We start from the raw sequence: 57,671 nt of genomic DNA, 5'->3' as shown, positions 1-57,671 counted from the left end.
CGGCCCCGGCCGCACAGGTCCGACATGCGCTGGCGCCAGGCCACCGCAGCGTTCGGGGATTCGGCGATCGCGGCCGCGATCTCCCGGCATTGACGGGTCGCCGACGCTCGGACGACCAGGTCGCGCAGTGTCGGCCAGTCCCGCACGGTCGGTGCGTCGATCCGGTCCGAAGAGGTCACCATCCATGCACGATAGGGCAAGTACACGGGTAGGAACAGGTAACGCAACGCATCGAATCTGTAAAGAGGCAGCGGCGCTCGTGTGGCGATCATCTCAAGGGGCACAGCACAATTCGCGCCTGACCTGGGCGGTCGTGCGGGAGCGCAGGCCCCCGCCCACGGCGTCGATCGACACCGCGCCGCAGGGGAGGTCGTATCGAGGCGTGCTCAGAACGTGGGCGCGGATCTCGCACCGTGACCGCCGGTCAGCGTCGGGGGCGGACCACCATCGCCGAGCCCCCGCCACCGCGGGTCGGCTCCGCGGCGGCGACGAACGTACGGCGGGTCGGCATCGCGATGGCGGTGGCGCGCCCGATCGTGCCCGCACTGGGGGCCGCCATCGGCTGCCCCAAGGCCTTGAGCGCGGCGCCGGTGCGGGAGTCGAGGATGCGCGCCTCGGCCTCGGCAGCGGTGTTGCGCGAGGAGAGCCGGGGAGCCCCCACCGCGCCGACGAGCGTGAGGTCGCGGTCGGTGACGCCGAGGATGATCTGGGCCGTCGTCGTGATGATCGTCGAGCCGCCCGCCGCGCCCACGACGAGCACCGGGCGGCGGTCCTTCATGAGGATCGTCGGTGCCATCGAGCTGCGGGGACGCTTGCCCGGCCCCGGCAGGTTGGGGTGGGGGACGCCCTTGACCGGCGGGGCGAACTCGAAGTCGGTGAGCTGGTTGTTGAGGAGGAACCCGTACCCCGGGACGACCATCCCCGAGCCACCGAACTGCTCGATCGTCGAGGTGTAGGAGGCGACGTTGCCCCACCTGTCGGCCACGCTCACGTGGGTCGTCGAGGCGCCGTCGTGGACCGCACCGGACGCGGCCGCGGCGAGCGGGGCGCACGGCGTCGGCGCGGCGTGGGGGTCGCCGAACGGGATCGGCCGCGGCGCGGCCTTGCCCGGGTCGAACGCGCACGCCCGGGTCGTGGCGAACTCCGGGGAGACGAGGGCACCGCTCGGCACGTCGGGCACGTCCGCGACCCACCGGTTGCGGTCGGCGAACGCCGTCGAGGTGGCCTCGGCGAAGCGGTGCAGGTACGCGACGTCGTCGACGCGGGACAGGTCGGTCTTCGTGCGCTTCTCGTACGCCTCCATGAGGTTGAGGGTCTCGGCGACGGCGATACCCCCGGCGCTCGGCGTGGGCATGCCGTAGACGTCGAGTCCGTGGTAGCTGCTGACGACCGGCGCCTTCGACCGCACCCGGTAGGCACGGAGATCGGCGGTGGTCATGCCGCCACTGGGGACGTCGACCCCGGGCGCGGTGCGGGGGTGGCGGACGGTGTCGACGACGGCCTTGCCGATCGGGCCCGCGTAGAGCGACGCCGGCCCGTGTGCCCGGAGGAGCCCGAAGGTCCTGGCGAGGTCGGGTTGGCGGAGCACGGTGCCGGGCTGGACGGGCTTGCCGCCGGGGAGGAACACCGCCGCCGTGGCGGGGAAGCGGGCGAACCGTTCGGCGTTGCGCTCGGTCGCCTCGGTGAACGCCTCGTCGACGACGAACCCGCGGCGGGCGATGCGCTCGGCGGGGGCGAGCATCTCCGCGTAGGAGCGGTGACCCCACCGGTCGAGGATGGTCTGCCACAACGCGGGGTTGCCCGGGACCCCGACGGACAGGCCCGAGTTCACCGCCTTGTCGAACGCCATCGGCGTGCCGTCCGGCTCGAGGAACGAGGTCGGCGTCATCGCGCCGGGCGCGGTCTCGCGACCGTCGAGGGTCGACACGCGGCCGCGGGCGTCGGCGTGGACGAAGAACCCGCCGCCACCGAGACCCGTCGCATAGGGCTCGACGACGTTGAGGGCCGCGGTGGCGGCGACGGCGGCGTCGGCCGCCGTCCCTCCCTTGGCGAGGACGTCGATCGCCACCTGACTCGCGACGGGGTCGACCGTGGCGACGGCGCCGCCGGAGCCGGTCATCGTCGCGACCTTGGGCAGGCGGTGGCCTACGGGGCCGCGGTCGTGATCGCGAGGCGTCGTCCCACCGGGGCGAGACTCACGGGACCGCAGCTCGGCGGCGCCGGCCGGGGCGGACGGAGCGGCGGAGGCAGTCGAGGTGGCGTCGGGCGTGGCGGAGATGGCGGCGGACGGGGCGGCGACGGCCGGGGCGGCGGCGGACGGGGACGCGTGTGCGGCGCAGGGCGTCACGAGCACGGGTGCGGCGAGAAGGGCGACGACGGCGGCTCGGGTGGTCATGGCGGGACCCTACGGCCGTCCACCGCCTCGCGGGCGGTGGAGGCGAGGGTCAGTCGAGGCGACCCATGTCGGTGGCGCGGATGACGAGTTCGCCTGCCTCGTCGGAGGCGTCGAGGTCGACCTCGGCCCAGATGCGCCAGTCGTGGTCCCCCGCGGGGTCGGCGATGATCTGCTGGACGATCCAGTACCCGGGCTCGCTGCGGTCGTCGACGAGGAACATCGCCGGGCCGCGGGCATCGGGCCCGGTGCCGATCTCGTCGTGCTCCTCGGCGTACTCGGCGAGCGCGGCGTCCCAGTCGTCGGCGTCCATGCCGGGCGCTCCGGGGGTGGCGGGGGCGTCGAGCGCCCCGAGTGCGTCGACGTTCCCGCGGGCCGCGAGGTCGACCCGCTGCCAGAGGGCGTTGCGGACGAGGACCCGCAGCGCGCGCATGTTCGCCGTGAACGGTCGCGCCTGCGCGGAGCGGGCCCGCACCTCCTCGATGTCCTGGGTCGCGAGGTCGGGGTCGGTGAGGACCTCCCACTCGTCGAGGAGTGAGGAGTCCGTCTGCCGCACGACCTCACCGAGCCACTCGACGAGGTCGTCGACCTCCTCGGTCTTCATCGCGTCCGGCACGGTCTGCCGCATCGCCTTGTAGGCGTCGGAGAGGTAGCGCAGGACGATGCCCTCGGCGCGGGCGAGCTCGTAGAACGCGACGAACTCCCCGAAGGTCATCGCCCGTTCGTACAGGTCACGGACGACGGACTTGGGCGACAATGCGTCGGGGTCGAGCCAGGGGTGGGTCTGCCGGTAGGTCTCGTACGCGGCGGTGAGCAGCTCCTCGAGCGGCCGGGGCCACGTGACGTCCTCGAGGAGTTCCATCCGCTCCTCGTACTCGATGCCGTCGGCCTTCATCTCGGCGACGGCCTCGCCGCGCGCCTTGAACTGCTGGGCGTAGAGCACGGGCCGCGGGTCGTCGAGGGTCGCCTCGATGACGCTGAGCACGTCGAGGGCGTAGAGGGGGTCCTCGGGGTCGAGGAGGTCGAGGGCGGCGAGCGCGAACGGCGACAGCGGCTGGTTGAGGGCGAACCCCCGCTGGAGGTCCTCGACGACACGCAACCGGCGGCCGGTCGCGTCGGGCTGCGGGAGGCGTTCGACGACGCCGGTGTCGAGCAGGGTGCGGAGAATCTCGATGGCCTGCTTCTGGAGCCGGGTCTTCTGGCGTTGGGGCTCGTGGTTGTCGGTGAGCAGGCGGCGCACCGCGGCGACGGCGTCGCCCTCGCGCTGGATCATGTTGAGGACCATCGCGTGACTCACCCGCATGCGGCTCACCATCGCCTCGGGGTCGGCGTCGCGGATGCGGTCGTAGGTGTCCTCGCTCCAGTTGACGAACCCCTCCGGGGGTTTCTTGCGCTGGACCTTGCGCCGCTTCTTCTCGTCGTCACCGGCCTTGAGCAGCGCCTTGTGGTTCTCGATGACGTGGTCGGGGGCCTGGACGACGACCGATCCGCTCGTGTCGAAGCCCGCCCGTCCCGCGCGTCCGGCGATCTGGTGGAACTCCCGGGTGCGCAGGAGGCGTTGGCGGGTGCCGTCGAACTTCGTGAGCCCGGTGAGGACGACGGTGCGGATCGGCACGTTGATGCCGACCCCGAGGGTGTCCGTGCCGCAGATGACCTTGAGCAGACCCTTCTGCGCGAGGGTCTCGACGAGGCGGCGGTACTTGGGCAGCATCCCCGCGTGGTGGACGCCGATGCCGTGCTTGACGAGCCGTTGCAGGGTGGCGCCGAAGCCCTTGGCGAACCGGAATCCGCGCAGTTCCTCGAGGATCTGGGCCTTCTCGGCCTTCGTGCACACGTTGATGCTCATGAGCGCCTGCGCCTGCTCCAGGGCCGCCGCCTGCGTGAAGTGGACGACGTAGACGGGTGCCTGGTGGGTCGTGAGCAGTTCCTCGAGCGTCTCGTGCAGCGGGGTCATCGCGTAGGAGAACGAGAGCGGCACGGGTCGCTCGGCGCCGGCGACGACGGCGGTGTCCCGCCCGGTCCGTCTCGTGAGGTCGTCCTCGAACATCGACACGTCGCCGAGCGTCGCGCTCATGAGGAGGAACTGCGCCTGCGGCAACTCGAGGATCGGCACCTGCCAGGCCCACCCGCGATCGGGTTCGGAGTAGAAGTGGAACTCGTCCATGACGACCTGACCGATGGGCGCGGCGGCCCCCTCGCGCAGCGCGATGTTGGCGAGGACCTCGGCCGTGCAGCACACGATCGGCGCCCCCGCATTGACGGCGGCGTCGCCGGTGAGCATCCCGACGTTCTCCGCGCCGAACATCGCGCAGAGGTCGAAGAACTTCTCGCTGACGAGGGCCTTGATCGGCGCCGTGTAGTACGTGCGGTCACCGGTTCGCTCGTAGTCGGCGAACGCGAAGAAGTGGGCACCGGCCGCCACGAGCGACTTCCCCGAGCCGGTCGGTGTCGCGAGGATGACGTTGCTGCCGGTGACGAGTTCGAGCAGCGCCTCCTCCTGGTGGGGGTAGGGCTCGACGCCCTTGCTCGCGATCACCCAGTCGACGAACGCCCCGAACAGCGTGTCGGGGTCCGGCGCCTCCCCCGTCGTCGCCTCGGGGCGGAGGGTGTCGAGCACGGCGGTGAGCGTGGGCGCGGAGGTCGTCGTCATGAGGCCTCCATTCTCCCAGCCCCCACCCCCGAGCGTGACCAGCCCTCCGCGAGGAGCCCACCCACCCGCCCACCAGAGCCCGAGCTCACTCCCAGCCCCAGCGCTCCCGAGCGAGCGGTCCCGAACCGCGAGCGGTCCCGACCCCCAGCTCAATCCGAGATGGCAGATGGGATGGAAGCGCAGCTACTGCTCCAGCGATACGTGGGCCGCCATCCCATCTGCCGTCTCGGGTTCAGCGGGTGGGGGTGTCTGGGTGGTGGGACTGCATCAGTCGGTGCGGGCGCCGATGAGACGGACTCCGTAGCGGGCGTAGTCGAGGGCGACGGCCTCGGGGCTGAGCGGACCGGTCGGGCGGAACCACTGACAGATCGAGGTGCACATCGTCGAGATCGCGCGCGCGGCGGCCGCGACGTCCTGGGCGGGGGCCAACCCGCGGTTGACGCACGTCGTGATCTCGGCCTCGAGGCGGCGCTGCACGTCGACGCGGATGCGGGCGATGCGGATCCGCTCCGTCGGCGGCAGGCTGCGCATCTCGCTCGCCCCGATGAACGCGAGGTCGCGGCGGCAGGCGTGGAACAGCGCGATGGCCTCGACGAGGAGGGCGAAGCGTCGGACGGGGTCGAGCTGCTTCTCCCGGGCCTCGCGGGCGGCAGCGTCGAGACGCCACACGAGGTCGGACATCGTCACGTCGAGGAGTCGGACGAGGAGCATCTCCTTGCTCGGGTAGTGGTGGTAGACGCCCGTCACCGACAGACCCGCGTGCTGGGCGATGACCCGGATGCCGGCACCGTGATAGCCGTAGGCGACGAACGCGGTGAGGGCGCCGCTGAGCGCCGGGTCCATGCCCAGGGGGGCGAACCGCCGCCAGCGGGCACCCGCCCGGACGGGGACGGGGATCGCGTGCCCCGCCTCGCCCCGCTCCGGGCTGGGCCCGGCGAGCAGGTCCTGCGTGCGCACCTCGAGCGCCTTGGCGAGCGCATGGAGGCGGTCGGCGTCGACACGGGTACGCCCCTGCTCGACCGCGCAGATCGTCGCGGCACTGACCTCGACGGCTGCCGCGAGCGCGCGGATTGACAGCCCTCGGGACGTCCGCGCCTGCCGGACGGCGGCACCGAGCAGTTGTCTCTCCGCGTCCTCCCGCCTCCCCATGGCGTTCAGAATAGTTGAACAAGCATTCTCTTGACCCCCTCAAACCCCCATCACGAGGATGGGGCACCACGAACGGTCGACCGATCGATCGTTCGGTCACGTGTGAGGAGAGGACGACGATGTCTGAGATCAAGCCGATGACCGAGATCCTGAAGGACGCGCCGAGCAACTGGGGAAAATGGGGCGCCGACGACGAGGTGGGAGCCCTCAACTACCTGACCTCCGACGAGGTCATGCGCGGCATCCGGAGCGTCCGCAGCGGACGGGTGTTCACCCTCCAGCGCATGATCGGTGACCCCAAGGGCGACCCGGTCTGGCCCGGCCGATCCCCGGCCGTCCGCATCCAGGTCCTCGACGAGTCCGACTGGGACGAGGGCGGGTCGGCCCCGGAGTTCCCCGGCGGCCTGCACTACGCCGACGACAAGATCGAGGCGTTCCTCCAGGGCTCCACCCAGTACGACGCCCTCGGGCACGTCTGGTACGACGGCAAGATCTACAACGGCTTCGACGCCGACACGACGCGCGGCGGCCTCGAGAAGGCCTCGATCATGCCCATCGCCGAGCGCGGCGTCGTCGGGCGCGGCATCCTGCTCGACATCGCCCGCTGGCGCGGCAAGGACTCCCTCGACCCGGCCGAGACGTTCACCCACGAGGACCTCCTCGCGTGCGCGAAGGATCAGGGCGTCGAGATCGAGAAGCGCGACATCCTCCTCATCCGTACGAACTTCCTCGCCCGCTTCTTCGAGATGGGCGACGCGTTCTACGAGAACTTCTGCGAGCCCGGCCTCGCCTACTCCCCCGAGCTCGTCCGGTGGTTCCAGGAGATGGAGATCCCCAACCTCGTCACCGACACGATCGCCAACGAGGTCACGTTCGACCCCACGACCGGCGTCGCGCTGCCGCTGCACTGCGCCCTCATGCGCAATCTCGGCGTCACCCTCACCGAGATCTGCGACCTCGAGGCGATCGCCGCCGACTGCGCGGAGGACGGTCAGTACGCCTTCATGTACGCCGCCGCTCCCCTCAAGGTCGCCAAGGCGGCGGGAACCCCCGTCAATCCCCTCGCGATCAAGTGACCTCCTACGCCGACCGGCCCTGGCTGGGCCGGTACCGGGAGGGGACCTCGACCGGCCTGAGTCTCGACCACGGCTCGATGTTGGACGTCTTCGCAGCCACGGTCGCCCGCCACGGTGGGCGACCGGCGGTGCGGTACTTCGACGGCACCCTCACCTTCGACGACCTCGACGTGCGCAGCGACACCCTCGCCCGCCACCTGCTCGAGCAGGGGTTCGCGCCGGGTGACCGGCTCGCGCTCTACACCCAGAACGACCCCGCCTTCCTCGTCGGCCTGCTCGGCACGTGGAAGGCGGGGGGCACCGCCGTGGCGATCAACCCCATGAACAAGACCCGGGAGCTCACCTACCTGCTCACCGACTCCGGCGCCGTCGCGCTGCTGTGCCTCGACGAGCTCTGGGAGGACGTCGCGCGCAGCGTCGTCGAGGGCGGCGGGACCGACGTGCGGATCGTCCTCACGGCCTCCGGCACCGACGACCAGAGCCGCGACGACGAGCGGGTGCTGCGGGTGACGATGTCGCAGGGGGCGACACCGGAGGGCACGACCGCGCTGCGAGACGTCCTTGCGCAGGACGCGCGGGGCGACTCCCCACCCCTCCCGCCGGTGTCGGCGGGCGCCGATGACGTTGCCGTTCTCACCTACACCTCCGGCACGACGGGCGTTCCGAAGGGGGCGATGAACACCCACGGCAACATCGCCTTCGCCGCCAAGACCTACCGGGACTGGGTCGATCTCGACGAGGACGATGTCGTCCTCGGCATCGCGCCCCTGTTCCACATCACCGGGATCGTCGGCCACATCGGCGTCGCGTTCGTCACCGGCGCCACGCTCGTCCTCACCCATCGGTTCGTGCCCGAGGTGATGATGGACGCCGTCCGTGAGCACCGACCGACGTTCTCCATCGGCGCCGTGACCGCGTTCACCGCGCTCACCGGCGTCCCGGGCTCCGGTCCGCAGGACTGGTCGAGCTTCCGGGTCGTGTACTCCGGCGGGGCCCCGATCGCGCCGGTCATGACCGAGCGGTTCGACGCGGCGACCGGCCGCTACCTGCACAACGTCTACGGACTCACCGAGACCACCTCCCCCTGCCTCGCCGTGCCCCTCGGGGCGAAGGCGCCCGTCGATCCCGACAGCGGCGCACTCTCCGTGGGAGTGCCCGTCTTCGACACCGTCGTGCGCATCACCGACGACCAGGGCCGGGACCTGCCGTTCGGGGAGGTCGGCGAGATCGTCGTCGACGGCCCCCAGGTCGTCCCGGGCTACTGGAACAAGCCCGAGGAGACCGCCGAGAACATCCCCGGGGGCGTCCTCCGGACCGGCGACGTCGGGTTCATGTCCCCCGAGGGCTGGTTCTTCCTCGTCGACCGCAAGAAGGACATGATCAACGCCGCCGGGTACAAGGTGTGGCCGCGCGAGGTCGAGGACGTGCTCGTCAGCCACGACGCCGTCCGCGAGGTCGCCGTCGTCGGGGTGCCCGACGAGTACCGCGGTGAGACGGTCAAGGCCTTCGTGTCCCTCACCCCGGGCCGGTCGCTCACGCCCGAGGAGCTCATCGCGTGGAGTCGGGAACGCATGGCCGCCTACAAGTACCCCCGGTCGGTCGAGATCATCGACGAGCTCCCCAAGACGACGACGGGCAAGATCCTGCGCCGCGAGCTGAGGGAACGGTGAGCACCGACCCCGCGGAACTCGCCCGACTCGACGTCGTCGGGGGCCTCCTCGCCGATCGCCTCGGGGAGCCGGCATGGCGGGAGGCGAGGGCCGAACTCATCGCCGGGGGCAAGTCCAACCTCACCTTCCGCCTCACCTCGGCGGCTGGGACGGTCGTGCTGCGGCGCCCGCCCACGGGCTCGATCCTGCCCAAGGCCCACGACATGGGTCGGGAGGCCCGCGTCCAACAAGCCCTCTCCGACACCGACGTGCCGGTCGCCCCGGTCCTCCTCGCCCACGACGACGGGGCCACGGGGTTCCCGTTCTACGTGATGGCGCAGGTCGAGGGTCACGTCGTCCGCGACGAGCTGCCGACCGGGTTCGCCGACGACGAGGACTCCCGGCGCTCCCTCACGAACGCCCTCGTCGACACCCTCGCCCGGCTGCACGCGGTCGACCCGGCCGCGGTCGGGCTCACCGACTACGGGCGTCCGGAGGGCTTCGCCGGTCGTCAGGTGCGGCTGTGGACCCGGCAGTGGGAACAGGCGAGGACGACCGACGTCCCGGTCGTCGACGAACTCGGTGCGTCGCTCGCGCGCCGTGTCCCCGAGGACGGGGGTGCCTCGATCGTCCACGGCGACTACCGCCTCGACAACGTCGTCATGGACACCGGCGACCCCGGACGCGTCGCCGCCGTCCTCGACTGGGAGCTGTCGACGCTCGGGGACCCGCTCACCGACCTCGGGTTGCTGCTCTTCTACTGGCGCGAACCGGGCGACCGCCGCATGTCGCTCATCCCGCACCTCACCGCCGACGCGGGCTTCCCGGACCGGCGGCACGTGCGCGAGCGGTACGCGGCCACGGCCGGTCGCGACCTCGGCGACCTCGCCTTCCACGAGGCCCTCGCCCACTTCAAGTTCGCCGCGATCACCCAGGGCATCGCCGCCCGGGTCGCCGCGGGCGCCATGGCCGGTCAGGACTTCGGCGACCTCGCGGACGAGGTCGCCCGCACCGCCGAGGCCGGTCTCGACATCCTTCGAGAGGGGACCTGAATGGACTTCGCCCTCAGCGCGCGCGGGGAGGAGTACGCCTCCCGCATGTGGGACTTCATGCGGGAGGAGGTCTTCCCGGCCGAGCCGGTGTGGGCCGATCACCTGCGCATCCACGGCGAGCACGCCTATCCGCCGGTCATGGAGGATCTCAAGGCCGTCGCCCGGTCACGGGGCCTGTGGAACCTGTTCCACCCGGAGGTCGGCGGCCTCACGCACACCGAGTACGCGGCGGTCGCCGAGATCACCGGCTGGTCGCCGGTCATCGCCCCCGAGGCGATCAACTGCCAGGCTCCCGACACCGGGAACATGGAGACCCTCCTGCTCTTCGCGACGCCGGAGCAACGTCGCACCTGGTTGGAGCCCTTGCTTGAGGGCTCGATCCGGTCGGCGTACGCGATGACCGAACCCGACGTCGCGAGCTCGGACGCGACGAACATCGAGCTCGAGATCCGTCGCGAGGACGAGGAGTACGTCCTCGACGGCAGGAAATGGTGGATCACGGGAGCCGCCGACGAGCGGTGCGCGCTCTTCATCGTCATGGGCCGCACCGACCCCTCGGCGCCCCCGCAGCGACGGCATTCGATGGTGCTCGTCGAGCGCGACAACCCCGGGATGAAGATCGTGCGGCACCTGCCGATCTTCGGGTACCAGGACCAGCACGGTCACTCCGAACTGCGCTTCGAGAACTGCCGAGTCCCCGCCTCCGCGCTGCTCGGGGCGGAGGGCGACGGGTTCACGATCGCGCAGGCGCGCCTCGGGCCGGGCCGGGTGCACCACGCGATGCGGGCGATCGGCATGGCCGAGCGCGCCCTCGCACTCATGGTCGCCCGAGCCCGCTCACGCACCGCCTTCGGGGGCCCGCTCATCGACCAGGGCGTGATCCAGGCCCACATCGCCGACTCCCGCATCGCCATCGACCAGGCCCGCCTCCTCGTCCAGCAGTGCGCGTGGAAGCTCGACACCGGGCCGGTCAAGGACGCGATCACGCAGATCTCCGAGATCAAGGTCGCCGCCCCCGCCGCCGCGTGCACCGTCATCGACAAGGCGATCGAGGTGCACGGTGGCGCGGGGGTCTCCGACGACACCCCGCTCGCGTACTTCGCCGCGTGGGCTCGCGTCCTGCGCATCGTCGACGGTCCCGACGCCGTCCATCGACGCACCATCGCCCGCCGCGAGCTGAGGCGCACGCCTCCGTACGTCGGCTGACGCCCCGCTCACCGCCCTCACGCCCACGGCACCAGCCCCTCACCGACGGCGTCGGGGCACCGCGCGACACACCCCATCGCAGAACCCGAACCCCTCCCCCGACAGCCACCCCACACCGACCCGCCATCACGCCGAGGAGCGAGCATGACCTCCACCCCCGCGAACCCCGAGAGCGTCTTCACCTACGGCGCCCCCTACCTCAAGTTCGGCCCCGGCGCGTCGGAGGAGATCGGGTACGACCTGTCCCTCACCGGCGCGTCGCGCGTCCTCGTCGTCACCGACCCCGGCATCGCGGCCACCGGGACGCCGCAGCGCGTCGCCGATCAGATGTCCCGCTTCGGCATCCACGCGCTCGTCTACGACGCGGTCCACGTCGAGCCGACCGACGCGAGCCTCCGCGAGGCCATCGAGTTCGCCCGCGAGCAGGGGCCGTTCGACGCCTACGTCGCCGTCGGCGGAGGGTCGAGCATCGACACCGCCAAGGCCGTCGACCTGCTCATGACCAACCCCGGCGACCTCATGGACTACGTCAACGCCCCCGTCGGCGAAGGCCGGGCACCCGAGCACCCGCTCCGGCCGCTCATCGCCGTCCCCACGACGACGGGCACCGGCGCGGAGAGCACGACGATCTGTGTCCTCGACGTCCTCGAGCAGCACGTGAAGACCGGCATCAGCCACGCCCGCCTCCGCCCGACGATGGCCGTCGTCGACCCGCGTCTCACCCTCACCCAGCCGGCGGGCGTCACCGCGAGCGCCGGGATGGACATCCTCAGCCATGCCCTCGAGAGCTGGACCGCGCGACCGTACACCTCCTACGAGCACAAGACGCCGGAGCAGCGGGTGCCGTACTGCGGTCGCAACCCCGTCGCCGACATGTGGGCGACGAAGGCGATGCAGCTGCTCGCGACGTCGTTCCGGCGGTCGGTGCACCACGGTGACGACGAGGCGGCCCGGGCCGACATGTCCCTCGCCGCCACGTTCGCCGGCATGGGGTTCGGCAACGCCGGGGTCCACATCCCCCACGCCAACGCCTACCCGATCGCGGGGCGCGTCAAGGACTTCCACCCCGCCGACTACCCCGACGCCGAGCCGATGGTCCCGCACGGCATGGCGGTGTCCCTCACCGCTCCCGAGGCGTTCCGGTTCACGTTCGACACCGACCCGGAGCGTCACATCGAGGCGGCACGGCTGCTCGCCCCCGACGCGGAGATGACGAACGACCCCCGCGACCTCCTCCCCGCCGTCCTCACCGACCTCATGCGTGACATCGGGATCCCGGGTGGGATCGAAGCCGTCGGCTACGACGAGTCGGACATCCCCGACCTCGTCACCGGCACGATGAAGCAGCAGCGGGTCCTCGCCTCCTCACCCCGCGAGGTCACCGAGGACGACCTCGCCAGCATCTTCGAACGCTCGCTGCGACTGTGGTGACGTGGGCGTCGTCCGCCCTCGGGTGCCGGGGTGAGGGGGGGCGATCAGGAGTCCGACCGACCCCGGTGCGTGCCGCGACGTCCGTCGAGGAGCCGGAGCGGGCACCGGGTGCGTCGGCCGCGCCGGTCGCCATTCACGACTGACGCCGGTGGACCCGGGCGGGACCTCAGCGGGTGAAGACGACGGTGGTGGATCCGCGGAGCATGACCCGGTCCTCGAGGTGGGCGAGGACGGCCTCGGCGAGCACGCGTCGTTCGATGTCGCGGCCCTTGGCGACGAGGTCGTCCGGGGTGTCGCGGTGGCTGACCGGCTCGACGTCCTGGGCGATGATCGGCCCCTCGTCGAGGTCGGCCGTCACGTAGTGCGCGGTCGCGCCGATGAGCTTCACCCCCCGCTCGTAGGCCTGGTGGTAGGGCTTGGCGCCCTTGAACCCCGGCAGGAAGCTGTGGTGGATGTTGATGCACCGCCCTTCGAGAGCGGTCGCGAGCTCGTCGGAGAGGATCTGCATGTAGCGGGCGAGGACGACGAGGTCGATGCGTTCGCGGTCGACGAGGTCGAGGATCGCCCGCTCCTGCTCGGGCTTGGTCTGCGCCGTGACCGGAAGGTGGTGGAAGGGGACGTCCCCCAGCTCCGCGAACGACTCCCGCGGATGGTTGGAGACCACGCCTGCGAGCTCCATGGGCAGTTCCCCGATCCGGTGACGGTAGAGCAGGTCGACGAGGCAGTGGTCGGACTTGCTCGCGAGCACGAGCACCCGCCGCAGCCGACTCGCCGAGCGCACCGACCACTCCGCGTCCAGGCTGCGCAGGACGGGGGCGAGACCGGTGTCGTACCCGTCCTCCCCGAGGTCGGTGCGCACGGGCTTGAACGACAGCCGCGCGAAGAACCGCCCCGAGAGCCGGTCGTCGAACTGCTGGCCGTCGGTGATGTCGCAGCCGAGCTGGGCCAGGGTCGTCGTCACCGACGCGACGATGCCCGGCTTGTTCTCGCACGAGAACTGCAGCACGTAGGGACGGTCCTGCTCGGGGGATTCGGCGCGCATCACGAACTCACTGAGGTGTGGGTCAGACGAGGAAACGGTAGAACGGGCTGTCGGCGGGGATCCGCTCGATGGTCATCGGGCTGTCCTCCATGCGCAGCAGGAGTCCGTCGAGGTCCTCGCGGTGGGCGAGTTCGATCCCGACGAGCGCGGGGCCGGACTCGCGGTTGCTGCGCTTGACGTATTCGAAGAGCGCGATGTCGTCGTCGGGGCCGAGGACGTCCTCGACGAACCGGCGCAGCGCACCGGGCTCCTGGGGGAAGGTGACGAGGAAGTAATGCTTGCGGCCGAGGTCGACGAGGGAGCGTTCGACGATCTCGGCGTAGCGGGATACGTCGTTGTTGCCGCCGGAGAGGATGACGACGACGTCCTGCCCGGGCTGCACGTCGATCGTCTGCAGGAGCGCCGCCGAGGCGAGGGCGCCCGCGGGCTCGGCGATGATGCCGTCCACCTGGTAGAGGTCGAGCATCTCGGTGCAGACGCGGCCCTCGTCGACGGTGACGAGGTCGACGTCACCCCGCGCGACGACGGCGTGGGTGAGGTCGCCGGCGCGGCGTACGGCGGCCCCGTCGACGAAGGTGTCGATGGTCGGGAGCGTCACCGGCTCCCCCGCCTCCACGGCTGCGGCGAGGCAGGCGGCGCCGGAGGGTTCCGCGCCGACGATCCGGGTCCCGGGGTGGCGCGAGCGCAGCCACGTCGTGCACCCGGCGAGCATCCCGGCCCCGCCGACGGGCACGACGAGCACGTCGGGTGCGCGTCCGAGCTGCTCGACGATCTCGATCGCCGTCGTTCCCTGACCGGCGATCGTGTCGGCGTGGTCGAACGCGGGCACGAGGACCGCACCGGTGCGCTCACCGTCGTCCCGCGCCGCGCCGGCCGCGTCGTCGTAGGTCTCGCCGTCGACGATGAGGTCGACGTGACCCGCGCCGAGGGAGGCGATCCGGTCGCGCTTCTGGCGGGGGGTCGTGCTCGGGACGTAGATCCGTCCCTTGAGGCCCAGCTGGGCGCAGGCGAACGCGAACCCCTGCGCGTGGTTGCCGGCGCTCGCGGTGACGACACCGCGGGCGCGTTCCTCCTCGTCGAGCTGGGCGATGAGGTTGTACGCGCCGCGCACCTTGTAGGAGCGCACGGGCTGGAGATCCTCGCGCTTGACCCACACGTTCGCGCCCGTCGCCGCCGACAGCCGCGCGCTGGGAATCAGCGGCGTCTCCCGGATGACGGACCGCAGTCTCACGAAAGCGGCTTCGACGTCCAGGGCGGTGGGAAGGGTCTGCGTGCGTGTCACCCCTCTATCGTGCACCCAGAGTCCCGAGGGGTGGACAACACGTCCGGATCCCGGTCGCGGCACCCGTGTGCGCCGGTGATGACGACGGTGATGACGACGGTCCGCGCAGCAGCACGCCGGCCGCAACCACAACGGTTCACTCGGCACCCTCATGCCGGCCTGCCCATCCCGATCACCGCCACAACGGTTCACTCGGCACCCTCCCGGCTCCACGCCCGCTCACACACGCGCCCGCCCGGTCGCGGCGAGGCGACCGGGCGGGCGATCTGTCCCGGGTCATGTCATGGCTACCGCAGGGAGAGGCGACGGTTCCAGGCTCGACCCGTCCACCACGCCAGCACGAGGGTGAGGACGAGGAGGACGGGGATGAACCCGGCGGGCATCGGCGCATTCTGCGCACCGCTGGTCATCGCCGCCCAGTAGTCGACGGACACGAACTGCGGGTCGCCCGCGCGCACATCGATGCCGAGCGGGACGGCGACCACTGCGACGAACACCAACACCTGGAACACGACGTACAGCGCGAACCAGACGACGAACGGCCCGGCGGCTCCGAGGGAGGCCAACCGGCCGCTGCTGCCGGCGGTCGCGGCGAAGTAGTACTGGACGAGGTACATCCACGTCCCGAACGTGAGGGCGAGCACGAGCAGCACCCATCCGGCCGGCGAGAGCAGGCCGGTGACCTCGCTCGCGGCGGTGCGGAGGTACTCGAGCGCACCCACCCCCTCGGGCGCCTGCCGCCGAGCCACCACGAGGGCGGGCGGCGCCGCGAGCAGGAGGGAGACGACGAGCCCGGCGAGGACGACGAGGAATCCATAGACGAGGCGCACCCCGTAGATCCGAGAGCCTCGGATCGGCAGCGTCTGGGTGAGATAGCCACCGCGGCCGTAGGCCGAGCGCCAGTAGTCGACCGCGAGGGCGAGGAGCGCCACCGGCAGGAGGCCGAAGACGGCGATCGACGCCAACGGGGCTCCGAGCGGGGCCAACGGCCAGTTCGGGAGCATCACGAGGGTCCCCGCGAGGGTGAACGCCGCCGCGATCGCCGTGAGGAGACCGAGCGGGCCGCGGGTGCGACGGAATTCGTGCCGGAGCAGGGTGGTGGTCATCGGTGCATCTCCTTGAAGATCTGCTCGAGACCCGCACCGCGCTCGGCGCGGAGGTCGTCGAGGTCGCCCTGCAGCACGACGCGGCCGCCGCGCATGATGACCGCGGAGTCGAGGACGGGTTCAAGGTCGTGGACCAGGTGGGTGGAGACGAGGACGAGTGCGTCCTCGGGGAGGTCCTTGACGATGGCGTCGAGGAGCACCTCGCGGGCGGCCGGGTCGACGCCGGAGATCGGCTCGTCGAGCAGGTACACCGAGGCACGGCGCGACATCGCGAGCGCGACCTGGACCTTCTCCCGCATCCCCTTGGAGGCCTCCTTGATCCGCATCGAGGTGGCCAGGCCGAACGACCCGATGAGGTCGATGGCCTTGGCCTCGTCGAAGTCGTCGAAGAAGTCGCGGTGGTAGCGCAGGGCGTCGGTGACCCGCCACCGCATCGGGAGGACGGCGAGGTCGGGCAGGAAGCTCACCCGCGCCTTGGACTCCGGCCCGGGTCGGTACCCGGCGATGCGGACGTCGCCGTCGTAGTCGTACATCACGCCGGCGAGGATCTTGAGCAGCGTCGTCTTGCCGCAGCCGTTCTCGCCGAGGAGGCCGACGAACCGGCCGGGCTCGAGGGTGAGGTCGACGCCGTCGAGGGCGCGGACGGGACCGTAGGACTTGGTGAGGTCCCGGATGTCGAGGACGGGTGACGACGTGGCGTCCATGTCAGCGCCCCTCCGATCGTGCAGTGTCGTGGTCATCGCTGGGCCACCTTTCGGTGATGAGTGCGGTCGCGTCGGCCAGGGGGATGCCGAATCCCCGGGCCTGGGCGATGTAGTCGTCGGCGGCGTCGGCGGCGAGCGTGCGCCGCAGACGCCGGATGCGGTCCTCGTCGTCGGTGACGAAGCGGCCGGTCGTCCGCTCGGAGCGGCACAACCCTTCGCGTTCGAGTTCGGCGAGGGCCCGCTGGACCGTGTTCGGGTTGACCCCGAGTTCCCCGGCCAGCTCGCGGACGCCGCCGATGCGACTCCCCGGTGGCCATTGCGCCACGACGATGCGCCGGGAGAACTCGTGGGCCAGCTGATGCCAGATGGGCCGGGACGGGTCGAACTCCATGGCCCCACCTCCCCGCGTATCGCTGTACTAAGTACTTAATACACTAACACGCGGCACGTGGGCGTCAAGGGTCTCGGGACCTCGCACCCGAGGGCATTCGGGCTCCGGTCCGCCCCGCGGGGGTCGCGACGGCGGCCCCGGCGTGTACGGCATACTGGATCGGAGGTTCGCCGGAGCCTGCGCCATCGGCGCCGGCTCATCCGCAGATGCGAGCGGCGACCCCGGGCCTCTAGCTCAGTTGGCAGAGCATCGGACTTTTAATCCGCCGGTCGTCGGTTCGAGCCCGACGGGGCCCACAGGTTCACGCGCAGGCCCCGCACTGCCGAGCGCCCTTCGAGGGGTGTGTCCGAGCGGGCCCATGACGGCCCCCTCCACAGAGGCCGATTTCACGCACGAGACCGAACAGTGTGTGAGCGCGATACCGATGCCTCGGAGTGACGCACGTCCCCTGCCAGGCCGAGGCTCGTCCTCCACCGGCCGAAGACGCACGGCGTCGCTGCGACCGCATCGCCACCGGCGATCGTGAGCACTCCGTCTTGTCGATGCGAGGTCGTCGATCAGGGTCGCGTGAGGTCCGTGGCCTGCTCATGGGCGGTGAAGCCGGCGGCCCGGTGAGGAATCGTCAAGACCTGTGGATGGGTGAGTTCTACGGGGTTGCTCGCGGTGAGCTCGACTTCGTGGCCGTCGGTGTTCGATAGGTAGGCGGCGTAGGTCTGCGGGCCGCCGGCGTGGGGGTGTTTGTCGGCGAACATGAGTGCCCAACCGTTCTCGGCGGCAGCGGCGGTGAGGGCGTCGACCTGGGCCTGATCGCCGGCGTGGAAGGCTAGGTGGTTGAGCCCGGGGCGTTTCCTGTCGTGAGGTTCGGCGAGCATGTCGGGCGACTGTTCGATCACGATGTAGGTGTCCGCCAGGCGCCAACTGCATCCACCGGTCCATTCCTGAAACGGCTGGTAGCCCAGCTCGGTGAGCAGCCATCCCCACTGCGCGGCGGCGCGGTCGATGTCGGGGACCCATAGCTCGACGTGGTGGATGGTCCCGATCGGTGCCGAGCTCACGCGGCCGCTCCCGTCTCGTCGTCGTCGCGTTCGACGAGTTGGCCGTTCTTGAAGGTCGCACCCGCGCGGACCAACGCGACCAGGTGCGGTGCATTGACCGCGCGCCAGCGTGCTTGCGCGGACTCGATGAGCTTGAACGCCATGGCCACCCCGGCAGCCCGGGAGCCGGGGCCCTTGGTGACCCGCTGACGAAGCCGGACGGTGGCGAAGGTCGACTCGATCGGGTTGGTCGTGCGCAGGTGGATCCAGTGCTCGGCCGGGTAGTCGTAGAACGCCAAGAGCACGTCGAGGTCCTCGGTGATCTTCGCGGCCGCCTTGGGCCACTTCGCACCGTAGTCGGCTACGAACGCCTTCGCCGCGGCCTTCGCGTGGTCCTTGTCCTCGGCGTTCCAGATCTCCGCCAGCGCGGCCTTCGCGCCGGGCTGGGCCGACTTCGGCAGCACGTTGAGGACGTTGACGATCTTGTGGAACCAGCAGCGCTGCTCACGAGCCTCGGGGAACACCTGCCCGAGCGCGGCCCAGAACCCGAGTGCACCGTCGCCGACCGCGAGCACCGGGGCGCGCATGCCACGTCGCTTGCAGCACCGGAGCAGGTCGAGCCAGGACTCGGTCGACTCCCGGTGCCCGTCGTCGAGCGCGATCAGTTCCTTCGAACCGTCGGCACGCACGCCGATCATCACCAGCAGGCACACCTTGTCCTGCTCCAGACGGACCTTGAGGTGGATCCCGTCGACCCACACGTACACGTAGTCGGTCTCGGCCAACGAGCGCTTGTTGAACGCGGCCGCCTCGTCTTGCCAGTCCTTCGTCAGCCGGGTGATCGTGGCCGCCGACAGGCCCGCACCGGAGCCGAGGAACTGGGTCAGCGCCGGGCCGAAGTCGCCGCTGGACAGGCCGTGCAGGTACAGCAGCGGCAACACCTCGGCAACCTTCGGCGACTTCCTCGCCCAGGCCGGCAGGATCGCCGAGGCGAACCGCTGCCGCTGCCCGGTGATCGGGTCGACGCGCTTGTCGTTGACCCGCGGTGCACGCACCGGGATCGCGCCCGCCGCCGTGGTCACCTCCCGCGACCCGTGATGACCGTTGCGCACCACCAGCCGCCGACCCGCCTCGTCGACCTCGTCGACGAACGCCTCGATGTAGACAGCGACCTCGGCCTGCAACGCTGCCGCAAGCATCTGCCGAGCGCCGTCACGGACGATCTCATCCAACAGCGAACCACCGGCCGACTCGTTGGACGCCGAAGCGTCGTGAACTACCTTGAGCATGGATGTACCTTCCCGAGCCGGCGCGCCAACGCCGACCCCGATCCGAACTTGAGCATGGACTTCGATCTTGCTCGGGAGGTACGTCCACCTCACGTCACCTCGCCGAGCGCCATCCACAGGTTCTGATCATTGCTCTGGGCGACCTGGTCCTCGCCATTGCGACCATCAACGTGTGGAACCGTCTCGCGATCTCGACCCGCATGGACGCGTGAGCGCTGTCTGGCTGGCCGAGCGACCCCGGCTGCTGGGCCTCGCCTATCGCGTCCTCGGCAGCTGGCACGACGCCGAGGACGTGGTCTCGCAGGCCTGGCTGCGGCTGTCGGCGCAGCCGGAGGGCCACGTCGACCGCCCCGAGGCCTGGTTGACCACCGTCACCACCCGGCTCGCGATCGACCGCGGGCGCCAGCTTCAGGCCCGCCGGGAGGACTACGTCGGCCCCTGGCTGCCCGAGCCCGTCGCGACCGAGCTCCTCCCCGAGGAGTCGGTCGAGCGACGAGAGTCCTTGTCCCTGGCGCTGCTTCGCCTGATGGACGCCCTGAGCCCGGAGGACCGCGCGATCTACGTGCTGCGCCACGCCTTCGACGTCCCGTATGCCGAGATCGCCGCCGTCGTCGCGCGCAGCGAGGCCGCGTGCCGCCAGGTGGTGCGCCGGGCCTCGGCCCGTCTGGCCGCGGTGGACGTGCCCTCCCCCGCCGACGCCGCCGTGCTGCAGGGGCTCGTCGCGGCGATCTCGACCGGCGACGTCGCGGGCGCCGTGGCGCTGCTCTCGGAGGACGCGGTGCTGTGGACGGACGGCGGAGGGGTCGTGAAGGCGGCGCTGCGACCGATCCTCGGGCCCGGCAGGATCGTCCGGTTCGGCGTCGGCGTCACGGGGGCGGCCGGGCTCGAGCCGCCCCGTCTCGTGTCGGTCAACGGTGGTCCGGCCCTGGTCTTCAGCGCCCCCGACGGGTCGCTGCGCTGCCTGGTCCTGGAGGTGCGCGACGGACTCGTCCGCACCGTCCAGCTCCACGGCAACCCGGTCAAGCTCGGTGCCCTCGACCGGCCGGCCTGAGCGGACCCGCGCCCGCGGGACGCAGGCCGACACGATTTCGCAACGCGCCCGCAACATACGCGTGGAAACGTCACGCCATGGACAGCGCACGATCCAGCGGGCAGGCCCAGACCCGGCAGTCCCCCCAGACGACGCAGACGTCGCAGCCGCGGACCCGGCCGATCCGCAGGCTCGGGGTCGAGGAGGAGTTCCACGTCGTCGACCTGACCACGCGCCGGCTCGCCGCCAAGGCCCCCGAGCTGCTCGAGGCGCTGGCCGACCGCACGGAGTACGTCGCCGAGCTCCAGCAGTGCGTCGTCGAGGTCAACTCGGCCGTCGTCACCGACCTGGACGAGCTGCGCGACGAGCTGCTCCGCTGCCGGGAGGGCCTGGTGCAGGCGGCGACGCCGCTGGGGCTCGGGATCGTGGCGGCCGGCTCCCTGCCGCTGTCGGCACCCGACGAGATCGACGTGACCGAGACCCCGCGCTACCGGCGCATGCTGGCGGACTACCAGCTCCTCACGCGCGAGCAGCTGATCTGCGGCTCGCAGGTGCACGTCGACGTGGCCGACCTCGACGAGGCCTGCCTGGTCGCCGAGCACGTGGCCCCCGACCTGCCCCCGCTGCTGGCGCTGTCCGCGTCCTCCCCCTACTGGTCGGACGGGGACGACACGGGCTATGCCAGCGTGCGGAGCCTGGTGTGGAGCCGCTGGCCCACGACGGGCCTGTCGAGCGGGGCCCGCTCCGCCGCCGAGTTCGACCGGCTGGTGGCCAACCTCGTCGACACGGGCGTGATCAGCGACCCGGGGATGATCTACTTCGACGTCCGGCCGGCCGCGCGCATCAGCACGATCGAGCTGCGGATCTGCGACAGCTGCCCCTCCACTGACACGATCGTGCTGGTCGCCGGCCTGTTCCGGGCCATGGTGGACCGGGCCGTCGAGACGATCGCCGCGGGCGTCCCCCCGCTCGACCTGGCCCCCGTCGTCGGCCGCGCCGCGTCCTGGCGGGCGGCGCGCTCGGGGCTCGAGGGCGACCTCGTCGACCTGCGCTCGGGCCGCACCGCCCCGGCCCCCGAGATCATCCGAGACCTCGTCGCCTCGCTGGAGCCGTGGCTGCGCGCCAACGGCGACTGGGAGCTCGTCGACGGGCTGACCACCGCCGCCCTGCTGCGCGGCAGCTCCGCCGCCCGCCAGCGCCGGGCACGCCGCCGCCGGGGCCGGCTCACGGACGTCGTCGACCAGCTCATCGCCGAGACCGCCCGTGGCGTCGCGGCCCCGGTCGACGGCACCGAGGACCTGCTCGAGTCCTACCGGCCCCGCGAGGGGGCGGCCCCCGCGGCCTACGACGAGGCCGTCGACGAGTCCGGTGCACCGCGCCCGCCGTATGCCGACGTGGTCGCCGCCTTCCAGCGGCTGGGGACCCGGGGGCTGCGCCAGCGCGACTACGCGATCGTCGACCTGCAGCGCGCCGACGGCCTGACCTTCCGCCTGCGCGACCAGCCGCAGCCCCAGGTCTTCCCCGTCGACCTGATCCCCCGGATCGTGTCCGCGTCCGACTGGGAGCACATCAGCGCCGGCGGCGAGCAGCGGGCGCGGGCGCTCGACGCCTTCCTGCGCGACTGCTACGGCGAGGGCGCGATCTTCGCCGACGGCGTGATGCCCCGCGAGCTGCTGGACCGGGCGCCGGGCTACCGCTCCAGCGGGCGCCTCGGCGGGCCGGGCGTCCGCAACCACGTCAGCGGCCTGGACCTGGTCAGCGACGGACCCGGACGCTGGCGGGTGCTCGAGGACAACCTGCGCGTGCCCTCCGGGGTCGGCTACGCCATCGCGGCGCGCGCCCTGATGCGCCGGTTCGTGCCCGAGGTGTTCCCCCGCGGCATACGGCCCGTCCGTCCCGTCCCCGAGCTGCTGCGCGACACGCTGTCCGCCGCCGCGCAGGGGGGCGCCGCCGAGCCCGGCGAGATCGCCATCCTCTCCTCGGGCCCCACCGACTCCGCGTGGCCCGAGCACACCGGGCTGGCCGAGGCCATGGGCGTCGACGTGCTCACCCCGAGCCAGGTGTGGTTCGAGGACGGGCGACTCATGCGGCAGCGTGCCGGACGACCGGCCCAGGTGCGCGTGGCCTACCTGCGGATGGACGAGGACCTGCTGCTGTCGGCGGGAGGCCGCGACGGCCAGCCCCTGCGCGCCGGGGTCATCGAGGCGCTGCACCGGGGCACCCTGACGCTGGCCAACGCCCTCGGCAACGGGGTGGGCGACGACAAGGCCGTCTACACCTTCGTGCCGCACATGGTCCGCTACTACCTGGGGGAGGAGCCGATCCTGGACCAGGTCCCCTCCTGGCTGTGCGCCGACGCGGACTCCCGCGAGCACGTCCTGGACCACCTGGGCGACCTCGTCACCAAGCCGATCGACGGGCACGGCGGGCGCGGGGTGCTCATCGGGCCGGACGCCACGTCCGCCCAGGTCGCCGAGCGGCGGCGCGAGATCCTCGCCAACCCCGAGCGCTACATCGGGCAGGAGCTGGTCGACCTGTCCACGCATCCGACCTTCGATGGCAACGCCCTGCGGCCGCGGCACGTGGACCTGCGGGTGTTCGTGCACCTGCGGCGGCGCAGCGGCACCCGCGAGACGGAGGCGATCACGATGCCGGCCGCGCTGAGCCGGTCCGGGGCCGAGGGCAGCAAGATCGTCAACTCCTCGGCGGGTGGCGGCAGCAAGGACACGTGGATCATGACGGACGGGGAGGAGCGCTGATGTGCGGCATCTGCGGTGAGGTCAGGTTCGGCGAGCGAGGTGCTCGGCCCGCGGACGTCGCGGCGGTCGAGACGATGACCGAGGCGATGGTCGCCCGCGGTCCCGACAACGGCGGGTTCTGGGCCCAGGGGCGGGTCGCCCTCGGGCACCGGCGGCTGTCGATCATCGACCTGTCGCCCCGCGGCTCCCAGCCGATGGTCGACGCCGAGCTCGGCCTGTCGATGGTGTTCAACGGCTGCATCTACAACTACCAGGAGCTGCGCGCCGAGCTCGAGGGTCACGGCTACCGCTTTTTCTCGCACGCCGACAGCGAGGTGATCATCAAGGCCTACCACCGCTGGGGGCCGGACTGCGTCGAGCACCTGACCGGCATGTTCGCCTTCGCGATCACCGACGTCGACACCGGCGTGCTCACCCTGGCCCGGGACCGGCTCGGGATCAAGCCGCTCTACCTCTCGCGCCGCGGCGACCGGCTGCGCTTCGCCTCGTCGCTGCGCGCGATCGTCGACGCCGGCGACGTGGACGTGTCGCTGGACCGGGTCGCGCTGCACCACTACCTGTCCTTCCACTCCGTCGTGCCCGCGCCCCGCACGATGTTCGCCGGCATCCAGAAGCTCCCGCCGGCCACCGTCCGGACCTACCAGCCCGACGGCCGCTACACGGACCGCGTCTACTGGGAGCCGTCGTTCACCCGCCGCGAGGACCGCGCCGACTGGGACGCCCGCGACTGGGGCGACGCGCTGCTGGACTCCTTGCGCACCGCCGTCGAGCGACGCATGGTCGCCGACGTGCCCGTGGGCGTCCTGCTGTCCGGCGGCTTCGACTCGAGCCTGGTCGTCGCGCTGCTCGCCGAGCAGGGTCAGCAGGACCTGCAGACCTTCAGCATCGGCTTCGACTCGGCCGGGGGCGAGTCGGGCGACGAGTACTCCTACTCCGACCTGATCGCCGCCCGCTACGGCACCGACCACCACAAGATCCACGTCGACACCAGCCGCCTGCTGCCGGCCGTCCCCGGCACCCTCGCGGCGATGAGCGAGCCGATGGTCAGCCACGACTGCATCGCGTTCTACCTGCTCTCCCAAGAGGTCTCGCGGCACGTCAAGGTCGTGCAGTCGGGCCAGGGCGCGGACGAGGTGCTCGGTGGCTACGACTGGTACCCCCCGCTGCTCGATGTCCCCCGCGACCGGACGACCGAGGCCTACCGCCGGGTCTTCTTCGACCGCAGCCACGACGCCGTGGGTGCCCTGCTGCACCCGGACTACCGCCTCGACCACGACCCGAGCTGGGCCTTCGCCGCCGCCCACCAGTCCGCTCCCGGCGCGGACACCTCCGTCGACGCCGCCCTGCGCCTGGACACGCAGGTCATGCTGGTCGACGACCCGGTCAAGCGGGTGGACACGATGACGATGGCCTGGGGCCTGGAGGGCCGGGTGCCCTTCCTGGACCACGACTTCGTCGAGCTGGCCGGCTCCTGCCCGCCCGAGCTCAAGCTCGCCGGGGGCGGCAAGGGGGTCCTCAAGGACGCCGCCCGGTCGATCCTGCCGGTCGAGGTCATCGACCGCACCAAGGGCTACTTCCCCGTCCCCGGCATCCGCCACCTCGAGGGCGAGGTGCTCGAGCTGGTCCGCGACACCCTCGGCTCGTCGGCGGCGCTCGACCGCCACGTCTTCGACGCCGACGTGCTCGATCGGCTGCTCGCCGATCCCAACACGACCCGCACGACCCTCGGCTCCAACGAGCTGTGGCAGCTCGTGACCCTGGAGCTGTGGCTCCAGACCTTCTGACCGTGATGGAGCTCTCCGGCCGCCCCACCCACGGGGCGTCCGTCGCCCCCGACGGCCGTGCCCTGGCGCACGTCGTCGACGTCGACGGCTATCCCCGAGCGGTGCAGCGCTTCCTCGAGGGGGCGCGCGCCGGCACCTGGCGCCCCGTCCGCCTGCCGGTCGACGGCCCGGTCACCCGGGTGCGTCACTCTCCCGACGGTCTGTGGCTGGCCTGCCAGGTCGCGCCGTATGGCGGGGACCGCTCCCAGGTGTGGGTCGTCACGACCGACCCCGGCGACCCGCAGGCGTGGCGCGCCGACGACGACCGCGACGGGTCGGCGGAGCTCGTCGGCTGGGACGGCACGCGGATCCAGGTCACCGCCGAGCTGGAGGACGGCTCCGGCGAGTCTCGGCTGGTCGACCCGCAGACGCTCGGCGTCGAGGTCGTCGACCGGCGTCCCGAGGGCCGGTTCGTCGACTCGTGGGGCGGCGCGTCGTTGGTGCGGGTGGGCGGTCGCGGCGACCGGTCGCTGCGCCTGCTGTGGGGCGGCGAGGACACGGCGCTGCTGCGCCCGGACCCCGGCTCGGTCACGGACGCCGCCGCGATCCTCGACGACCACCGTCCCCGGCGCCTGCCGTCACGATCGGGCTGGTCGGAGCGGCTGCCCCCGCACACGTCGTGCCCGTCGGAGAGCCGCGAGGGCTATCTGCGCGTCGTGGTCCGCACCGACGTCGGGGGCGACCGGCAGCGGCTGGCGCTGCTCACGGTGACCGGCCGCGGCGTCTCGGAGCGGGTCCTGATGGCTCGTCCGGACGCGGACGTCGAGGAGTTCTGCGTCAGCGAGGACGGCACCCGGGCCGCGGTCCTGTGGAACGTCGACGGCGGCCGCAGCGAGCTCGCCCTCGTCGAGCTGGTCGACGGCACCGTCCACGAGGCCATCCCCCTGCCCGGGTGGGTCGCCACCGAGCCGAGCCTCAGCGCCGACGGCTCGATCCTGGCCCTGACGGTCGAGAGCCCCGACCGGGACCGGTGCGTCGAGATCCTCGACCTGCGCACCCGCAGCTGGGTCTCGCAGGCGTGGGTCGACGTCGACGGCGCCACCCGCGACCCGCAGGCCGTCCTGCCGGAGCTGCTGCGCACCACGACGCGTGACGGCACGGAGGTGTCGTCCTGGTGGCACCCGGCGCGGGACCGCCCGGTCGACGGGGGCGGGCCGGTCGTCATACACCTGCACGGCGGGCCCGAGGGCCAGGAACGTCCCGGCTGGTCGCACCTGTATCCCGTGCTCCTGCGGGCCGGCATCTCGGTCTGCGCGCCCAACGTCCGCGGGTCGGGAGGCTTCGGGCGGGCCTACTCCCACGCCGACGACGTCGGTCTGCGGTGGCGGGGCGTCGACGACGTCGAGGACGTCGTGGGGGACCTCGTCGCGCGCGGCCTCGCCGACCCGGACCGGGTGGCGTGCGTGGGCTGGTCGTATGGCGGCTACCTGACCCTCTCGTGCCTGGCGGCACGACCCGGGCTCTTCGCAGCCGGGGCGAGCATCGCGGGGATGAGCGACCTCGGCACGTTCTACGCCACCACCGAGCCGTGGATCGCGCGGGCCGCCCTGCCGAAGTACGGCCACCCCGTCCACGACGCCGAGCTGCTGCGGACCATCTCGCCGCTGCGGCTGGCCGACCGGATCGACGCGCCCGTGCTGCTGGTGCACGGCGCCCACGACACCAACGTCCCGCCGAGCGAGTCGCAGCAGCTCGCCGAGGCGGTGCAGGCGGCGGGCGGGACCGCGCGCTGCGAGATCGTGCCCGACGAGGGCCACGAGATCGTCCAGCCCGCCCGGCGTCGCGCGGCGGCGGAGCTGGTCCGGGACTGGACGCTGGCGGCCTTCGCCGCGGCGGTCAGCCCTGCCGGTGCGCCGTCACGAACGGGCAGGCGAACGGGTCCCGGTCACCCAGCCCCACCCGGTTGAGGTGCCGCACGACGATGCCATAGGACTCGAGCAGCCCGGCCTCGGTGTAGGGGACGCCGTGCTCGGCGCAGTGGGCGCGGACGAACGGCTGCGCCCGGCGCAGGTTGCCGCTCGGCATGCTCGGGAACAGGTGGTGCTCGACCTGCAGGTTGAGGCCGCCCATGAGCCAGTCGACCGGCCGGCCGCCGCGGATGTTGCGCGAGGTCAGGACCTGGCGGGAGAGGAAGTCGATCCTCGTGTCCCGCGGGACCAGCGGCATCCCCTTGTGGTTGGGGGCGAAGGTCGCGCCCATGTAGACGCCGAAGCCGGCGAGCTGCACGGCGAGGACGGCTGCACCCAGGCCCGGCCCGAGCAGGGTGAGGACCAGGCCCGGGAGCACGGCCAGCCGGATCGTCAGGAGCACGGCCTCGGTACCGCGGTGGCTGAGCTCGCGGTCCTGGACGACGGTGCGGACCGCGTCGGCGTGCAGGCTGAGGCCCTCGAGGGTGAGCAGGGGAAAGAACAGCCACCCCTGGCGAGCGGTGAGCCAGCCGCTCAGGCCCCTGCGCCGGGCGACGTCGTCGGGGGTGAAGAGCAGGACGCCGGGCCGGATGTCCTTGTCCGCCCCGACCTAGTTGGGGTTGGCGTGGTGGCGGGAGTGCTTGCGCATCCACCAGCCGTGACTCAGGCCCACGACCAGGGTGGCGACCAGGCGCGCGGCCCCTCGTTGGCGGCGCCCGTGACGAAGATCTGCCGAGGCCAGTGGCGAGGCGGGGGCAGCAGCTGGTGCGGCGCCGGCCGCGGCAGCGGTCTGGTGCTCCCGGCGCCGGGCCTAGAACCCTGACCGGATGCCGGCCCACGCGCCGCTCCCGCCCAGCCCGGGGTTGCCCCGGCCGACCCCAGCGCGCTCCAGGCGGTACTCCACCTCGGTGTTGAGGATGTACTCGTGTCCGTAGACGCTCATGACGGTGCCCTTCTCGGGTGGTGTCGCCGGTCCTTCCGACACCTCCACACTGGGCTGCTGAGGTAGGCCCCCACATCGGACGGATGCCCTATCCCCCACCTCCGACCCCCTCAGATCCGACCACCGGGGCGCTACAGCAGGACCTGCAGCGCGGTCCGGACGGCCGGTCGGGCCTTGGGGAAGTTCTCCGCCATCGACAGCAACGTCGCTGGGCTGCTGCACTGACGCGCCAGCCATCGTCTGAGGGCCGCGTGAGCGAGGTCGGCACCCCAGTCGTGGCGCAACCGGAAGACGTCGAGGATCGTGCGCTCCGGCGAGTACAGCCCGATGCACCCGCCCCCGGGCAGCGGATGCTGGGTCCGGCCGACCTCGAAGGTGGCCGGGTCGAAGCGGTGCCAGCGCACCGGCGAGATCGGGACTGCTGCACGCGACGGGACATCGGTGATGTCAGGCCGCGGCAGCGGCCTGTGAGGTTCTGATCGTCTCGAACTCGATAGGGGTGAGTCGCCCCAGGCGGGCTTGCCGACGGCGTCGGTGGTAGGTCCTTTCGATCCATGTCACGATTGCGATCCTCAGGTCCTCACGTGTGGACCACCTCTGCCGGTCCAGGACGTTCTTCTGGAGTAAGGCGAAGAAGGATTCCATCGCGGCGTTGTCACCGGCAGCCCCTACGCGTCCCATCGACCCGACCAAGCCGTGCCGGTTCAACGCGTGCACGTACTTGCGCGCTCGGAATTGCGACCCCCGGTCCGAATGCACCACACACCCCGCCGCGTTCGTGCGCCGCGCGACCGCGTTGTCCAACGCAGCGACGGCCAGGCGGGCTTTCATCCGCGAGTCCATCGAGTAGCCCACGATCCGCCCCGAACAGACGTCCTTGACCGCACACAGGTACAGCTTGCCTTCCGCCGTGGGATGCTCGGTGATATCCGTGAGCCACAGCTCGTCAACGTTGTCGGCAGTGAAGTCGCGCCGCACCAGATCGTCATGGACCGGCGGCCCGGGCCTCTTGCCGCTCTTCCCCCGACCTTTGCCGAAGGCGCTCCACCAGCGGTTATCCCGACAGATCCGCCACGCGGTCCGTGCCGCCATCACGACTCCGGCGTCGCCGGCTTCGTCGTGCAGGAAGCGGTACCCGAACTCGGGATCGTCCAGGTGGGCCCGCCACAGCGCATGGGCCCGGTAGGCCTCCTCGAGCTCGGCATCGGTGATCGGCTGCGCGGCCCACCGGTAGTAGTGGCCACGACTGAGTTTCAACACCCGGCAGGTCACCGCCACGGGAATCCCTTCGGCAGCAAGGTCACGGACCAGCGGGAACATCATTTTCCCGGCAGATTCGCCTGCGACAGATACGCCGCTGCGCGGCGCAGGATCTCGTTCTCCTGCTCCAGGAGGCGGTTGCGGCGGCGCAAATCACGCAGCTCGGCGGACTCACTGGCAGTCGCACCAGGGCGGGTGCCGTCCTCGATGTCGGCCTTACGCATCCACTTGTTCAACGTCATCTCGTGGATCCCGAAGTCCTTCGCCACTTGCGCCAGGGTCACACCCTGCTCGCGGTTACGGGCCACGCGCACGACGTCGTCACGGAACTCCTGCGGGTACGGCTTGGGCATGCTTCATCCTTCCAGGCCCGCTGAACAGCAAGCCAGTTCGGATGTCCCTAACCGTGCAGCAGTCCCGCTGACGAAGCCGGACGGTGGCGAAGGTCGACTCGATCGGGTTGGTCGTGCGCAGGTGGATCCAGTGCTCGGCCGGGTAGTCGTAGAACGCCAAGAGCACGTCGAGGTCCTCGGTGATCTTCGCGGCCGCCTTGGGCCACTTCGCACCGTAGTCGGCTACGAACGCCTTCGCCGCGGCCTTCGCGTGGTCCTTGTCCTCGGCGTTCCAGATCTCCGCCAGCGCGGCCTTCGCGCCGGGCTGGGCCGACTTCGGCAGCACGTTGAGGACGTTGACGATCTTGTGGAACCAGCAGCGCTGCTCACGAGCCTCGGGGAACACCTGCCCGAGCGCGGCCCAGAACCCGAGTGCACCGTCGCCGACCGCGAGCACCGGGGCGCGCATGCCACGTCGCTTGCAGCACCGGAGCAGGTCGAGCCAGGACTCGGTCGACTCCCGGTGCCCGTCGTCGAGCGCGATCAGTTCCTTCGAACCGTCGGCACGCACGCCGATCATCACCAGCAGGCACACCTTGTCCTGCTCCAGACGGACCTTGAGGTGGATCCCGTCGACCCACACGTACACGTAGTCGGTCTCGGCCAACGAGCGCTTGTTGAACGCGGCCGCCTCGTCTTGCCAGTCCTTCGTCAGCCGGGTGATCGTGGCCGCCGACAGGCCCGCACCGGAGCCGAGGAACTGGGTCAGCGCCGGGCCGAAGTCGCCGCTGGACAGGCCGTGCAGGTACAGCAGCGGCAACACCTCGGCAACCTTCGGCGACTTCCTCGCCCAGGCCGGCAGGATCGCCGAGGCGAACCGCTGCCGCTGCCCGGTGATCGGGTCGACGCGCTTGTCGTTGACCCGCGGTGCACGCACCGGGATCGCGCCCGCCGCCGTGGTCACCTCCCGCGACCCGTGATGACCGTTGCGCACCACCAGCCGCCGACCCGCCTCGTCGACCTCGTCGACGAACGCCTCGATGTAGACAGCGACCTCGGCCTGCAACGCTGCCGCAAGCATCTGCCGAGCGCCGTCACGGACGATCTCATCCAACAGCGAACCACCGGCCGACTCGTTGGACGCCGAAGCGTCGTGAACTACCTTGAGCATGGATGTACCTTCCCGAGCCGGCGCGCCAACGCCGACCCCGATCCGAACTTGAGCATGGACTTCGATCTTGCTCGGGAGGTACGTCCACCTCACGTCACCTCGCCGAGCGCCATCCACAGGTTCTGATCATTGCTCCGGCCCGGTACGTGGCCAAGGCTGCGGGGTTGGAGTTCTCGGCGGCGACGACGACGGAGCTGGCCCCGTGTCGCTGGAGGGTGCGTGCACCCGCGAGAGTGATCGCCACCCCGTATCCCTTGCCGTGACGCTCTCGGTGGACCCCCATGGGCTCGACGAGTCCCGGCCGCCCCGGGCCGGCCGTCCACACCGTCGTCACCGCGACCGGTGAGCCATCCGCGTCGTAGGCGATCAGGCTGTGGGCACGGTCGGCGAACGGTCCGTTGATGATCTGTGCCCAGCGGTCGACGAACCGGGATCGGGAATCGTCGTCGAAGGGTGTCCCTCTGAACGAGGACCAGTGCACGCCGGCCCAGTCGGAAGCCGTGTCCGGGCCGGCGTCCACGATCCGCAGGCGCGCCTGGTCCAGGCGCGTGAGATCGAGGGGGGTGGTGAGTTCCATCGTCATCGGTGTCCACGGTTCGTCCTCGACCCACCCCGCACCCCTCAGCGCCTTGCGTAGCGCGGTGGCACCTCGAGCCTCGATCACGGCCTCACGACCCGTGGCCCTCTGGTCCAGGTCGACGGCGATCCGCTCGGCCACCTCCCGGTCCTCGGCGGCCTCCGGATCCACCGCCATCCGCAGGACCGCAGGCCCGTCCACCATTCCGATGGCCAGGGGCTGCCCGTCGCGCTCCCAGACGCGAAGATCCGCGGCCATCTGCTCGGCGCCGACGGAGGAGTGCCACCCCAGATCACCTGGATGAAGGTGCCCCACCCACGGATCGGACTGCCACAGGCTCAGCCGCTCGGCGACGGCGGTCAGCCGTTCCGGATCCGGGATCAGGCACACGAGGGTCACCGCCTCAGTGAACCCGACCACGGAGATCGCCCGCACCGTGTTTCCACGTCCACATCGGCGGCCACCCACGTGCGCCGCCGTGTCACACACGCCGCCACGCGCCCACGGCCGCGTCGGCGTCCCCCTTGACCCGAGACCAGAGGTGTTCCGCCAGCACTGGATGCCTTGACGAGGAGGCGGGGTTCGTCACCCCCCGTCGAACACACCGACGGGTGGAGCAACTGTCTTCGGCAGGCGCCTCGGGCGGCTCACTTCCCGGCGACGGTGGCGAGGACTCCGGGGCCGTAGCGGTCGAGCTTGGCGGCGCCGATGCCGCTGATCGCGCCGAGTTCGGCCGTCGTCGTGGGGGCCGCGGTGGCGATGGCGCGCAGGGTGGCGTCGTGGAAGACGACGTAGGCGGGAACCCCCGCCTCCTTCGCCGTCGCCGCGCGCCACGCCCGGAGGCGTTCGAACAGCGCGGTCTCCTCCGGGGTGAGGTCGGCCGTGACGTCGGCGCGGGCCCTGCCACCGGACGACCGGCTCGACCGGCGACGCTCCCGCTCGGGCTCCTGGCGCAGCGGCACCGACCGCTCGCCGCGCAACACCGCACCCGACTCCTCGGTGAGCCCGAGAGTGCCGTAGTCGTCCTCGACCCCGACGAGCCCCGCGGCGAGAAGCTGCCGCGCGACACCCCGCCACCCGCGCTCGTCGAGCTCGGTGCCGATGCCGAACGTCGTGAGGTCGGCGTGCCCGAGCGAGCGCACCCGGTCGGTCTCACGGCCGAGGAGGATGTCGACGAGATGCCCGGCACCGTAACGCTGCCCGCGGCGGTCGAGCCGGACGATCGTCGAAAGGAGCTTCTGCGCCGGGATCGTGCCGTCCCACGTCGTCGGCGGTTCGAGGCACGTGTCGCAGTTGCCGCACGGTCCGGTGCCGGGCTGGCCGAAGTAGGCGAGGAGCTGCTCACGGCGGCACGTCACCGTCTCGCACAGCGCGAGGATCGCGTCGAGATGCCGGCCCAGGTTGCGCCGGTGCGCGGCGTCGCCCTCGCTCGCGGCGATCATCTTGCGGTGCTGCACGACGTCGGCGAGCCCGTACGCGAGCCACGCCGTCGAAGGCAGTCCGTCTCGGCCCGCGCGACCGGTCTCCTGGTAGTACCCCTCGACCGACTTCGGCAGGTCGAGGTGGGCGACGAAGCGCACGTCGGGCTTGTCGATGCCCATGCCGAACGCGATGGTCGCGACCATGACGAGGCCGTCCTCACGGAGGAACCGCGACTGGTGCTCGGCGCACCTCCCGGTCGAGCCCCGCGTGATACGGCAGCGCCGGGATCCCCTGCCGGGTGAGGAACGTCGCGACCCGCTCCACCGACGCGCGGGACAGGCAGTAGACGATGCCCGCGTCACTCTCGTGCTCGGCACGCAGGAACGCGAGGAGCTGCTGCTGCGGGGAGTCCTTGGCGACGATGCGGTAGCGGATGTTGGGGCGGTCGAAGTCGGCGATGAAGTGACGCGCGTCCTCCAGGTGCAGCCGGATCGCGACCTCGCGCCGCGTGGCCTGCGTCGCCGTCGCCGTGAGGGCGATACGCGGGACCTCCGGCCACCGTTCGTGAAGGATCGACAGGCCGAGATAGTCGGGCCGGAAGTCGTGGCCCCACTGGCTCACGCAGTGCGCCTCGTCGATGGCGAACAGCGCGAGGCCACCGCCGAAGGTGACGCGGTCGAGGAGCGCGAGGGTGTCGGGCACGCGCAGGCGCTCCGGAGCCAGGTAGAGCAGGTCGAGTTCGCCCGCGAGAAGCGCCTGTTCGGTGGCGGCCCGCTCGTGCGGCAGTTGCGTCGAGTTGAGGAACCCCGCCCGCACCCCGAGCGCCGAGAGGGCGTCGACCTGATCGGCCATGAGCGCGATGAGCGGGGAGATCACGACGCCCGTTCCCTCACGCACGAGCGAAGGCACTTGGTAGCAGAGCGATTTGCCGCCACCGGTCGGCATGAGGACGAGCGCGTCCCGTCCCGCGACGACCTCCTCGATGATCGCGGCCTGGTCGCCACGGAAGTCGTCGTAGCCCCAGACACGGCGCAGCGTCTCGCGGGCGGCGGTGAGTGGGGAGTGATCGACGGCAGACATCGCGGTCAGCCTACGCAGCGACCGGCGTCGGAGTCGTGCGCCGGATCCCGCTGTGGACACACCGTGGGAACTCTCACCCACGACCCGCCCCCCACCCCCGAGACGGCAGACAGACGGGAGGGAAGCCCAGCTACTGCTGCAGCGATCTGTCGGCGGCCATCCCATCTGCCGTCTCGGGGGTGGGGCGGGCGGCGGGGTGGCGGGCTCGGGGTGGGGGTCGGCGTTCTGGTGGGCGCCCCCCTCGCCCCGGACTTCGGTCAGCGGCGACGGGTGGGGTCGGAACCTTTGGGAGGCGACGTGCCGGCCGGGCATTCGAGGTCGTCGTGGTAGGCCCGCACGGATTCGGTCACGGCCCGCAGGACCCGACGAGCGGTCTCGATCTCCTCGTCGTCGAACGCCGCGAGCGCGGCATGCTGGTGGAACCCGAGGGGGCCGAAGAACTCGCCGGCGACCTCCCGACCGTGGTCGGCGTAGTGGAGGAGAACGCGTCGTCCGTCACGGGGGTCCTTCGAGCGCACGACGTGTCCTCCACGCTCGAGGCGATCGAGCAGGTAGGTCACGGCGCCACTGCTGAGGCCGAGTTGCGCCCCGAGCATCGCCGGGGTGACGGAGTGGCCGTGCAGCTCCCCGACGTGGATGAGGCTGAGCGCGCGGAAGTCGGTGTCGTGCAACTCGTGGGCGTGGGCGAAGGTCCGGCCGAGACGAGCGGTCGCCTCGGACAGCGCCTCCACCTCCTCCGACAACGCCCGTTCGGTCACGCTCCTCGCCGTGGAGGGCGCCGACGTCGACGGCCGCGGAGCCCGCGGCGCCGAGTCCGTCTCGTGCCCGCCGACCGCGTCCTCGTCGAGCTCCTGCCCGTCGACGTCCCGCCCGTCGACGTCCCGCCCGACGACCTCCCGCCCGACGACCTCACGTCGGTCAGCCCCGCGCCCGTCGGACACGACCACGGTCGCCGCGTCGACCGGTGTCGTCGAGTGCGGCTCGCGAAGCGCCGTCGCGCCTGACGCGGGCCTCGTCTCGGCCTCCGGCACCCCGGCCGCCCCGGAGGGCGTCGCCGAGCCTGCGTCGCGGTCCTCGCCGACACCGGAGGTGGACGTCGCGATGTCCCGACGTCCGACGGCTCGGCCGGTTCCCCGCTGTGCGGGATCCCCCGCCGCCGGCCCGCGGGCCCGGCGCCCCGCGGGCGCGGTCGGGCCGGGTCGGCGGTCGGCGGGATGGTCGCTCACAGGCTCGATGGTACTCCCGAGTCGACAGTTCTCTCAGCGACTGAGAGGATTCCTCCATGCCTTCGTCTGCCGTCTCCGACGCCTCGTCACGACGCCCCGACGCCCCGGGGCCCGACTCCGCACGACTCGACACTCCCGACCCCGACGATCGCGGCCTGTGGTGGGCGCTCGGCGGACTCGTCACGGGCAAGTGGAGCGCCGTCCTCACCCTGCTCGTCGGCCTCGCGTTGGCAGGCGGGCTGTTCTCGATCGGCGCACCCGACAGCAGCGCCGGTCCGAACGGCCGCCCGGCCGGCGCCGAGTCGACGCGCGTGCAGGAGATCGCCGCCGAGTTCGAGGACGGTGCCACGACTCCCGCGATCGCCGTGTTCACCCGCACCGACGGTGGCGCGCTCACCCGTGAGGACCTCGCCGCCGCGGCCGACACGCGCGACCGGATGCTCTCCGTCGAGCGCGGGCCGGAGACCGGCAGCGGCACCACGGCCGACACCACCGCCACCCGGGTCCCCCTCGTCCCCTCGCCCGACGGCAAGGCGACGACGGCGGTCGTCCCGATCTCGAACGACCGCACCGGCTCCGAGCTGGCGACGACGATCGACGAGGTCCGCGACGCCTCCGGCACCGACCTCCCCGAGGGCCTGTCCGTGCAGCTCACCGGCGGCCCGGCGTTCGGCGCCGACACCGCGGGCGCCTTCGCCGGCGCCGACCTGCGCCTCCTGCTCGTCACCTCGGCCGTCGTCGCGGTGCTTCTGCTCATCACCTACCGATCGCCGATCCTGTGGCTCGTGCCGCTCATCGTCGTCGGCCTCGCCGACCGCGTGGCGCAGATCGCCTCCGCACACCTCAACGAGGCCGTCGGCCTGCCGCTGGACGGCTCGACGACCGGCATCACGAGCGTCCTCGTGTTCGGTGCCGGCACGAACTACGCGCTGCTCCTCGTCTCCCGCTACCGGGAGGAGCTGCGCCGCACGCCGCACCACCGCCTCGCTCTGCGTCGCGCACTCCGGCACACGGGACCCGCGGTGCTCGCCTCGAACGTCACCGTCGTGCTCGCCCTCCTCACCCTGCTCGTCGCCGCCATCCCGAGCACCCGCATCCTCGGCGTCGCCGCCGCGACCGGACTCCTGTGCGCGCTCGTCGCGGCCGTGTTCGTTCTGCCCGCCGTGCTCGCCCTGTGCGGCCGCGGCCTGTTCTGGCCGTTCGTCCCCAAGGTCGGCGACCCCGACCGCGGCGCCTCCGGTCGCTGGTACGGCCTCGCCCAGGGTGTCGCCCGCCGCCCGTGGACCGTCCTCGCCGTGACCGTCCCGCTCCTCGCGGTCTGCGCCCTCGGTCTCTCCGGCGTGCGCATCGGCCTCGAGCAGACCGAACAGTTCCGCGTGCAGGCCCAGTCGATCGACGGGTTCGAGACGCTCCGCGAGCACTACCCGGCCGGTCAGGCCGACCCGGCCACCGTCGTTGCCCGCACCGACCGCGCGGACGAGGTCGAGGCCGTGCTCACGGACTCCCCCGGTGTCGAGGCGGCGCGTCCGACCGGCTCGTCCGACTCCGGCTGGAGTCGTTGGCAGGTCATCCTCGACGCCGACCCCTCCTCCCCCGAGGCGTTCGACACCGTGCGTGCGCTGCGCGACAGGGTCCACGCCGTCCCCGACGCGCAGGCGATGGTCGGTGGGAGCGACGCGAGCGAGCTCGACTCCCGTGACGCCGCCGACCAGGACCTCATGAAGATCGTGCCGCTCATCCTCGGCGTCGTCCTCATCGTGCTGTTCGCCCTGCTCCGGGCGCTGTGGGGGCCGCTGCTCCTCATCGCCGCGACGACCCTGTCGGCCATCGCAGCGATCGGCGCGGGCGCGTGGGCCGGGACGCACATCTTCGGGTTCCCCGGCCTGGAGACCTCGGTGCTCCTGTTCTCGTTCCTCTTCCTCGTCGCCCTCGGTGTGGACTACACGATCTTCCTCGTCACCCGTGCCCGTGAGGAGGCCGAGGAGCACGGCACCCCCGAGGGCATCAAGCGCGCGGTCGCCCTCACCGGCGGCGTCATCACGAGCGCCGGTGTCGTCCTTGCGGCGGTGTTCGTCGTCCTCGGGGTGCTGCCGCTCATCACGCTGACCCAGATCGGCATCACCGTCGGCATCGGCATCCTGCTCGACACGTTCGTCGTCCGGACCATCGTCATCCCGGCGCTCTTCACCGTCGTCGGACCCAAGGTCTGGTGGCCCGGCCTCCCCGCCGGCGACAAGCCCTCGGCCCGACCCTCCCCAGCCTGATCCCCGTCACCCCGGCCCAGCCTCGATGACGTCATCGACGAGGTCATCGAATCGGGGCTCATCGCCCTGGAACGGATGACGTCATCGGTGACGTCATCCGTTCTGTGGGAGGGCGCAGGGGCGCAGAGGGATCGGGGGGTGGGGAGCAGGGACGACGAGGGCGGGGCGTGGGAGGTGTCTCCCGCGCCCCGCCCTCGTGTCCGTCCCCCGAGTCTCTGGACGTCAGCGAATCCACTCCTCGACGAGGCGGCGGTGGCGCTGGTCGGCCTCTCGGATGGCGGTGACGACGGCCTCGAAGTCCGCCGCGGCGTCACGCGGCTGCTCGGTGACGAAACGGTTGTCGACGAAGTCGATGTGCTCCGGAAGCGCGTCGGCGACCTCGTCGGAGTAGCGCCGGACGACGTCGTAGATGCCCACGCGCTCGCAGTGCGGACGCAGCAGGGTCTCGATGAAGTCGAAGGGGTTGGTGTCTCGGCGTCCGCCGGTCGCGTCCTTCCAGGTCGCGAGCGTGACGGGCCGATTGTGAAGGATGTCGGTCATCTCGGATTCTCCGCAGGGTGAGGTGAAGCGACGACCTCGTTGTCGCACACTCTCGGTCTTCGGTCGGCAGCGGGAAAGGCTCACCGCCCGTCCCAGTGTCGCCGAGGATGCTGGACATGTCCTCAACCTGATGCGTGTGTCCGCTCCGAACCGCCGAAGCCCCGGGAGCGGCGGTGAGATTTCACCCCGCCGACACGCCCCCGACGCACCCCGGACGCGCCTGCGCCGCACCGGCGTCACGCCTGCGCCACACCGGTGGCACGCCCAAGCACGCCAGCCATCGCTCGCGCCACCGACCCCACGCGCACGCAGACGCACACGGTCGCACCGGACGCGCGAGCGCCGACGGCGTGAGCCGCCTCGACGGCCGGGGTCGCGGCGCCGGAGTCAGGCGCCGGGGAGTCCGTACTCCTTGGCGAGAGTGAGGGCCCGACCGGAGAGTCCGTGCACCATCTCCTCGGTGGGCACGCCGCCGAGGGAGGCGTTGCCGGGCTCGTCGAGCACCCGACGGCGGACGCCCTCGATGATCGCGACGACCTTCCACACCCCGAGCACGTGCCAGAAGCCCACGTCGGCGACATCGCGTCCGCTCGCCTGCGCGTAGGCGTCGACGAGTTCGGCACGACTGGAGAATCCGGGCAGCGCGGACGCGCCGAAGATCCCCGGTGCCAGCCCGTCGGAGGGCTCCGGCCAGTAGGCGAGCAGCGTGCCGAGGTCGGCGAGCGGATCGCCGAGGGTCGAGAGCTCCCAGTCGAGGGCGCCGATGACCTCGCCGGTCTCCGGGTCGGAGATCGCGTTGGCGAGGTGCAGATCGCCGTGCACGAGGGTGAGATCGCTCTGCGGCACCACCGAGGCCTGGAGGATCTCAATCACGCGGTCGAGGTCGGCGCTCTCGGTGGTGCGACTCGCCTCCAGCTGACGGACCCACCGCGAGAGCTGCCGCTGCGCATACGGCTTGTGGCTCGCGAGGTCGAGGAGTCCGACCTCCTCGAGGGGCACGGCGTGGATGCGCGCGAGGGTCCGTGCGATCGACGGGCCGATGGCCGCCCGCAGCTCCGGCGACGCGGCCTCGCCCTTGGCCGCGCTGTCGATGACGTACCCGTCGAGGAACCCCATGACCATGTGGGCGACGTCGTTCGGGGTCCACAGCCCGAGGACCCGGGGCACGGGCACGCCCGTGCCCTGCAGCGCGCTCATGATGCGGTACTCGCGGGCGACGTCGTGCGCCGACTGCAGCAGGTGCCCCAACGGCGGACGCCGCAGCACCCACCGCCGGTCGGCGGCGTCGGTGAGCAGGTAGGTGAGGTTCGACTGACCGTTGCCGATGCGCTGTGCGGTGAGCGGCTCGGTGATCTCGTCGGACTCACGGATCCACCCGGCGACGACGTCGAGACCGACCTCGAGTCCCTTCGGCGCCTGGTGCTCGGGTGCCTCGGTCATCAGATCGTCGCCTCCCCCGCGGCAGCGCGCTCCTTCTCGCGACGACGCAGCTCATAGCGGGCGATCGTGCGCTTGTGCACCTCATCGGGCCCGTCGGCGATACGCAGCGTGCGCATGTGGGCGTAGAACTCGGCGAGCGGCACGTCGTCGGTGACGCCGGCGCCGCCGAACACCTGGATCGCGCGATCGATGACCTTGAGCGCGACGTTGGGGGCGGCGACCTTGATCGCGGCGATCTCGGTGCGGGCCGCCTTGTTGCCGACCGTGTCCATGAGGTACGCGGCCTTGAGGGTGAGCAGTCGCGCCATCTCGATCTCGATGCGGGATTCGGCGATCCAGTCCTGGATGTTGGCGTGCGCGGCGATGGGCTTGCCGAACGCGATGCGCGTCGCGCCCCGGTCGACCATGAGGTCGAGCGCCCGTTCGGCCATGCCGATGGCCCGCATGCAGTGGTGGATCCGGCCGGGACCGAGGCGGGCCTGGGCGATCATGAACCCGTCGCCCTCACCCGCAAGCACCGCGGTCTTGGGCACGCGCACGTCCTCGAACGTGATCTCGGCGTGGCCCTCGCGGTCGACATAGCCGTAGACCGGCAGGTTGCGCACGATCGTGACGCCGGGGGTGTCCATCGGCACGACGAGCATCGACTGCTGCCGGTGGGTCTCGGCATTGGGGTCGGTCTTGCCCATGACGATGAGGACCTTGCAGTCGGGCCGCATCGCGTTGGAGGACCACCACTTGCGCCCGTTGATGACGTAGTCGTCGCCGTCGGCGACGATGCTCGTCTCGATGTTGGTGGCATCCGAGCTCGCCACGTCCGGCTCGGTCATCGCGAAGGCCGACGCCATCTCACCGGCGAGCAGCGGCTTGAGCCACTTCTCCTTGTGCTCCTCGGTGCCGAACAGCGTGAGGATCTCCATGTTGCCCGTGTCGGGGGCGTTGCAGTTGATCGCCTCCGGCGCGAGGTAGGGGCTGCGGCCGGTGATCTCGGCGAGCGGTGCGTACTCGGCGTTCGTGAGTCCCGGCCCCCATTCGGGGTGGGGGTGGAACAGGTTCCACAGACCCTGGCCCTTGGCCTCCGCCTTGAGGTCGTCGATGATCTGCGGCTGGGCGTGCGGGTCGCTCTGCTGCGCCATCTGCTCGGCGTACACCGACTCGGCGGGGTAGACGAACTCGTCCATGAAGGCGAGCAACCGCGTCCGGTAGTCCTCGCCGCGCTTCGTGGTCTCGAACATGGGCTCGCTCCTTTGCGATTCTCTGTCCTCCGACCATAGTCGAATCCGGATTCAGGTTCGCGTGAGTCCGCTCACACGCCTCGCCCAGCCGACGCCGGGGACACCGTCTGAGGGTCGGTTCCGGGCTACGCGGTCGGGTCGTTCGTCCCCGCCGGCCGGAGCTCCGGCGTCGTGAGTCCGAGGGCGTTCGTCCAGAGACGGGTGGCGACCTCGACGACCTCGTCGACGGGCGCGTCGAGGCCGTGGACGTAGATCGACTGCGCGAGTCGACTCACCATGCTCGAGAGCGCGAGGGAGGCGATCTGCGGGTCGAGGGCACGGTCGGCGAGCCCGCGTTCCTGCAGGTCACTGATCGCGCGGGCATTGCGGGAGACGAACGCGTCGGCCCGCAGCCGCCGCATCCGGCGAAAGCGGTCGTCGACGACGGCGACCTGGTCGAGCAGCCGGTTGAGGGCGGCGTTGCGGGCATAGGCCTCGAGGTAGGCGCGGTTGGCCTCGCGGATGAGGGCGACCGGATCGTCGGACGAGGCGATCCGGCCGGTGCCGGGGTGGAGCATCTCGTTCTGCGCCTCGAGAAGCACGGCGGCGAGCACCTCGTCCTTGCCCTCGAACCACGTGTAGAGACTGCCGACGGAGCACTGCGCCTCCGCGGCGATGTCGACGAGTCGGGAGTCGAGGTAACCGTCGCGTTCGAAGACCCGGCGGGCGGCGGCGACGATCGCGGCGCGAGTGCGCCGCCCGCGATCGGTCTGCGGAACCGCCCCCGCCATCCCGCGATCGACGAGATCGGGCGTGGTGTCGGGAGCCGTTCCCGGCGTCGAGTCCGTCGCGGCGTCGAGCGGGAGGTCCGCCGCGCTCTCGCACGACGGATCGGGGACGACGGCGACCTCACCGTCGATCGCGTCAGGAGTCGCGCCGTGGGCGGCGTCGTCGGGCGTCGGAACGAGGGCCTCCACGTCGGTGGGCACGGGCGGGCCGAGGGGATCGTGGCCTCCCTGCGCGTCGCTCGCGTCCATCCCGTCAGGCTAGCCGAATCCGGGTTCAGGTCCGAGGTCTCGCGCCAAGGGGGACACCGGCTCGATGAGGACTCGGCACGTCCGGCGCCCCGCTCGTCACTCGGCCTCGGCGGCCGCCTCGGTCTCCCCACCGGGACCGGTGTGTTCGCGGTCGCCGAGATCGCGGCCACCGAGCGGGTCCTCGAGCCAGGACTCGAGGTGCCAATCGCCCGGCCGCCCCGTCACGGTGAGCATCGCGGTGTTGGGCACCCAGTGGTCGGCGGCGTAGCGCAGGTCGATCTCGCTGGTGCGCACGCCCGCCCACACGCGGATGATCGCGCCGTGCGACACGAGGACCGCCGTCCCGTCCTCACCGAGATGAGCCGCGACCTCGTCGACGACCTCGTCGAACCGCTCGACGACCTCCCGACCGGTCTCCCCGCCGGCCAACCGCAGGTCGAGGTCGCGCGCCCACCCGAACACGCCCTCGACGTAGGCCTCGATGGCCTCGTGGTCGTTGCGCATCTCGTAGTCGCCGGCCGAGATCTCCCGGATGCCCGGCCGCACCCACGGGGACAGTCCCAGGGACGCGGCGAGCGGCGCGGCGGTCTGCTGGGTGCGCACGAGGTTCGACACCACCATGAGGTCGATCGACTCCTCCGCGAGGGCCGCGGGGATCGCGGCGGCCTGCGCCCGTCCGAGATCGGTGAGGTCTGCGCCCGGCTCCGCCGTGTCGAGGTGATGTCCCACGTTGGAGGTGGTCTGGCCGTGTCGCACGAGGAGCAGTCGCATGTCTCCCACTATCGCGCATGGTGGGGCCCGCGCCCCGCGCGGTTCCGCGGAGGACCGCTGAACTCTGGGTGACGACTCCCCACGCCCGCGGCGGCACCCCCACCTGCATCGACGTCGGGTGACGATGTCCCGCCGGGGCAGGATCGGGCGCCGGGTTCGTGGCGATGCGCGGGACACCGCCGATCCCGGACGTCGGCGCTCAGCGGGGTGGCGCGGGCCGCCCGGTGGTTCAGTCCGTGTGGGGCAGGGAGCTGAACTTCTCCAACGCCCGCACCGAGCCGGAGATGATGATCTCGTCGCCCTGGCGCGGGATGGTCTCGCGGTCGGCATAGGTGAACCCGGAGCCGGCCTTCTTGATGCCGACGACCGTGATGCGGTGCCGCGATCGCAGGTCGGACTTGCCGAGGGGGATGCCCCACGTGATCGTCGGCGCGAGGATGCGCGCGAGTCCGTACCCGCCCTCGAGCTCCATGAAGTCCTCCATGGTGCCGACGATCTGGTGGGCGACGCGCAACCCCATCGCGCGTTCGGGATAGACGACGTGGTGGGCGCCGACCCGTTCGAGGATCTTGCCGTGCTTGGCGGTGATGGCCTTGGCCCAGATCTCCTCGACGCCGGCCTCGGACAGGGCGAGGACGGTGAGGACGCTCGCCTCGATGTCGCTGCCGATGGCGACGACGGCGCGGTCGAACGAGGCGACACCGAGTTGGCGCAGCGCCTCCTCGTCGGTCGTGTCGGCCTGGACCACGTGGGTGAGGTCGTTGGCCCACCGCTGCACCAGCACCGGGTCGGTGTCGATCGCGAGGACCTCCTTGTCCATCTGGACGAGGGACAGTGCCACCGACGACCCGAACCTGCCGAGCCCGACCACGAGGACGGACTCGGCGACTCCACGGTTCCTCTTCCTATCCAACAACGGTGTGCTCCTCGGGCAGGTGGTAGCGGACGGTGCGGGTGCTGCTGAGGGCGAGAGCCGAGGCCACCGTGACCGTGCCGACGCGACCGCAGAACATCACCCCCATGATGACGAGTTGCGCCACAGGGGGGAGCTGGGGCGTGAGGTTCATCGAGAGGCCGACGGTGCCGAAGGCGGAGACGACCTCGAAGACGACCCGGTCGAGGGGGTGGTCGGTGAGGACGACGAGCGCGATGGTTCCGGCCGTCACCAGGCCGACGCCGAGCAGGGCGACCGTGAGGGCCTGGCGTTGGGATGCACCGGAGACGCGTCGGTTGCCGAGGCGGACCTCCGACCAGCCTCGCGTCTCGGACCAGATGACGTACCCGAGGAGGAAGAACGTCGTGACCTTGATGCCACCGGCCGTTCCGGCGCTGCCGCCACCGATGAACATGAGGACGAGGTGGACGACGAGGGTCTCGGGCCGGATGTTGCCGTAGTCGATGCTGTTGAAGCCCGCGGTGCGCGGGAACACCGACCCGGCCAGGCTGCCCCAGAGCTTGCCCTGGACGTCGAGCGTGCCGATGGTCCCCGGGTTGCCCCACTCGGAGAGCAGGAACGCGACGAACCCGACGACGAGGAGCGTGGCGTAACCGACGACGGTGAGCCGAAGGTAGATCGACCACATCGAGACGCGGAACCGTTCCCGGGTGAGCTCGAAGTAGGCCGGGTAGCCGATGCCGCCGGCGATGATCGCGAGGCAGATCGGCCCGATGATCCAGCCGTCGGCGACGAACCCGATGAGGTTGTCGGAGTAGAGCGCGAAGCCGGCGTTGTTGAACGAGGAGACGGCGTGGAACAGGCCGTGCCACGCCGCGGTGGCCAGGTCGTCGTCGTAGGTGGAGCGGAAGCGCATCGTGAGGAAGACCGCGATGACGCCCTCGGCGAGCAGGGTGGCACGGACGATGCGGACGAGGACGCCGCGGACGTCACCGAGCCCCGAGGTCTTGGTCTCCGTCTGTGCCCGTATCGACGCCGCGAGCGTGATCTTGCCGCGGACGAGGAGCGCGAGCAGCGTCGCGAGTGTCATCGTGCCGAGGCCGCCGACCTGGATGAGCAGGAGGATCACGGCCTGCCCGAAGGGGGTCCAATAGGTCGCGGTGTCGACCGTGACGAGCCCGGTGACGCAGACGGCCGAGACGGTCGTGAAGGCCGCGGCGAGGTGGTCGGTCTGCCCGGAGGCGTGGGCGAAGGGCAGCGAGAGCAGAGCGGTACCGACGGCGATGACGAGCAGGAAGGACAACGGCACGATCTGCGCCGGGTTGCTGCGCTTGCGCGAACGGGTGACCACGTCGACCTCACTCACCCGACGATCGGGCGCTCCTCGGGAAGATGGTAGTGCCGCGCCGCGGTCCGCAGCGCCAGCGCCGAGGCGGCGGTGAAGGTGCCGACACGGCCGAGGAACATGAGCAGCATGAGGGTGAGCTGCCCACCGGCCGGCAGCTCCGGGGTGACGCCCATCGACAGCCCGACCGTGCCGAAGGCGGAGGTCACGTCGAACAGGACGTGGGTGAGGGGGAGGTCGGTGAGGAGCGCGAGGATCATCGTCCCGCCGACGACGCAGGCGACGGCGATGAGCGCGATGGTGACGGCCTGACGGATGGTCTCGTCACCGATGCGGCGGTGGGCGACGGTGACGTCGGCCTCACCGCGCGCAGTCGCGACGATGAGGAAGAACAGGAGGAAGAACGTCGAGACCTTGATGCCGCCGGAGGTGCCCGCGCTGCCGCCGCCGATGAACATCATGACGATCGTCGTGATGATCGTCTCGTCCTTGATCCCGGCGTAGTCGACGATGTTGAACCCGCACGAGCGCGGCATCACCCCACCGGCGAGCGCGGCGGTGACCTTCTGCCCCACGGCCATCGGGCCGACGGTGTCGGGGTTGTCCCACTCGAACACGAGGAACGCCGTGAACGTGACGAGGAACAGCGCCATGAAGCCGTAGAAGGTGAGGCGCGTGTGCACCGTCCACTGGCCCGGACGGCGCCACTTCTTCAGCAGCTCCCAGAACACGGGGTAGCCGAGGCTGCCCGCCCACACCGAGAAGGTCATGAGCACGACGACGACCGGGTCGAGGACGAACGACATGATGCTGTCGCTGTGCAGAGAGAACCCCGCGTTCGTGAACGACATGCACGCGTACCAGACGCCGTGCCACAGGGCCTGCGGCCACGGCAGTCCGTGGGAGTAGTGGAAGCGCGGCACGAGGAGGAGTGCCGCGACGACCTCGGCGGCGAACATGCTCGTGGCGATCCGGACGACGATGCGTCGGGCCTGACCGAGGTCCTGCGCCTGGGTCTCCGTCTGCACGGTGAGGGTGTCGGAGAGTTCGATGTAGCCCTTGACGAGGATCGCGAGCAGGGTGGCGATCGACATGATGCCGAACCCGCCCATCTGCGTGAGCAGGAGGATGACGCCCTGCCCCATCGGCGTCCAGTACGTCGCGGTGTCGACGACGGTGAGGCCCGTGATGCACGTCGCCGAGACGGCGGTGAACGCGGCGACGAGCGGACGCACCTGGCCGTCGTGGTGCATCAGCGGCAGCGACAACAGGGCGGTGCCGACGAGGATGACGGCGAGGAACGCGAGCGGCACGAGGCGGACGGGGCGGCGTAGGACCTGCCGGACGACGGCGTTCGCCATCGACGTCCTCCTCGGGGATGGGCCGGTGTGCGGGCGTCAGCACTCGATGACGTTGACGGCGAGTCCGCCGCGCGCAGTCTCCTTGTACTTGTCCTTCATGTCACGCCCAGTGTCACGCATCGTCTTGACGACCTTGTCGAGGGACACGACGTGACTGCCGTCCCCGTGCAGCGCGGTGCGCGCGGCCGTGACCGCCTTGACGGCGGCGATCGCGTTGCGCTCGATGCACGGGATCTGCACGAGCCCCCCGACGGGGTCGCAGGTGAGCCCGAGGTTGTGCTCCATGCCGATCTCGGCGGCGTTCTCGCACTGGAGGGGGGTGCCGCCGCACACGGCGGCCATCGCTCCCGCCGCCATCGAACAGGCCGACCCGACCTCGCCCTGACAGCCGACCTCCGCACCCGAGATCGACGCGTTCTCCTTGTAGATGACCCCGATCGCGCCCGCGGTGAGGAGGAACTCGACGATGCCGTCGTCGTCCGCGCCCGGCACGACGTCGACGTAGTAGCGCAGCACGGCCGGGATGATGCCCGCGGCGCCGTTCGTCGGCGCGGTGACGATGCGGCCGCCGGAGGCGTTCTCCTCGTTGACGGCGAGCGCGTAGAGGGTGAGCCAGTCCATCCCCCGCAGCGGGTCGGCCACCGCGGCCTCGGGCGCGACGGCCTCGAGTGCGCGCCGCAGCCCGGCCGCACGTCGCGGCACCTGCAGACCGCCCGGCAGCACGCCCTCGGTGCTCATCCCCGCCTCGATGCACTCGTTCATCACCGACCACAGGTGCAGCAGCCCCGCCCGGACCTCCGGCGCCGGCCGCCAAGCCGTCTCGTTCTCCATCATCACCTCGGCGATGGACAGGCCGGTGCGTCCGCAGACCTCGAGCAAGTCGTCCCCGGTGCGGAAGGGGTGGGCCACGGGCGTCGTGTCCTCGACGACATGGCTCTCCCCGTCGGCCCCCTCACCGACGACGAACCCGCCGCCGATCGAGTACGACGTCACCGCATGCAGTGGCTCGTCGCCCTCGCCGAAGGCCGTGAAGGTCATGCCGTTGGGGTGCAGCGGCAGGCTCTTGTTGCGGTAGAGGACGATGTCGTCGTCCTCGACGAACCTGATCTCGTGGGTGCCGTGCAGGCGTAGCAACTCGGTCTCCCGCACGGCGGCGACGTCGCCGGCCACCGCACGGGGGTCGACGAGCTCGGGGCGTTCCCCGCACAACCCGAGGACGACCGCCGTCCCGCTGCCGTGTCCGTGTCCCGTGGCACCGAGGGATCCGAACAACTCCGCGCGCACCCGCGTCGTCCGGTCGAGCAGCCCTTCGGCGTGGAGGGCGTCACCGAACCTCGCGGCCGCCCGCATCGGACCCACGGTATGGGAACTCGAGGGACCGATGCCCACCGAGAACAGGTCGAACACGCTGAGCGCCATGGCTCCTCCGTCGGGCTCGGGATCCGTCGCGGACCCGGATCGAGCAGACTACCCGCCGCGCCCCCGGAACACCCGAGATGGCAGATGGGGTGGAAGCCGAGGTATCGCCTGAGCAGTACCTCCGCTGCCATCCCATCTGCCATCTCGGGTTTTGGGGGTGGGGGGCGGGTCAGCCTAGGGCTGGGTAGAGCGGGAACTTCTCGGTGAGGGCGCGGACGCGGGCCGCGAGGCGATCGATGCCGGCCTCGTCGAGGGCGGGGTCGAGGGCCTCGCCGATGATGTCGGCGACCTCGGTGAACTCCTCCGCACCGAATCCGCGGGTCGACAGCGCGGGGGTGCCGATGCGCAGACCGGAGGTCACCATCGGCGGACGCGGGTCGTTGGGGACGGCGTTGCGGTTGACCGTGATGCCGATGCGGTGGAGCAGGTCCTCCGCCTGGCGGCCGTCGAGGGCGGAGTCGCGCAGGTCGACGAGCACGAGGTGCACGTCGGTGCCGCCGGAGAGCACCTTGACGCCGAGCTTCTCCATCTCGGGGCGCGTGAGGCGCTCGGCGAGGAGACGGGCGCCCTCGAGGGTGCGCTTCTGCTGGTCGACGAAGTCGGGCTCACCGGCGAGCTTGAACGCGACGGCCTTGGCGGCGATGACGTGCTCGAGCGGACCACCCTGCATGCCGGGGAACACCGCCGAGTTGATCTTCTTGCTGAGCTCGGGGTCGTCGGTGAGGATGACGCCGCCGCGGGGTCCACGGAGCGTCTTGTGGGTCGTCGACGTCGTCACGTGCGCGTGCGGCACCGGGTTGGGGTGCAAGCCGGCCGCGACGAGCCCGGCGAAGTGGGCCATGTCGACCATGAGGTAGGCGCCGACCTCGTCGGCGATCTCGCGGAACCGCGCGAAGTCGAGCTGCCGCGGGTAGGCCGACCAACCGGCGATGATCATCCGCGGCTTGTGCTCGCGGGCGAGGCGGGCGACCTCCTCCATGTCGACGAGCCCCTGGTCGTCGACGTGGTAGGGCACGACGTCGAACATCTTGCCGCTGTAGTTGATCTTCATGCCGTGGGTGAGGTGCCCACCGTGGGCGAGGTCCAGGCCGAGGATCGTGTCACCCGGCTGGAGCAGCGCGAAGAACACGGCGGTGTTCGCCTGCGCGCCGGAGTGGGGCTGCACGTTGGCGAACTTGGCTCCGAACAGGGCCTTGAGGCGGTCCCGCGCGAGATCCTCGATCACGTCGACGTACTCGCAGCCGCCGTAGTACCGACGGCCGGGATACCCCTCGGCGTACTTGTTCGTCGCGACGGAACCCTGCGCCTCCATCACCGCGACCGGCGCGAAGTTCTCCGACGCGATCATCTCCAGCGTGTGCTCCTGGCGCAGGCGCTCGTCGTCGAGGGCCTTGGCGATGTCGGGGTCCACGTCCTTCAGCGGTTGGTTCAGCAGGTTCATGCGCGCAGTCTCGCAGAGAAGAGGCCGGGGACGTGCCGCTGATCCAGAATCCAGTCATGGCCTCCGCGAACAGCCCCCACCTCGAGCCGATCGACGCCCTGCGCCGCATCGCATTCCTCCTCGAGCGCCGCCGTGGTGAGACCCGCAAGGTCGAGGCGTTCCGCAAGGCTGCCGCGGTCGTCCTCACGACCGGGGAGGACGAGATCGCCGCCCGCGCGGAGGCCGGCACGCTCACCGATCTCCCGTCGATCGGGGCGAGCACGGCGAAGGTCATCACCCAGACGCTCGCGGGACGGGTGCCGGACTACCTCGCCAAGCTCGACGCGGGTCCACTCGTGGACCAGACGCCGGAGACCCTCGCCATGCTCGGTTCGCTGCGCGGCGATCTGCACTCCCACTCGGACTGGTCCGACGGCGGGTCCCCCATCGAGGAGATGGTCGGCACGTGCCTCGAGCTCGGCCGCGAGTACCAGGCGCTCACCGACCACTCCCCCCGACTCACCGTCGCGAACGGGCTGTCGGCCGAGCGGCTCGAACGGCAGCTTGCCGTCGTCGACGGCGTCAACGCCCACCTCGGCGGGGCGTTCACCCTGCTGTCGGGCATCGAGGTCGACATCCTCGACGACGGCTCCCTCGACCAGACCGAGGAGATGCTGGAGCGGCTCGACGTCGTCGTCGCCTCGGTGCACTCCAAGCTGCGGATGGCCAAGGCGCCGATGACGCGGCGCATGATCGCCGCGGTCGAGAACCGGCACGTCGACGTCCTCGGGCACTGCACGGGCCGTCTCGTCACCGGTGGCCGCGGCACCCGACCGCCGAGCGAGTTCGACGCGGAGGCCGTGTTCGCCGCGTGCGCCGAGCACGGCGTCGCCGTCGAGATCAACTCCCGCCCCGAGCGCCGCGATCCGCCCGACGACCTCATCCGCCTCGCCCTCGACGCCGGGTGCCTCTTCTCGATCGACACCGACGCCCACGCCCCCGGCCAGCTGGACTTCCTCGCCTACGGCGCCGAACGGGCCGCCGCCCTGGAGGTGCCGACGGAGCGCATCGTCACCACCTGGTCACGGGAGGATCTCCTCGCCTGGACCTCCCGGCGATGAGCGGATGAACGGCCCGTTTTGGCACTCCGGCCGCTCGTCCCCTATGCTTCAACACGTCCTCGACGGATCCGAGCTGCTCGTGAGCACTGGTCAGTGTGGCGGCGAGGACCTGGAGCGACAACCAGGTCCCCATCGTCTAGCGGCCTAGGACCCCGCCCTTTCACGGCGGTAGCACGGGTTCGAATCCCGTTGGGGATACGCAGTAACACGCACCACCCTCATCACGAGGCCCCGTAGCGCAGTTGGTTAGCGCGCCGCCCTGTCACGGCGGAGGTCGCCGGTTCGAGCCCGGTCGGGGTCGCTCTCATCACAGGGCCAGGTAGCTCAGTTGGTACGAGCGTCCGACTGAAAATCGGAAGGTCGGCGGTTCGACCCCGCCCCTGGCCACCATGGAAGCCGCAGATCAGCACACCTGATCTGCGGCTTCGTGCGTCCCCGGCCGCCGAGGACCCGGCCTCCCCCTGCCGGGCCGGCGCGCTCTGCCCGCCCCGGCGAGTGCCACCCCACCCGATGCTCTCCGTCCGCGCGGCGGACGCCGTGGTCGTTCGCGGCGTCGTGGGTTCGCGGCGTGGCGGGGGTTCGTGATGTCGCGGGAGTTCGCGATGTCGCGGGGGTTCGCGATGTCGTGGGGTTCTCGACGTCATGGTGGTCCGCGCCGGCCGCTGTTCCACGAGGCATCATGGCTCCGCGACATGCGCCGCACCGATCCGGGCCCGAACGGGTGAGCGTTGCCACATGCCGCGCGGGAGGTGGAGGCGCCGACGCCCTGACACGAGGGGCCGGCAGGGGCCTCCCCCGGCACCCGCAGATGTCGACATCACCTCACGCCGCACGCCCGACCGGCACCCAGCGCCGAGGGCGCGAAAGCCCTTCCGACGACCCGTCCAAGACGGACGCTCGTCCGCTCGAAACCACCTCTCACCTGCGACGATGCAGTTGCAAGGGGGCCTTGCATGGCCTACCGTCAGTATGGCGTCAGTCTCGGGGGGGATCCGCAGCGCACGGCTGTATCTGACGTGTGCGGGCAGTCTGGACTGACTGGGAGGGACACACGATGAGGGCAATGTCGGCCACCGAACGGGCCTACACGGACACGCGGGAGAAGATTCTCGACGGTCATCATGCGGGTGGTGAGGTCATCACCGAGGGGCAGGTCTCCACTGCGCTCGGGATCAGCCGCACCCCCGTCCGCGAGGCGTTCCTGCGTCTGCAGTCCGAGGGGCTGCTCGAGCTGTACCCCAAGCGCGGCGCCGTCGTCGTGCCGTTGTCGGACGACGAGGTCACCTCCGTCATGGAGGCCCGTGAGCTCATCGAGGCGTTCGCCGCCACCAAGGTGCTCACCGAGTTCGCCGAGCCGCCCCGCGCCCTCGTGGAGCGCATGTGGGAGCTCGTCGGCGAGCAGCAGCGTCACCTGCACTCGGGCTCGATCACCGAGTTCCACGAGGCCGACACGCAGTTCCACCTCGTCATGGTCGAGGCGTGCCAGAACGCGTTCCTCGTCGACCTCCTGCGCAGCCTGCGGGACCGACAGCGCCGCCTCTCCTCCCGGGTCTCCCGCGCGGCCACGCAGGACCGCATGGAGATCGCCTACCGCGAGCACGTCGCCCTCGTCGAGACCATCGCCGGGGGCGATCTGGACGACTCCCTCGCCGCTCTCCGCGCCCACCTCCGCAAGTCCCGTCAGGCCCTCCTCCAGCAGCGCTGACCCCAGTCCATCGCGTCGGCAGCGCCGACCCCAGTCCATCGCGTCAGCAGCGCTGACCCCAGTCCGGCGCGACGGTGGCGGCGCGAGTGCCGCCACCGACACCGGCACCGGCACCGGCACCGGCACCGGCCGACGCCGACACGGATGCGGACACGGACATGGACACTCACACCGCCACGGGCCGACCCCGACAGCGCCGACCCGGCGCCGGACGTGCCTCGTGTCGCCTCCGTGGCCCGCGATGATGCCCCCGTCCCGTGGCGGCACCCGGCCGCGGGTGGCGCCGGTAGGTGACCCCCCGCCGCGAGCGAGCAATCCCCGTCGCAGCCCCGGACCTCAGGAGGCGGCGCGGTCCTGCCGGTAGGGGTCGTCGCCGACGTCACCGACGTCTCGACCCTCGGCGCGGGTGTCCAGGACCGTCGTCTCCTCCTTGGTCGCGAACGACGTGATGACGGAGTGGACGAGTTGGCACATGAGCCAGGACACCATGAGCGAACCGAGGACCCGCATGATCGCGGGGCGGAAGTCGACGGTGCCATCCATGAACCTGACGAGGGCGGGCAGGGAGAGCACCAGCGCGATGAGGACGACGAGACCGAAGGGCACGCCGGGTTCCTCGACCACGACCTCCGTGTAGATCGCCTCGGTCGAGGCTCCCTTCTTGCCCTTCCTGCCACGGCCCGTGCCGCCGGCGTCAGGCTGCCGTGACTTCCGCGACATTCACGACTCCGGAGGTGACGAGGGTGAGTTGACCGCCGAGCTCGGCGTAGGAGAGCACGGGGGTGCGCGGCGCGGACGTCTCGAGGAGGCGTCGTACGGCGAGTCGCAGCGGCTGGGCGCAGACGAGGACGGGCGGGTCGCCCGCGGCCTCGGCGGCCTGGGCGACGCGACCGGTCTCCATGGCGATGCGTTCGGCGAGCATCGGGTCGAGGACGAGGAAGCTGCCGGACTCGCCCTGACGAAGCGTCTCGAGCATGCGCTGCTCGAGCAAGGGGTCGAACGTGATGACCGAGAGGCGGCCCTCGACGGCATGGCTGGCGGCGATCGCCGGGCCGAGGGCCGTGCGGGCGGCCTCGACGAGCCCCTCGGCGTCGGGGCTGACCTTGGCCCGCATCGACATCGCCTCGAAGATGCGGACGAGGTCGCGGATGCAGACCCGTTCGGCGAGCAGCGCCTGCAGGGTGCGCTGCACCTCGCCGAGGGACAGCGGTTGCGGGGTCAGCTCCTCGATGACGACGGGGTTGGACTGCTTGACCATGTCGACGAGCATCTTGACGTCCTCGCGGCCGAGCAGGTCGGCGGCGTGGACGCGGACGACCTCGGCCATGTGCGTCGTGACGACGGAGCTCCGGTCGACGACGGTGCTGTTGGCGAGCGCGACGTGCTCGCGGAGTTCGGCGGGCACCCACTTGGCGTCGAGCCCGAAGACGGGCTCCTGGGTGGGGACGCCGGGCAGCGCGTCGAGGTCGTCGCCGATCGCGAGGACCATGCCCGCGGGCGCCTGACCGCGGGCGACCTCGACCCCGTGGACGCGGATCGCGTAGTGGCGCGGCGGGAGGTCGAGGTTGTCGCGGGTGCGGACGAGGGGCACGACGATGCCGATCTCCTGCGCGAGCTTTCGCCTCAGGGCTCGGACGCGGTCGAGCAGGTCGCCGCCGGAGGCCGCGTCGACGAGGTCGATGAGGTCGTAGGCGAGCTCCAGCTCGAGCGGCTCGACCCGCATGTCCTGGGCGATCGCGAGCGGGGAGTCCTTCTGAGGTGTGGTCGGGCGGTCCTCGACGTCGGGCTCGGGGGCGGCGTCGACGTCGCCGGGCGCCTGCATCCGGGTCGCGACGAACAGGGCCGCGACGCCGAGTGCGATGAACGGCAGCTTGGGCAGGCCGGGGATGAGACCGAGGGTGAGGATCGCACCGCCGGCGATCTGCATCGCCTGCTTCTGCTTGCCGAACTGCGACATGATCTCCGAGCCCATGTCCTGCTCGGTGGTGGCGCGGGTGACGATGAGGCCGGTCGCGACCGACAGCAGGAGCGCGGCGATCTGGGAGACGAGGCCGTCGCCGACCGTCATCTGGCTGTACCGCTGCATCGACTCGCCGGCCGACATGCCCTGCTGCAACATGCCGATGGCGAAGCCGCCGACGAGGTTGACGATCGCGATGACGACCGAGGCGATCGCGTCGCCCTTGACGAACTTGCTCGCACCGTCCATCGCACCGTAGAAGTCGGCCTCGGCGGCGACCTCCTTGCGGCGCTTGCGGGCCTCGGCCTCGTCGATGAGGCCCGAGTTGAGGTCGGCGTCGACGGCCATCTGCTTACCGGGCAGGGCGTCGAGGGTGAAGCGGGCGGCGACCTCGGCGACACGTCCGGCACCGTTCGTGATGACGACGAACTGGATGACCATGAGGATGACGAAGATGACGAGTCCGACGACGAGCGAGCCGCCGATGACGAAGTCGCCGAACGCCTCGATGACCTTGCCGGCGTAGCCCTGGCCGAGGACGAGGCGGGTCGAGCTGATGTTGAGAGAGAGCCGGAACAGGGTCGCGATGAGCAGCAGCGCGGGGAAGATCGAGAAGTCCAGCGGCCGGGTCACCCGCAACGCCACGAGCATGATGAGCACCGAGAGCAGCAGGTTGAAGGCGAGGAGCATGTCGAGCAGGAACGGCGGCATCGGCACGACCATCATGACGATGATGCCGATGATGGCGGCCGGGATGCCGATGAGCCCGATCTTGCTCGACTTCACGGTCACCTCTTCACTGCTGTCGTGGGCGGGGGACGGCCGGGCGCGCCTTCGTCGACGCCCGCCCGCGACAGCCGGGGTGGCGTCGCGTCCGACGCCCCTCCCATCGGCCCTGCCTGCACCGATCTGAGCGGGGCGCAACGGGGGTGAGGTGCGCGCAGGGGTTGGGGACGGGTCGCCCGCGAGGCTCACCCGCCCCGAGACGGGGGTGCGAACGGGGACCCGGACGAGCTCGCCACCAGGGTCGTCGGTGCGGGGTGGCCGGTGTCGTCGTCACCGCACCGATGACGACGCGCGGTCCACGTCGGCCGACGCCTGTGCGGTCTCCGGCGACGAGGCCGGGGTGCGGATGCCGAGTGCGGCGTCGGTGAGGTCGTCGGGGAGGGTGCCGTCGAAACCAGGGTGGGCGAGGGGGCTCTCGTGGGTCCCGGCGGCGGCGCCGCGGGTGGACAGGTGCATGACGAACGCGAGCACCTGCGCGATCGCGTCGTAGAGCTCGAACGGAATGTACTCGTCGACCTCGCACAGCTTGAACAGCATGCGGGCGACGATGACGTCCTCGACGACGGGGATCTCGTGCGCCGCCGCCTCCTCGCGGATGCGCAGCGCGAGGTAGCCGGATCCCTTGGCGACGACCTGCGGCGCGCCCGAACCCTTCTCGTACTTGAGAGCGACGGAGACGTGGGTGGGGTTCGTCATGACGACGCTCGCCTCACCGACGGCCGCCATCATGCGCCGTTGGCCCATCTCACGCTGCCGGGCGCGGCGATGACCCTTGACGTGCGGGTCGCCCTCCTGCTGCTTGGACTCCCGTTTGACCTCGTCCTTGCTCATCCGCAGCGACTTGGTGACGCGGTGTCGCTCCATCGCGTAGTCCGCGGCCGCGATGACGAGGCCGACGACGGCGATCGTGCGGATGACCGTCATCGAGGAGGACATGACGACCTCGAGGACCGCGCCCACCGACCATGTGCCCGAGGCGGTGATCGCGGTGATCGCCGCGACCACGACGCTGTAGGCGATGAGCCCGAACACGACGAACTTGATGAGTGTCTTCACGAGCGTCCACATGCCGTGCATCCCGAACATGTTCTTCAGGCCCGCGACGGGGTTGAGCTTCTTCCACTTGGGCTTGAACCGCTTGGCGCTGGGTTTCAGCCCGCCCTGGACGACGTGGCCGAGCACGCCGGCGATCATGCACGCGACGACGAGTGGGCCGATGAGCGTGAGGATGCCGAGCATCGAGGTGCGGAACAGCAGGGTCGCGCGGCCGAGGTCGGGCGCGAGGATCACGCCGGTGACGCCGTGCATCATCTCCCCGAACGCCTCGTGGGTGTGCCGGATGGTCGTGGGCCCGATGACGACGAACATGAGCACGGTGAGCCACATCGAGAGGTCCTGCGTCTTCGGGATGTTGCCCTCTTCGCGCGCCTCGCGTTGCTTCTGCGGTGTCGCCTTCTCGGTCTTGTCGGACTTGTCGGCCACGGCTCACCCCCCGACCGCTCGGGAGACGTCGGCGAACTGCCGCAGGATGGCCTCGACGACCGCCTCGAGGGATCCGGGCATCATCGCGACGGCGAGTGCCGCGAGGGAGACGACGAGGATCGTCTTCACCGGGAAGGCGAGCTGGAAGATGTTGAGGCTCGGAACGGCGCGGCTCACGAGGCCGAGGGCGAGGTCGGTGAGGAAGAGCACGGCGAGGATGGGGCCGCCGATCTGCAGTGCCGAGGTCAGCAGCACGTCGAGGTCACCGGAGAAGATCTTGCCGAGCGCGCCGAGATCGACCGGCCCGGCGGGCACGACGTCGAACGTCTGCAGCAGGCCCCGGACCAGCAGCAGATGCCCGCCCGTGGCGAACAGCAGGGTCGTCGCGATGAGGCTGTAGATGCGGCCGAACACGGCGGACTGCGTGTTCGACATGGGATCGAGGATGCTCGCCATCGCGAACATGCTGAACAGGTCGATGAGGTTGCCCGCGGCCTGCACGGCGGCGAAGAGCACGTGGACGACGAACCCCAGCGCGAGTCCGGCGAAGATCTGCCAGACCACCGCCGACACGAGTTCGCCCGTGCCCGCGATCTGGGCCTGGCCGATGTACCGCGGGAAGATCGGCAGCGCCACGGCGAACGCGATCATCCCGCGGACCCGCATGGGGATCGAACTGCTGTTGAACGGCGGCGCGATGATGAGGAACGAGACGACCCGCAGGTGGACGAACAGCAACGCGAGGAGGCCGTCGAGGGCGAACGACACCTCCACGCCCCTCACCTGCCGTTCTGGATCATGCGTGGGAGGTCATGGAGGAGGTTCTGGGTGAACACGACGCTCTCGTGCATCATCCACGGCCCCATGAACAGCAGCACGAGGGCGACGACGATGACCTTGGGGACGAACGTGAGCGTCGCCTCCTGCACCTGGGTCACCGCCTGCAGCAGCGAGATGAGGAAGCCGATGACGAGGGTGACGACGAGGATCGGGCCGGCGAGCTTCGCAGCCAGCATCATCGCCTGCACGGCCAGGTGCATCACGTCGTTGTCGCTCATCGGGCCCCCTCTCGGTCTTGGGTGGTTCGGTTCGGTCGGTGGATCGGTTCGCTCGGGTGGGTCGGTTCCTGGGGTCGAACGGTCGGTCGGGGTGACGTCGCGATCGGTGTCGGTGGTGGTGGGTGCTAGGTCTGCATGTAGCCGGAGACGAGAGCCGTGGTGATGAGGGTCCAGCCGTCGACCATGATGAAGAGCAGGATCTTGAACGGCATCGAGATCATCACGGGCGGGAGCATCATCATTCCCATCGCCATGAGGACCGACGCGACGACGAGGTCGATGACGAGGAACGGCACGAAGATGACGAACCCGATGATGAACGCGGTCTTGAGCTCGGAGAGCACGAACGCCGGGACGAGGGTCGTGAACTCGACGTCCTCGTAGTTCGCGGGCTGCTCCTGGCCGCTCGCCGCGACCATCGTCTGCAGTTCCTGGTTGCCGGTCTGGCGGAGCATGAACGTGCGTAGCGGCGCCTGAGCGCGCTCGAGGGCCTCGTTCATCTCGATCGTGCCGTTCGTGTACGGGGTCACGGCCTGCTCGTAGACCTGACTCACCACCGGGCCCATGACGAAGAGGCTGAGGAACAGCGCGATGCCGGCGAGGACCTGGTTCGGCGGGATCGTCGGCGTCCCGATGGCCTGCCGGGTGAGGCCGAGCACGATGACGATCTTGGTGAACGACGTCATCATCAGCAGGATCGACGGCGCGATCGACAGCACCGTCATGAGCACGATGATCTTGACGACCGAGTCCCGGCCCTGCGTCCCGCCGTCGACGTCGACGGAGATCCCGCCCCGCGGCGGGGTCGGTGAGGCGGGCGGACGCGGCGGCGTCGGCGTCGGCGCGGCGGGGTGGATCGCCGGTGCCGGG

Annotated in this window: 45 protein-coding genes, 4 tRNA genes and 2 pseudogenes (1 of these 51 running past the window's edge); 16 read left to right on the top strand and 35 right to left on the bottom strand. The window is 71.0% G+C overall.

Annotated elements, in window-relative coordinates:
- From RT054_RS08815 to RT054_RS08800, 4 genes are all read right to left on the bottom strand, one after another.
- Positions 1 to 182, bottom strand: the beginning of a protein-coding gene (locus RT054_RS08815; RefSeq protein ID WP_313023147.1) for a hypothetical protein. It extends 400 nt beyond the left edge of the window; 182 of the gene's 582 nt are visible here — the first part of the coding sequence; its start codon is at positions 180 to 182; the stop codon falls past the left edge of the window.
- Positions 183 to 424: 242 nt separating this feature from the next.
- Positions 425 to 2,395, bottom strand: a complete 1,971-nt coding sequence (ggt, locus tag RT054_RS08810; protein WP_313023146.1) for a gamma-glutamyltransferase — start codon at positions 2,393 to 2,395, stop codon at positions 425 to 427.
- Between the two features lie 49 nt (positions 2,396 to 2,444).
- Positions 2,445 to 5,042: a DUF3516 domain-containing protein gene (locus tag RT054_RS08805; RefSeq protein WP_313023145.1), complete on the bottom strand. Its 2,598-nt coding sequence runs from the start codon at positions 5,040 to 5,042 to the stop codon at positions 2,445 to 2,447.
- Between the two features lie 267 nt (positions 5,043 to 5,309).
- Entirely contained in the window at positions 5,310 to 6,191 is an 882-nt protein-coding gene (locus tag RT054_RS08800; protein ID WP_312720998.1) for a TetR family transcriptional regulator, read from the bottom strand.
- Between the two features lie 119 nt (positions 6,192 to 6,310).
- Here RT054_RS08800 and RT054_RS08795 point away from each other — a divergent pair, with 119 nt between their 5' ends.
- The 5 genes from RT054_RS08795 to RT054_RS08775 all read left to right on the top strand — a co-directional run bounded on the left by RT054_RS08795 (position 6,311) and on the right by RT054_RS08775 (position 12,605).
- A complete protein-coding gene (locus tag RT054_RS08795; RefSeq protein ID WP_313023144.1) occupies positions 6,311 to 7,267 on the top strand; it encodes a cyclase family protein in 957 nt (318 codons plus the stop codon).
- Entirely contained in the window at positions 7,264 to 8,937 is a 1,674-nt protein-coding gene (locus RT054_RS08790; protein ID WP_313023143.1) for an AMP-binding protein, read from the top strand. The genes RT054_RS08795 and RT054_RS08790 overlap by 4 nt, the downstream gene beginning before the upstream one ends.
- Entirely contained in the window at positions 8,934 to 9,968 is a 1,035-nt protein-coding gene (locus RT054_RS08785) for a phosphotransferase family protein (RefSeq protein ID WP_312720992.1), read from the top strand. Before RT054_RS08790 ends, RT054_RS08785 begins: the two co-directional genes overlap by 4 nt.
- On the top strand, positions 9,969 to 11,174 hold the full coding sequence (locus RT054_RS08780; RefSeq protein WP_312720990.1) for an acyl-CoA dehydrogenase family protein: 1,206 nt from the start codon (positions 9,969 to 9,971) through the stop codon (positions 11,172 to 11,174).
- A gap of 144 nt (positions 11,175 to 11,318) precedes the next feature.
- Positions 11,319 to 12,605: a hydroxyacid-oxoacid transhydrogenase gene (locus RT054_RS08775; RefSeq protein ID WP_313023140.1), complete on the top strand. Its 1,287-nt coding sequence runs from the start codon at positions 11,319 to 11,321 to the stop codon at positions 12,603 to 12,605.
- Positions 12,606 to 12,771: 166 nt separating this feature from the next.
- On the opposite strand, the gene purU is transcribed toward RT054_RS08775, so the two are convergent.
- From purU to RT054_RS08750, 5 genes are all read right to left on the bottom strand, one after another.
- Positions 12,772 to 13,647 carry a formyltetrahydrofolate deformylase gene (gene purU / locus RT054_RS08770; protein ID WP_312720986.1) on the bottom strand — a complete coding sequence of 292 codons (876 nt, stop codon included), beginning with the start codon at positions 13,645 to 13,647 and terminating at the stop codon, positions 12,772 to 12,774.
- A gap of 22 nt (positions 13,648 to 13,669) precedes the next feature.
- A complete protein-coding gene (gene ilvA, locus RT054_RS08765; protein ID WP_313023138.1) occupies positions 13,670 to 14,929 on the bottom strand; it encodes a threonine ammonia-lyase IlvA in 1,260 nt (419 codons plus the stop codon).
- Between the two features lie 287 nt (positions 14,930 to 15,216).
- Complete coding sequence (locus RT054_RS08760; RefSeq protein ID WP_312720982.1) at positions 15,217 to 16,035, bottom strand: hypothetical protein; 819 nt, start codon at positions 16,033 to 16,035, stop codon at positions 15,217 to 15,219.
- The gene (locus RT054_RS08755; RefSeq protein WP_312720980.1) at positions 16,032 to 16,739 is read right to left on the bottom strand and encodes an ABC transporter ATP-binding protein; all 708 of its coding nucleotides are present in this window, start codon (positions 16,737 to 16,739) and stop codon (positions 16,032 to 16,034) included. The genes RT054_RS08760 and RT054_RS08755 overlap by 4 nt, the downstream gene beginning before the upstream one ends.
- 1 nt (position 16,740) lies before the next feature.
- Positions 16,741 to 17,130 carry a GntR family transcriptional regulator gene (locus tag RT054_RS08750; RefSeq protein ID WP_312720978.1) on the bottom strand — a complete coding sequence of 130 codons (390 nt, stop codon included), beginning with the start codon at positions 17,128 to 17,130 and terminating at the stop codon, positions 16,741 to 16,743.
- 223 nt (positions 17,131 to 17,353) lie between these two features.
- Between RT054_RS08750 and RT054_RS08745 the strand changes: the two genes are divergently transcribed.
- Positions 17,354 to 17,426, top strand: a tRNA-Lys gene (locus tag RT054_RS08745).
- 261 nt (positions 17,427 to 17,687) lie between these two features.
- Here the strand turns inward: RT054_RS08745 and RT054_RS08740 are convergent.
- Both RT054_RS08740 and RT054_RS08735 read right to left on the bottom strand, forming a co-directional pair.
- Positions 17,688 to 18,185, bottom strand: a complete 498-nt coding sequence (locus RT054_RS08740) for a VOC family protein (protein WP_313023137.1) — start codon at positions 18,183 to 18,185, stop codon at positions 17,688 to 17,690.
- Complete coding sequence (locus RT054_RS08735) at positions 18,182 to 19,453, bottom strand: IS256 family transposase (protein WP_313023134.1); 1,272 nt, start codon at positions 19,451 to 19,453, stop codon at positions 18,182 to 18,184. Before RT054_RS08735 ends, RT054_RS08740 begins: the two co-directional genes overlap by 4 nt.
- Before the next feature lie 208 nt (positions 19,454 to 19,661).
- Between RT054_RS08735 and RT054_RS08730 the strand changes: the two genes are divergently transcribed.
- The 4 genes from RT054_RS08730 (at position 19,662) to RT054_RS08715 (ending at position 26,972) form a co-directional block, all read left to right on the top strand.
- On the top strand, positions 19,662 to 20,504 hold the full coding sequence (locus RT054_RS08730; RefSeq protein WP_312722522.1) for a sigma-70 family RNA polymerase sigma factor: 843 nt from the start codon (positions 19,662 to 19,664) through the stop codon (positions 20,502 to 20,504).
- A gap of 77 nt (positions 20,505 to 20,581) precedes the next feature.
- Positions 20,582 to 23,242, top strand: a complete 2,661-nt coding sequence (locus RT054_RS08725) for a carboxylate--amine ligase/circularly permuted type 2 ATP-grasp protein (RefSeq protein WP_313023131.1) — start codon at positions 20,582 to 20,584, stop codon at positions 23,240 to 23,242.
- On the top strand, positions 23,242 to 25,026 hold the full coding sequence (locus RT054_RS08720; RefSeq protein WP_313023130.1) for an N-acetylglutaminylglutamine amidotransferase: 1,785 nt from the start codon (positions 23,242 to 23,244) through the stop codon (positions 25,024 to 25,026). The genes RT054_RS08725 and RT054_RS08720 overlap by 1 nt, the downstream gene beginning before the upstream one ends.
- Positions 25,008 to 26,972 carry an alpha/beta fold hydrolase gene (locus tag RT054_RS08715; protein ID WP_313023129.1) on the top strand — a complete coding sequence of 655 codons (1,965 nt, stop codon included), beginning with the start codon at positions 25,008 to 25,010 and terminating at the stop codon, positions 26,970 to 26,972. Before RT054_RS08720 ends, RT054_RS08715 begins: the two co-directional genes overlap by 19 nt.
- Here the strand turns inward: RT054_RS08715 and RT054_RS08710 are convergent.
- From RT054_RS08710 to RT054_RS08675, 8 genes and pseudogenes are all read right to left on the bottom strand, one after another.
- Positions 26,902 to 27,465: a fatty acid desaturase family protein gene (locus RT054_RS08710; protein ID WP_396837252.1), complete on the bottom strand. Its 564-nt coding sequence runs from the start codon at positions 27,463 to 27,465 to the stop codon at positions 26,902 to 26,904. The genes RT054_RS08715 and RT054_RS08710 overlap by 71 nt on opposite strands.
- A gap of 318 nt (positions 27,466 to 27,783) precedes the next feature.
- Positions 27,784 to 27,915, bottom strand: coding sequence for a hypothetical protein (locus tag RT054_RS08705; RefSeq protein ID WP_312722513.1), 132 nt, complete (start codon positions 27,913 to 27,915; stop codon positions 27,784 to 27,786).
- Between the two features lie 131 nt (positions 27,916 to 28,046).
- Positions 28,047 to 28,319 carry a hypothetical protein gene (locus tag RT054_RS08700; RefSeq protein ID WP_313023128.1) on the bottom strand — a complete coding sequence of 91 codons (273 nt, stop codon included), beginning with the start codon at positions 28,317 to 28,319 and terminating at the stop codon, positions 28,047 to 28,049.
- A gap of 43 nt (positions 28,320 to 28,362) precedes the next feature.
- Positions 28,363 to 29,528 (bottom strand): IS3 family transposase gene (locus RT054_RS08695; RefSeq protein ID WP_313023126.1). Its coding sequence is split into 2 segments (ribosomal slippage): positions 28,363 to 29,241 and positions 29,244 to 29,528, totalling 1,164 coding nucleotides; the frame shifts between segments, so codons are not numbered across the junction.
- A 64-nt stretch (positions 29,529 to 29,592) separates the two neighbouring features.
- Positions 29,593 to 30,678: pseudogene (locus tag RT054_RS08690) on the bottom strand (IS256 family transposase); the annotation flags it as partial.
- Positions 30,679 to 30,772: 94 nt separating this feature from the next.
- Positions 30,773 to 31,654 carry a GNAT family N-acetyltransferase gene (locus tag RT054_RS08685; RefSeq protein WP_313023124.1) on the bottom strand — a complete coding sequence of 294 codons (882 nt, stop codon included), beginning with the start codon at positions 31,652 to 31,654 and terminating at the stop codon, positions 30,773 to 30,775.
- Positions 31,655 to 31,902: 248 nt separating this feature from the next.
- Positions 31,903 to 33,757 (bottom strand): annotated as a pseudogene (gene recQ, locus RT054_RS08680) (DNA helicase RecQ).
- A 257-nt stretch (positions 33,758 to 34,014) separates the two neighbouring features.
- Positions 34,015 to 34,983, bottom strand: a complete 969-nt coding sequence (locus tag RT054_RS08675) for a MarR family transcriptional regulator (protein WP_313023122.1) — start codon at positions 34,981 to 34,983, stop codon at positions 34,015 to 34,017.
- A 56-nt stretch (positions 34,984 to 35,039) separates the two neighbouring features.
- On the opposite strand from RT054_RS08675, the gene RT054_RS08670 reads away from it, so the two are divergent.
- Entirely contained in the window at positions 35,040 to 37,247 is a 2,208-nt protein-coding gene (locus tag RT054_RS08670; protein WP_313023119.1) for an MMPL family transporter, read from the top strand.
- Between the two features lie 222 nt (positions 37,248 to 37,469).
- Here the strand turns inward: RT054_RS08670 and RT054_RS08665 are convergent, their stop codons facing one another.
- The 10 genes from RT054_RS08665 to glyA all read right to left on the bottom strand — a co-directional run bounded on the left by RT054_RS08665 (position 37,470) and on the right by glyA (position 48,710).
- Positions 37,470 to 37,787: a hypothetical protein gene (locus RT054_RS08665; protein WP_312720939.1), complete on the bottom strand. Its 318-nt coding sequence runs from the start codon at positions 37,785 to 37,787 to the stop codon at positions 37,470 to 37,472.
- Between the two features lie 387 nt (positions 37,788 to 38,174).
- Positions 38,175 to 39,227 (bottom strand): phosphotransferase family protein, encoded by a 1,053-nt coding sequence (locus RT054_RS08660; RefSeq protein WP_313023116.1) that lies wholly within the window; start codon positions 39,225 to 39,227, stop codon positions 38,175 to 38,177.
- Complete coding sequence (locus tag RT054_RS08655; protein ID WP_313023113.1) at positions 39,227 to 40,462, bottom strand: acyl-CoA dehydrogenase family protein; 1,236 nt, start codon at positions 40,460 to 40,462, stop codon at positions 39,227 to 39,229. The genes RT054_RS08660 and RT054_RS08655 overlap by 1 nt, the downstream gene beginning before the upstream one ends.
- 125 nt (positions 40,463 to 40,587) lie before the next feature.
- Positions 40,588 to 41,478 (bottom strand): TetR/AcrR family transcriptional regulator, encoded by an 891-nt coding sequence (locus tag RT054_RS08650; RefSeq protein WP_313023111.1) that lies wholly within the window; start codon positions 41,476 to 41,478, stop codon positions 40,588 to 40,590.
- 96 nt (positions 41,479 to 41,574) lie between these two features.
- Positions 41,575 to 42,249 (bottom strand): histidine phosphatase family protein, encoded by a 675-nt coding sequence (locus RT054_RS08645; RefSeq protein ID WP_312720934.1) that lies wholly within the window; start codon positions 42,247 to 42,249, stop codon positions 41,575 to 41,577.
- Between the two features lie 229 nt (positions 42,250 to 42,478).
- The gene (locus RT054_RS08640; protein ID WP_312720932.1) at positions 42,479 to 43,165 is read right to left on the bottom strand and encodes a TrkA family potassium uptake protein; all 687 of its coding nucleotides are present in this window, start codon (positions 43,163 to 43,165) and stop codon (positions 42,479 to 42,481) included.
- On the bottom strand, positions 43,155 to 44,510 hold the full coding sequence (locus tag RT054_RS08635; protein ID WP_313023103.1) for a potassium transporter TrkG: 1,356 nt from the start codon (positions 44,508 to 44,510) through the stop codon (positions 43,155 to 43,157). The genes RT054_RS08640 and RT054_RS08635 overlap by 11 nt, the downstream gene beginning before the upstream one ends.
- The gene (locus tag RT054_RS08630) at positions 44,507 to 45,850 is read right to left on the bottom strand and encodes a potassium transporter TrkG (RefSeq protein ID WP_313023100.1); all 1,344 of its coding nucleotides are present in this window, start codon (positions 45,848 to 45,850) and stop codon (positions 44,507 to 44,509) included. The genes RT054_RS08635 and RT054_RS08630 overlap by 4 nt, the downstream gene beginning before the upstream one ends.
- A gap of 36 nt (positions 45,851 to 45,886) precedes the next feature.
- Positions 45,887 to 47,269: an L-serine ammonia-lyase gene (locus tag RT054_RS08625; protein ID WP_312720928.1), complete on the bottom strand. Its 1,383-nt coding sequence runs from the start codon at positions 47,267 to 47,269 to the stop codon at positions 45,887 to 45,889.
- A gap of 169 nt (positions 47,270 to 47,438) precedes the next feature.
- Positions 47,439 to 48,710, bottom strand: coding sequence for a serine hydroxymethyltransferase (gene glyA, locus RT054_RS08620; RefSeq protein ID WP_313023096.1), 1,272 nt, complete (start codon positions 48,708 to 48,710; stop codon positions 47,439 to 47,441).
- Between the two features lie 56 nt (positions 48,711 to 48,766).
- On the opposite strand from glyA, the gene RT054_RS08615 reads away from it, so the two are divergent.
- The 5 genes from RT054_RS08615 (at position 48,767) to RT054_RS08595 (ending at position 51,515) form a co-directional block, all read left to right on the top strand.
- Positions 48,767 to 49,810, top strand: a complete 1,044-nt coding sequence (locus RT054_RS08615) for a PHP domain-containing protein (RefSeq protein WP_313023095.1) — start codon at positions 48,767 to 48,769, stop codon at positions 49,808 to 49,810.
- A 125-nt stretch (positions 49,811 to 49,935) separates the two neighbouring features.
- A tRNA-Glu gene (locus RT054_RS08610) sits at positions 49,936 to 50,008 on the top strand.
- 29 nt (positions 50,009 to 50,037) lie between these two features.
- Positions 50,038 to 50,111, top strand: a tRNA-Asp gene (locus tag RT054_RS08605).
- Positions 50,112 to 50,123: 12 nt separating this feature from the next.
- A tRNA-Phe gene (locus RT054_RS08600) sits at positions 50,124 to 50,200 on the top strand.
- Positions 50,201 to 50,864: 664 nt separating this feature from the next.
- Positions 50,865 to 51,515 carry a GntR family transcriptional regulator gene (locus RT054_RS08595; RefSeq protein WP_312720923.1) on the top strand — a complete coding sequence of 217 codons (651 nt, stop codon included), beginning with the start codon at positions 50,865 to 50,867 and terminating at the stop codon, positions 51,513 to 51,515.
- 336 nt (positions 51,516 to 51,851) lie between these two features.
- On the opposite strand, the gene RT054_RS08590 is transcribed toward RT054_RS08595, so the two are convergent.
- From RT054_RS08590 to fliP, 6 genes are all read right to left on the bottom strand, one after another.
- Complete coding sequence (locus RT054_RS08590; RefSeq protein ID WP_313023093.1) at positions 51,852 to 52,235, bottom strand: hypothetical protein; 384 nt, start codon at positions 52,233 to 52,235, stop codon at positions 51,852 to 51,854.
- A complete protein-coding gene (gene flhA / locus RT054_RS08585; protein ID WP_312720921.1) occupies positions 52,210 to 54,261 on the bottom strand; it encodes a flagellar biosynthesis protein FlhA in 2,052 nt (683 codons plus the stop codon). The genes RT054_RS08590 and flhA overlap by 26 nt, the downstream gene beginning before the upstream one ends.
- 270 nt (positions 54,262 to 54,531) lie before the next feature.
- Complete coding sequence (locus RT054_RS08580) at positions 54,532 to 55,743, bottom strand: EscU/YscU/HrcU family type III secretion system export apparatus switch protein (RefSeq protein WP_312720920.1); 1,212 nt, start codon at positions 55,741 to 55,743, stop codon at positions 54,532 to 54,534.
- A 3-nt stretch (positions 55,744 to 55,746) separates the two neighbouring features.
- A complete protein-coding gene (locus RT054_RS08575; protein ID WP_312720918.1) occupies positions 55,747 to 56,517 on the bottom strand; it encodes a flagellar biosynthetic protein FliR in 771 nt (256 codons plus the stop codon).
- A 5-nt stretch (positions 56,518 to 56,522) separates the two neighbouring features.
- A complete protein-coding gene (fliQ, locus tag RT054_RS08570) occupies positions 56,523 to 56,801 on the bottom strand; it encodes a flagellar biosynthesis protein FliQ (RefSeq protein ID WP_312720916.1) in 279 nt (92 codons plus the stop codon).
- 125 nt (positions 56,802 to 56,926) lie between these two features.
- Positions 56,927 to 57,671: flagellar type III secretion system pore protein FliP (gene fliP, locus RT054_RS08565; protein ID WP_313023087.1), on the bottom strand; the 745-nt coding region annotated here is incomplete at its 5' end.

This window comes from Mobilicoccus sp., from assembly GCF_032060985.1.
Lineage (GTDB): Bacteria > Actinomycetota > Actinomycetes > Actinomycetales > Dermatophilaceae > Mobilicoccus.
Note: the sequence above shows the minus strand (reverse complement) of the source record. Positions and strands in the feature narration are given on the sequence as shown.

Excerpts from the sequence above, each read along its gene's own strand:
- ggt (WP_313023146.1), bottom strand. The coding sequence starts at position 2,395 with ATGACCACCCGAGCCGCCGTCGTCGCCCTTCTCGCCGCACCCGTGCTC.
- RT054_RS08805 (WP_313023145.1), bottom strand. The coding sequence starts at position 5,042 with ATGACGACGACCTCCGCGCCCACGCTCACCGCCGTGCTCGACACCCTC.
- RT054_RS08800 (WP_312720998.1), bottom strand. The coding sequence starts at position 6,191 with ATGGGGAGGCGGGAGGACGCGGAGAGACAACTGCTCGGTGCCGCCGTC.
- RT054_RS08795 (WP_313023144.1), top strand. The coding sequence starts at position 6,311 with ATGTCTGAGATCAAGCCGATGACCGAGATCCTGAAGGACGCGCCGAGC.
- RT054_RS08780 (WP_312720990.1), top strand. The coding sequence starts at position 9,969 with ATGGACTTCGCCCTCAGCGCGCGCGGGGAGGAGTACGCCTCCCGCATG.
- RT054_RS08775 (WP_313023140.1), top strand. The coding sequence starts at position 11,319 with ATGACCTCCACCCCCGCGAACCCCGAGAGCGTCTTCACCTACGGCGCC.
- purU (WP_312720986.1), bottom strand. The coding sequence starts at position 13,647 with ATGCGCGCCGAATCCCCCGAGCAGGACCGTCCCTACGTGCTGCAGTTC.
- RT054_RS08760 (WP_312720982.1), bottom strand. The coding sequence starts at position 16,035 with ATGACCACCACCCTGCTCCGGCACGAATTCCGTCGCACCCGCGGCCCG.
- RT054_RS08755 (WP_312720980.1), bottom strand. The coding sequence starts at position 16,739 with ATGGACGCCACGTCGTCACCCGTCCTCGACATCCGGGACCTCACCAAG.
- RT054_RS08750 (WP_312720978.1), bottom strand. The coding sequence starts at position 17,130 with ATGGAGTTCGACCCGTCCCGGCCCATCTGGCATCAGCTGGCCCACGAG.
- RT054_RS08735 (WP_313023134.1), bottom strand. The coding sequence starts at position 19,453 with ATGCTCAAGGTAGTTCACGACGCTTCGGCGTCCAACGAGTCGGCCGGT.
- RT054_RS08725 (WP_313023131.1), top strand. The coding sequence starts at position 20,582 with ATGGACAGCGCACGATCCAGCGGGCAGGCCCAGACCCGGCAGTCCCCC.
- RT054_RS08720 (WP_313023130.1), top strand. The coding sequence starts at position 23,242 with ATGTGCGGCATCTGCGGTGAGGTCAGGTTCGGCGAGCGAGGTGCTCGG.
- RT054_RS08705 (WP_312722513.1), bottom strand. The coding sequence starts at position 27,915 with ATGAGCGTCTACGGACACGAGTACATCCTCAACACCGAGGTGGAGTAC.
- RT054_RS08670 (WP_313023119.1), top strand. The coding sequence starts at position 35,040 with ATGCCTTCGTCTGCCGTCTCCGACGCCTCGTCACGACGCCCCGACGCC.
- RT054_RS08665 (WP_312720939.1), bottom strand. The coding sequence starts at position 37,787 with ATGACCGACATCCTTCACAATCGGCCCGTCACGCTCGCGACCTGGAAG.
- RT054_RS08660 (WP_313023116.1), bottom strand. The coding sequence starts at position 39,227 with ATGACCGAGGCACCCGAGCACCAGGCGCCGAAGGGACTCGAGGTCGGT.
- RT054_RS08655 (WP_313023113.1), bottom strand. The coding sequence starts at position 40,462 with ATGTTCGAGACCACGAAGCGCGGCGAGGACTACCGGACGCGGTTGCTC.
- RT054_RS08650 (WP_313023111.1), bottom strand. The coding sequence starts at position 41,478 with ATGGACGCGAGCGACGCGCAGGGAGGCCACGATCCCCTCGGCCCGCCC.
- RT054_RS08645 (WP_312720934.1), bottom strand. The coding sequence starts at position 42,249 with ATGCGACTGCTCCTCGTGCGACACGGCCAGACCACCTCCAACGTGGGA.
- RT054_RS08630 (WP_313023100.1), bottom strand. The coding sequence starts at position 45,850 with ATGGCGAACGCCGTCGTCCGGCAGGTCCTACGCCGCCCCGTCCGCCTC.
- RT054_RS08625 (WP_312720928.1), bottom strand. The coding sequence starts at position 47,269 with ATGGCGCTCAGCGTGTTCGACCTGTTCTCGGTGGGCATCGGTCCCTCG.
- glyA (WP_313023096.1), bottom strand. The coding sequence starts at position 48,710 with ATGAACCTGCTGAACCAACCGCTGAAGGACGTGGACCCCGACATCGCC.
- RT054_RS08615 (WP_313023095.1), top strand. The coding sequence starts at position 48,767 with ATGGCCTCCGCGAACAGCCCCCACCTCGAGCCGATCGACGCCCTGCGC.
- RT054_RS08595 (WP_312720923.1), top strand. The coding sequence starts at position 50,865 with ATGAGGGCAATGTCGGCCACCGAACGGGCCTACACGGACACGCGGGAG.
- RT054_RS08590 (WP_313023093.1), bottom strand. The coding sequence starts at position 52,235 with ATGTCGCGGAAGTCACGGCAGCCTGACGCCGGCGGCACGGGCCGTGGC.
- fliQ (WP_312720916.1), bottom strand. The coding sequence starts at position 56,801 with ATGAGCGACAACGACGTGATGCACCTGGCCGTGCAGGCGATGATGCTG.